Here is a 57,671-nt window from a genome sequence, read left to right as displayed (position 1 = left end):
ATCGAAGAAAGCTTTGAAGTATCCGTTCTTCCAGAACAGTTGCCTCCATGCACGCTGACCATTCATGGGAATAAGGAAGTTGTGGATGTCAGCGAAGTGATGTACGGCTTGTTCTACGAAGATATCAATAACGCGGCAGATGGCGGGATATATGCAGAACTTGTACAAAATCGCTCCTTCGAATCCTTTGAGTTTGATACGTATTCCCATGCTTCGGGTGAATGCGGCTGCTCTACAGGACGGAACCGCAATCCATTGTTCGCCTGGTCTGGTGATACGGACAAGATGGCTCCACAACATAGCGGTGGATTAAATGAGTTTTTGGGCGCAAAAGACAAGGATGTGAACTCTTATTACGTAACAGTAGCGGATGGGGCAACGATTCGAAACAAAGGCTTTTCCGATTCTAACCAGAATTGTGCCATGTCCATCCAAGAGGGCGCCAAGTATGAGTTCACCATCTGGGCAAAGGCCGAATCTGCGGGTACAATCACACTGCAACTTCAAGACTCGAAGGAGAAGACCGTCAGTGATTCGGTAACCGTGCAGGTGGGGGGTGGAAACACGTGGAAAAAATATGGCGTCCACTCCAAGCTGGTACTGACAGGTACAGCTACGGTTCTGGGACAGCTGGCGCTTACATTTGAAGGGGACATTTCCATTGATATGGTCTCCTTATTCCCACAAGATGTATGGGGGGCAGGAGAGGAAGAGCAATCCCCATCGGCACACGCCAACTATCAGGGTAATCCGAATTACCGATTGAGAAAAGATCTGGTGAACGCACTGGTCGGCATGCATCCGAAGTTTTTGCGTTTTCCGGGGGGGTGTATTTCCGAAGGATCGTTTATATGGGAAAACGTATACGACTGGAAGGAGTCCATTGGGGATATCGAGCTGCGCAAGGAAAACTTTAATGTATGGGGCTATATGATGACCATGGGTCTTGGTTATATGGAATACTTCCAGTTGGCAGAAGACCTCAATGCAGCTCCGCTTCCAGTTATGGCCTGCGGTGTGCTCTGCCAAGCCCGCTCGGATTATGCTCATCCGGCTGGAGGCGCATTAAGAGAATACTATATCAAGAATTTTACGGACCTAATTGACTTTGCGATCAGCGTTGATTTTGAACATAATGAATGGGCCGCCATGCGTAAAAAAATGGGCCATGAAGCACCGTTTGATCTGCGTTATCTGGGCGTGGGGAACGAAAACTGGGGCACAGAGTTCTTCGCCAACTTTGAAGTGTTCAAGACATCGATTGATGAGTACATGGAGAAAAACTACCCGGGATATGAGCTGCATATCATCTCCACGGTTGGCGCTCAAGCGGATGATGATGCCTACCAGCAGGGCTGGAAGTTCCTGAGCGGTAATATGAAGGGCTCTGCCAAGGTTGCTTTTGCAGACGGTAACCAGGTGACGGAAGAGACTGTAACTTGGTATGAAAAGCAAAAAGACTACATGGACACCATTGCCGATGAACACTATTACCGTTCTAATGAGTATCTGTTGAATAATGTGGACCGCTATAATTACTACTATAGAGCTTATAATGCGGATGGCAGCATCAACTGGAAAGAAACGTCGAAGGTTTTCGTTGGGGAGTATGCTTCGACAGATAAAAATACATTGGCAGGCGCAGTCGCAGAAGCAGCGGTGATGACGGGCTTCGAAAATAACGCCGATGTCGTCCGGTTGGCTGCCTATGCACCGTTGTTTAACAAAGTCCTGACGGACGGAACGTACAGATGGACACCGGATTGTATCTGGTTTGATGACGAAACCGTATGGTTTACACCAAACTATTATGTGCAGAAAATGTATGCCCAATATTTGGGCAATAAAGTATTGACCACTTCGTTCTCTACTTACAAAAACGGCCAGCCAATTGACCTCATTCCTCAGGGTGGAATTGAGATCGCGACAGGTAACGCCGAGGTTGTGGTTAAGCGTGTGACTGTTACTTCGAATAAGGACGGCAGTGTGCTGCTGGATCAAGATTTTACCAAGGAATTGAATTCAGCCTGGAAAGTTATTCCTGGTTCCGTAGGATCTAAGGTGGAGGAAGGCAAGGGGCTTGTCCTCAAAGCCCAAGATAGCGGTCTGAACGGCCTGTACATCTTGAACGACAGCTGGAACAACTATAAGGTAGAGGTCGTTGCTTCCCGCATTTCCGGCACGGACGGTTTTTATGTGGGTGCAGGTCTCACGGATATTACCGCTGAGAAAAAGAACGTCATCGAATACGCGATTGGCTATGGCGGCAATGCTACCGGCGTGAAGGTTTACAAGCAAGGCATAGAAGGCTATACCATGGGTGACTACTCTTCCAGTACAGCTGCGGGCAACTTGAGAGCAGCCAGCTATGAAGAACTGGCCGATAATACCGACTACACCATCACGGTGAACTATGGGGGAGAAACGGGCAGCAACCTGATTTGCTCCTACACGGACGGCAAGACAACCAGCAAAGTGCTGGATTACAAGCTGGAGGCTTATAACAGAGACGTGTTTCATTCGGTGACCCGAGATGCTGGACATGTATATGTGAAGCTTGTGAATGCCGACAACGTAGATAAGGCAACGCAGCTGAATCTACAAGATTTGAATGTTGAGTCCAGCGCCAAGCTGATTACACTAACCGGCGATTCCTCGCTTGTTCATGTACCTAACGTGAATAAGAAAAATGATGAAAAGGTAGTGCCTACTGAACAGCAAGTCGCACTGCAAACGAATTCTATTCTCTTACAATTACCGGCTAACTCGGTAAATGTACTGGTACTGGATCTAAAGGCGTAGTACCACTAAGAAGTCAGGCGAAGAGTTTTGTGTTTTTCACACACTGGACATATTCATATGAAAAGTTAAAACCCGCTCATTGAGCGGGTTTTTTCTATGAATCGAGTCAGAATGTTGTTGTATCGATTTCCCTGACGGGCATTACTTCGTGCTTCTGTCTACCAATTCACGCGGATTGGTGCCATCGTCTACCGTAAGCGGCGTAGGAGCACCTGTAGCAATTCGCTCCCAAGGTACCATTTTAAAGTTCTGATTTAACTTCTTGCCGTTTTGGAGATTTTCGTCATCTTGTGCAACGAAGATGCCATGTGGGAAATTCTTGCCTAATCCGTAGCCAAGAACATCAATACCGTCTGTGACAGACGTACCGTCTACAGTAGGGCTGTCACCGATTGTGAAGTTGCTAATATAGGCATTGTCGCCTTGTCGTTCATAGATGGCATAGCTGCTGTTGCCTTGGCTGGAGGCCATAAGATACCCCTTGCCGTCTTTGCCGTAATACAAAGTGAGTCCCTCAATGTCATCGTGAAGTCTACGTCCATCTGCAATATCAACACGTCGCAGCGGCTTGGATGAACCGTCTGGCTCGGCGCTATATTTCCAAATGGCGTAGTCCTCTTCAGCAATGTACAGCGTACCATATTCATCATCAGCGACCATGCCCTCGGATTGCGTAGCCAGCTTAAACTGGCGGACAAGCTTGCCGGCAATTTTGCCGTTTCCATTGTCAGTCAGCTCATATTGCTCAAACTCACCCTCTTTGCCCAAAACGAGTGCGTAAAACTTATCTGTTTTGAGGCTATGGTACAAACTGAATCCATATACTTCTTTCATGGTTGCTTTAATAGGTTTATCAACCACGTTGGTTAATGTTCCTGATTCACCGTCAATGGCAAAGATATCGATCGTGTTATTGGTACGATTGGTTGCGCCTGCGATATCAATTTTTTTACCGCCCAATGTGAAACCATAACGAAGATCCACGTTGTTCATTTTTCCGACTTTCATGTTTTGCAGTTGCTTGCCATCCAGATCATAGACTAAAATTCCGCCGCCTTTATTGGTAGCTAAAATTCTGCTCTTGTCCGGATCAACCGGATTGAGCCAGATGGCAGGGTCGTCAGCTGCATCTTCTCCATCCTCTACGGCTTCTGTTTCGACAGAGGGAAGTACTTTATAGGTGGGAACTGCGTCCTTGGGATCTGTATATTTACGATTCTCTGCTTCAAGTGTAGTGATCACTTTGGTAGGAAGATATACATTTCCATTGATCATCTTAATTTCTCGGTCCGCTTTTCCAGTTTGGCCAGCTAAACGATATTGCTTCTCACCGACTGTAAAAGTCCCGACAATGCCGTTTTTCAGCTTGATCAACACTGAATGATCATCACTATCCCATGTAATGGTGGCCCCCATTTTATCTGCCTGTGTTCGTAATGGTGCATACCCAGATGGCTGAGTGTCTGCCGCATGGATCAGGTCTGGTGATACCAAAATCCCGGTTAACATGGTTAATAATGCTAGTTTAGTTGATTTCATATGTATGCCCCTTTTCTGAAGCGAAGATGATATAACCGACTCAGTATAAAGTGACAGTATCAAAAGAATACAATCAAAATGTAAAGGAAATGTAAAAGAGACGTAAACATTCAATTAGAGGCCGGTTTCCAGTATTGTTGTCTGTAATTTTTCGGCGACATTCCGAATCTTTCCTTGAAGCACTTTGAAAAATAGCTGGCTTGAGAGAATCCTGTTTCCTCCGTAATTTGCTGGATGGACCAGTCGGTTTGCAGCAAAAGACTGCGTCCCTGATCCAGGCGGTAGTCCATTAAATACTCAAGCGGCGTGCGCTGGAAGGCGGCCTTCATGCATCTGGCAAGATAGTTTTGATGTACGTGAAAATGTGCCTCCAGATCTTTATTAGTGACGGCATTTCTGTAGTTTTGTTTTAAAAATATTTCGATCTGTTCAGCTAACTTGGAGGAACTGCTTTTATAATTCTCATCATATTCCAAACCCTGAAAAATATTCACAAATGTTTGTTGAGTCTCCCATAGAGCCAGCTTTCGAGTTTTTAAAGTAGAGGCTAGTAAATAGTCCAATTTGGAGAACAGCTCATGGGGATTAATTAATTTTTGGTATTTGGGTAGGTGGATGGTGGTATGTTCTGAGTGAAAATGCAACTCAGGAATGGGGGTGCTAGGGATAATAAGATTAGGCGAGGATTGGGCACACCACAAACTGTTGGTTTGAAAATGAAACCAGTAAAAGGAGGTTTGTTCTGTACATGCCTCGATGGGAAAATGATGCTTATCCGGCTCAAGAATGAGGGCATGATTTTCGGTTATCTTCCACGAATCGTCCTCCTCACCGATGTGCAACATTCCTTCTTTAATAATAATTACGTCAAAATAACCCAAGTTATAGCGATTCGGATGCCAGTCCCCTTTTTGGTATGTAGTAAAATTCCCCTCTATAAAATATGGCAATGGAGGGACAAGGAAAGATAGAAAGTCTGTTTTGCTCACGGAAGTCAGCTCCTTTGTGTGTGAAATCGTATAAGTTTTAGTTAAAGATCGCGATTTTTTTTATAAATTCAGGTTGATAAAATAAGGACTGTAGCCAAGGGAACTTAGGTTAACTTGTTCGATATTATCATTACTTTATCCTTATTTTTTCAAAAATGAAAGCGTTCTATTTCCAGGAAAGGATGTTTATTCAATGAAAACGGCAAAGCCAGTGAAGCATGTCATCGTCGATGATTCATTTTGGAAAAAGTATAAGCAGGTTGTGGCGGAAGAGGTCATTCCCTATCAGTGGAAAGCATTAAATGATGAATTACCAGATACAGAACCCAGCCATGCGATTGAGAACTTTAGAATTGCAGCCGGGGAATCCAGCGGGGAGTATTATGGAACCGTTTTCCAGGACAGTGATCTTGCCAAATGGCTGGAGACGGTTGCTTTTAGCTTAAGGGATCATCCCAATTCTGCGCTGGAAGAGCGGGCCGATGAAGTCATTGAACTGTTGGGAAGAGCTCAAGCTGAGGATGGGTATTTGAATACGTACTATTTGCTGAAGGAGCCTGACAATCGCTGGACGAACCTAAGAGATAATCATGAGTTGTATTGTGCCGGACACTTTATAGAGGCGGCTGTTGCTTATTACGAAACGACGGGCAAAACGAAGCTTCTTCACATTATGGAGAAATACGTAGACCTGATCCAGCAGATTTTTGGTACGGAAGAAGGGAAACGAAAAGGCTATCCGGGGCATGAAGAAATTGAACTGGCCTTGATCAAATTATACGACGTAACGGCTAAGGATCAATATCTCAAACTAGCGCAATATTTTATCGATCAGCGGGGACAGCATCCAATTTATTTTATGGAGGAGCAGGAAAAGAGAAAGCATATTCAAACAGAGCCCACCTGGAATGATGATAACAACATTAATTTCGGCCTAGGCTTCGAATATCAGCAGGCACACCAACCTGTGCGGGAGCAAAAAGAGGCCGTCGGCCATGCGGTAAGAGCAGTGTATTTGTATATTGCGATGGCAGATCTGGCTGCCAAAACGGGAGATGCTTCCCTGTTACAAGCCTGTGAAACGCTGTGGGATGATGTCACGAACCACAAAATGTACATTACCGCCGGAATCGGGTCTACAGTGAACGCAGAAGCATTCACTTGCCATCATGATCTTCCCAATGACAGCATGTACTGCGAAACCTGTGCCTCTGTAGGGCTGGCTTTCTGGGCTAACCGTATGCTGCGCTTAGCGCCGGACCGGAAATATGCCGATGTTCTGGAGCGCGCGTTATACAACGGAACGATCAGCGGAATGGATCTGGATGGGAAACGGTTTTTCTACGTGAATCCGCTGGAAGTCAATCCTTTTCAAAAATCGAGAAAAGATCAGGAGCATGTAAAAACAGAGCGGCAAAAATGGTTCTTCTGTGCCTGCTGTCCACCCAATTTGGCGCGAATGATTGCATCGGTGGAAGACAATATGTACACCCAGACCGAGGACACATTGTATACGCATCTGTATATTGCCAGCAAGATGAACATGACTTTATCTGGTCAAGAGGTTGAAATTACACAAACTCATCATTATCCGTGGGATGCGGATCTCACTCTTTCGATCCATGTAGCAGAGCCAACTGCATTTAAATGGGCACTGCGAATTCCAGGGTGGTGCAAGCAGGCAGAGGTCAAGGTGAATGGGGAAGTCATAGCGCTAGACCAGCTTGAAAAGGGCTATGTCGAGATTCAGCGCACTTGGAAGGACGGCGATGTGGTCACTTTGCATTTGGCTATGCCGGTGGAGCGCATTCGGAGCAACCCGCTTGTCTCCATGAACCAGCAGCAAGTTGCTCTTCAACGCGGCCCAGTCGTGTACTGTCTGGAAGAAGCGGATAATGGGGCGAACCTGGCAGGATTAAGAATACCAAAGGATAAACCCGTTACAGAAGAGTTTAGTGAAAATCTGCTGGGTGGTATTGTAAAGCTGGCCATAGAGGGATATCGGGTAAAAGGTTCAAAGGCATTATACAGCTCGGAGCCCCCTGAACTTGTTCCTCAACAAATTACCGCCATTCCTTATTACGCCTGGTGCAATCGGGCCAAAGGGGAAATGCGTGTATGGGTTTATGAATCATAATTCATTCGCATGGGGAGAGGAAAGATCATGAGTACGAGAATTGTGAGTACGGAACCACCTGAAAAAGCAACCAGTACCGTTCCTTTTCATCGTAAAATCAGCTATTCGTTAACAGATACGGCAGGCAACCTACTTTACTGTGTCATTTCCAGCTATCTATTATATTTTTATACGGATGTATTCGGTCTTTCTATCGGGATTGCCGGAACATTACTATTTATCACCCGTTTTATCGATGCCATTGATGCCCCGATCTGGGGCATCCTGATTGACCGGACCAAGTCCAAATACGGTCAGAGCAGACCTTATTTTCTATGGTTAGCTGTTCCGTTCGCCGTGTTCATGGTCCTTACGTTCACGACGCCCAATTGGAGTGAATCAGGGAAAATTGCATACGCGGCTATCACTTACATCATAGCAGGTATCCTATATACGGGAATCAGTACACCGATTACGTCTATTCTGCCTAACCTGAGTACCAATTCCAATGAACGCGTAGTTTTGAACTCTTTCCGTATGGTCGGGGGAAACGTGGGCTTCTTCATCGCCACGACGTTCACTTTACCTCTGGTAGCCTTCTTTGGACAGGGGAATGATCAAAAAGGCTTTTCTTTAACACTCGTTTTATTTGGAATCATGGCGATTATTATGTTCTTCATAGCTTTTGCCGATTTGCGGGAAAATGCGGCAGTGAAAACGAAATCTGTCCCGATTGCTAAAAGCTTTACAGCCATCAAGCGAAATTGGCCTTGGATGCTCGTTGTAGCTGCTAACCTGTGTTACTGGATCGGCTTGAATATTCGTTCGGCCACGCTTATTTTTTATCTGCAATACAATCTGGATAGTAAGGACCTGGTACCTTTAATCAATGGACTCACCTCTTTGCAATTGATCTCGATGGTTCTGATTCCGTTCTTCGCCAGAAAATTAAGTAAAAATACGATCATGATTATCGGATTGATCTTAGCTGCACTAGGTCAAGTCGTGATTTTAATGGGGAGCACAAACTTAACCCTTATTATTGCTGGTTGGATCATAGGTGCCTTAGGATCAGGCTTTGCGTGTTCGATGCCATTTGCAATGTTGTCCGATACAGTAGATTATGGGGAATGGAAAAATGGAATTCGGGCAAGTGGGTTCCTGACTTCTATTGGAAGCGCATTCTGTATTAAAGCGGGTAGCGGAATTGGCGGATTATTGCCAGCATGGGTTATGGGTAGCACAGGCTATATTGCTGGAAAGGTTCAGACCCCGACTGCTTTGTCTGGCATTCAGTTCAGCTTCATCTGGCTGCCGTTTATCGTCTTCTTGATCGGAATCATTCCTATGTTTTTCTATAAAAAATTCGAAAAGAACGAGGCTTCTATTCAGCAAGACTTAATCGCGAGAAGATCATAAGTGTTCACTTAACAAGATATTAATGACATTTCATAACATGGTCATGCTGCTTAAAAACCTGTTCACTGAGCTGAGCAGGTTTTTATGTTTTTTTCTATTGAAATGTGAGCAAAACCATTGACAGAATTTTCTTTTAGAGTAATACTTCTATGTAGAGAAAAGTGTACAGAATCAAGAGCCAGAGACATCTAGCCTTGCAACTTTATACATTTTTTCGCCATGAAAGACTCTTCTGTTGAAGGGTTTTTTTCAATTTGATAAAAAGAAAGTGATAATATGAGTCAACTAAGTGTAAGGATGAGAACGCATGGCTTTCTGAATCGGCATTTTTCAGGAGAGTCCATTGATTATCGGCAGATTATTGCCCTGTTTATCCCGCTTCTGATTGATCAGGCCTTTATCGTGGGTCTCAATTTGGTGAATACAGCCATGATCAGCTCGTCAGGGATGGCGGCGGTCAGTGCCGTAAATATGATTGATTCATTAAATATTTTTCTAATTAATGTGTTTGTGGCTGTGTCTACCGGGGGAACGGTTGTCGTGGCGCAGTATAAGGGGAGCGGTAATGACCTTATGGTCTCTAAAGCAACCTCTGGTACCATATCCTCCGTTTCCTTGCTGGCCTTATGCATCAGTCTGTTTATGATCGTGTTGTACAATCCAATTTTAAGTGTGCTGTTTGGCTCTGCCTCGCCTGATGTATTGGCTAACGGCAAGGTGTATCTGCTGGGAAGCTGTATGTCTTTTGTAGGGATTGCAATTGTTGAAGCGGTATGTGGAGCGCTGAGAGGGATCGGCAAGACGAGGGCATCGCTGGCTCTTTCGCTTATCATGAACCTTTCGTACGTGCTGCTGAATGTCGTATTTATTAACTTGTTGGATATGGGTGTACTGGGCATGACGATTGCAGTCAATGTGTCCAGATATGCTGGGGCTGCCTGCGCGTTGATTTATTTGGTCAGGGTAGATGACGACTTGCGTGTCCAGCTTAGAGATATGCTTTATTTTAATCTGGCTATGCTTAAAAAGATCCTGTTTATTGGTCTTCCTTTTGCGGCGGAACAGATGTTTTTTAACGGGGGTAAAATTTTAACCCAAATTTTCATTGTAAACCTGGGGACCAATGCATTGGCGACGAATGCCATTTGCTCATCCCTAGCTAACGTGTTCCAAATTCCTGCGAATGCTCTGGCTCTTACAATTGTAACCGTGGTTGGTCAATGCATGGGGCGGCGAAATGTACACGATGCCCGCAAGTTCACCAAATCGTTTATTTGGCTGTCGTCCGCTTCATTTATTGTAATGGGACTAATCCTAATGCCTTTATTTAAGCCGATGGTGGGGCTGTTTCATCCGCCTGCTGAAATTGTAGACGACATTTTTATGGTCATGCTGATTAATACGTTGGCCCAGATCCCGCTCTGGTCCATCGCCTTTATCACACCTTCTGCGCTTAGGGCGGCAGGTGACTCCAAATTTACGTCCCTCACCTCTATGCTGTCCATGTGGCTATGTCGGGTAGTGCTCGGATATGTTTTGGGTATTGTGTTCAATTGGGGAATTGTTGGTGTTTGGCTGGCTATGGATATTGAATGGGGGGTGCGGGGGATCGTTTTCCTCTGGCGCTTCCGCGGCAGCAAATGGGTTCAGCATCGATTGATCGACTGAATAGGTCCACTACTATAAAATTGACCTCGGGAAGAGGCCTTTTATAGTAGTGGATTTTTTTCTAGACGCATAGGGTTACGTGCGTATTATTCCATGCTGATCCCTATATTGCCTAACTGCGCTCCCTGCTGCATACGGTAAAAGGCTTGCGTCGTATCTTGTAGAGGGAAGACGCCGTCTATAATGGGATGAAGGGAATGACGCTCCATGAATTGGAGCATATCTGCGAATTCCTCGCTGCTCCCCATAGAGGTACCGATGATGCTGATTTGCGGAAAAAATATGGAGCGAAGCGGAAGCTCTATATGATCTCCTGAGCTTGCGCCAAATGTAACGATCCGACCATCCGGTTTGATGACATCCAAATATTTGTCGAATGTAGCGGGTCCGATGCTGTCAAGGATCAGATCCACGGTGTCTCCGTTCATACTTTCTTTCCAATCGCTATCACTGTCGAATGCATGATGAGCGCCATGGGTGAGGGCAGCTTGCTTTTTGGCTTCGCTACGTGATGTGACGCTGACCTGTGCGCCCGCCGCTAAGGCCATAAGCATGGCATACGTGGCTACCCCGCCGCCAATACCGGGAATGAGGACATGATCCCCTTGCTGCAATTGGCCTCTAGTGAAGAGAGCGCGGTAAGCGGTCAAGGCAGACAGAGGCAGCACCCCTGCCTCTTCCCAAGACAGGTAAGCTGGCTTGCTGATGGCATTTTGAGCGGGAATGATGACCGATTCGGCCAATGTCCCATCTGAAGGACCGCCCAGAATGGCAGGAACCAAGGGAACGAGGTGCGTCTTTTCCCATCCGATACATGGATTGATGATTACTTCAGTGCCAACCAGCGAGATTGGGACGCCAGCGCCTACAGCTTCAATCACGCCTGCTCCATCCGATCCGAGAATGAGTGGAGCATCGTTGGCGGTTCGATCCGCCATGAGGAACAGATCCCGATGGTTCAAGCCTGCGGCTTTGAGTCTGACCTTCACTTCACCATGCCCTGGCTGTCTGTCCGTAACGTTCTTATACGTCAGGCCCTCAAGGCCTTTTTTACCAGTATGAATTATAGCTTTCATTTCAAAGCCTCCTGTGGTCGATTTTAGATGCATTTGCATGTACTTTGAATTGTACAGAGTGGCAAGCATCCGGTAAAATGAACAAAATCGAACGTCAGTATCATAAATGATCATACCAAGCAGGTGACGTATACATGGAAAGCAGTGATTTGAGAATTTTTCGGGCGGTTGCTCGCGAGGGTAGTATCACAAGGGCTGCACAAGTGTTGAACTATGTACAGTCCAATGTAACCTCACGGATTCAGCAGCTTGAGGCACAATTGAACGTACCGCTATTTCGCAGATCTAATCGCGGAATGACGCTAACATCGGCAGGAGAGAATCTGCTGGAGTATGCGGAATCCATACTAACCTTGCTCGACGAGGCAGAGAAGTCTACTCAATATTCGGATCAGCCTGCCGGACCGTTGCGATTAGGCTCGATTGAGACGACTGCGGTTACGCATCTAACGGCTTTATTGACGGGATATCACGCTCAATACCCTGATGTACAGCTATCGCTTATGACCGGGGGGACGCATGCTCTTGTACAAAAGGTATTAAGTTACGAATTAGATGGGGCATTCGTCTATGGTCCCGTTGATGATCCGAATATAGAGCATATGGCGGCTTTCGAAGAGGAGTTGGTGCTTATTTCGGAACCGGGAGAAAGTGATATGAGCAAGCTACTTGCCAAGCCTATGCTATTCTTCGATGTAGGCTGCACACATCGGGCAAGAGCGGAAGGCTTTCTCAGCCATGCAGGAGTGGATGCGTATCAGATTATGGAATTTGGAACATTGGAAGTCATTTTGGGTGGTGTAGCCTCTGGTCTGGGGGTGTCCATGCTTCCACACTCGTCAATTGTAAAGGCAAAGGAGGCGGGAAGGATTGCTGCGCATCGTTTACCCGAAACCTATCGTAAATTAGAGGTGTGGTTTGTTCATCGGAGGGATTCGGTATACTCTGGTGCGCTATCAGGCTTGCTCCACTGGATGAAAAAGGATGCTATACTGAACTGGGATTAAATTGACATCAGGGGTGTATCATTTGGAAGAACCTAATTTATCGAAAAATCCAACTACATTTGCGCCAGAAGAATACGTGAGGAATAGTGGTGGCTATCAACGACGAGAACCAGATAAGATGGCGGCATTATCAGAGACATACGGAGCTTCTATCTTTTTCAGAAGATGGGCAGCCTGGATAATTGACTTCATCCTTATCGTTTTCGGATATGGAGGACTGGTATATTTCGCAGCGAAAAAACTATCTGAAACGGAAACCCCAAATATGGGTATGGTAGTGATACTCTTCTTGATTGGCTCTTTCTGCTATTATCTGTTGCTGGAAGGACTTACAGGCTATACGCTGGGCAAGTTTGTACTTCGTATTCAGGTCGTGAATGGAGAAGGAAGGCCGCCAGGCATCATTAAATCTTTGATCCGTACGCTCATACATCTGGTGGATACGAATCCGCTGCTTTTCTGGGGGCTGCCCGCCGGTATATGTGTGCTGGTGACGCCTAGGAAACAACGAATTGGAGATATGGCCGCCAATACATATGTAGTTAAGGTACGGGATTTGGGGAAGGTAGACAGAAAGAAAACCGGCATTATTGCAGGTGCAATCATCCTAATGACGATCACTTCGATTGTCTTGGCTGTATCCTTAATTTCTACGCTCATTACTCAAATCGTGAAGCCAGAGGTATTTATCAGTAAGGATAACCAGTTTGCGATTACAGCTCCGTGGAATTGGTCACGAGATAATGGGATTAATGAGGAAGCGGATATTTCCATTAAAAATGAATTTACCGATAGATACTTGATTGTATTGTCTGAACCGAAAAGCGACTTTGACAGCAGTATGACCCTTCAAGAATATAAAGGGATTATTGAAGATCATTTGGTGTCAGAAATTACGGACCCTGAATTGGGAAGCGCCTCTGACAGGGTGGTGAATGGATACCCAGCCATTGAATTCACCCTAAAGGGAGAAGTAGACGGGATCCCGATCATGTATAATGTGACCACGATTGAAACGCCTTCACATTATCATCAAGTGCTTGCTTGGACCTATGCTTCCCGATACGGTAGAGCCCAGCAAGAGCTGCGCAAGATTAGAGATAGTTTCCGTGAAATGAACATGATGTAACGTGAACATGAAGCTGCTACTATATTCGAAGTTATTAGGGTAAACAAAAAAAGCAGATAGCTCATAGGAGCATCTGCTTTTTTTTATTTAAGCTGAATTTAAAAGATGAACATCAAAAACGGAGCAGGCGGAATAGTGCTGTACAAGCAAAGCGGTGGCGATGGGAAGCGCTATCCGCCTGCGTAGTGGCGTTATCGTAGATTTATATAGATCATTTGGTCATACAATAGAATGTCTGATCACTCGTAATCCAGCCACTTTCGCCACCTTGCCTTGTGGATGGGCTTTGAATTGAATTGTCACTTCATTTTTGTGGCTCGTCACAGACAGAGGCAGCTCATAGGCAAACGTCTCGAATTTATTCATTTCCTCGGACTCCAGCTTGCCTGCTCCTAAATTCTGGCCATCCGCAGTGATGTCAAAGTCACGATGAGAGTGGTCGGAGTCCTTCAGGTAAGTGACTGCCAGCTGGACAGGCTCATCCGGGAGTACCTTCATGACAAAAGAGAACCAGCCCCCAGGCCATGTGTCGCGATATTTGCGATTATAGATGGACCCCAGGCCTACATGCTCGCCAGTAAAGGCATGATCCCGTTCTGGCTGCATTTCGGCAGGCTGCACAACATCCACTGTAAGTTGTTCCAGCTCTAGCTGGTACGCTAACGCGGTACGGTATTCTGCCTCTGTTGCTGCCCACTCCTCTTTGGAAAAGAGATCCCAATAGACGGTATAGGAACGATCATGTATCTGATAAAACGGACGAAGCTGCAAGTCCCCGATATATCCCAGGTCACCTAGATGGAATGTATTCGGCTCGTTTTCGTTAGCAATCAGTCTGGTTGTCAGGGAATCAGCTGCTCCGATCAGAACAGATGCCAGCAGACGTTCCTCGTTGGACTCCTGTTCAACAGGACCCAGATCTCCAGCCAGCACAAGCGGACCGTACATGAAGGCAATTCGTCGCGGATTATCCGGCATTTCCTCCACTCTTACTGTCATAGGAATATCGTACTCGATCGTATCGCCATCGTTCCATTCCCGTTCAATTACAATGTAGCTGGTAGGACAAGCCTCTGCGGCATATTCTTCTCCATTGATTCTAATCAACATACCCTGCTCCGCCCAGTGCGGGCATCTTAGCTTGATCGTGAAGAGCTTGGGCTCCTTGCTTATGACACGCAGCGTTCCTCGCCCATTTTGCGGAAAGAGAGTGTCTTGTTTGAGCTGTACATCCATCTCATCCCACGTCACCGTAGAAGGGACATATTGATTAACATAGAGCGTTTTTGGTGTGTGAAAGTAAATCGCTGTGCCATACATAGAGTGACTCTCCATACCGGACCCTACACAGCATGTAAAATCCTCATATTGAGAATTAAAGGACTTGTGTCCACCCATTTCGAGGGATACAAAATAGCACACCCGTCCATCTACAGGCTGCTGTGAAGCCAATATATGATTGAACATCGCTCGTTCATAGTAGTCGGCATAGGCTGCGTAAGCGTCCCACTCGAACATATGTCTTGTTAATTTCAGCATATTGTAGGTGTTGCAGGTTTCACAGGTGCCTTCACCCAAACGATCATTCAGCTTGCCAGGTTCACCAAAATGCTCGTTATAGCTATTGCCGCCGATTACGTAGGAATGCTTATGAACCACCCGATCCCAGAAAAAGCGGGAGAGGTCCGCATATAGAGGTTTGCCTGTCACTTCGAACTGCCGTGCTGCGCCAATAATCTTAGGAATTTGTGTATTGGCATGTCTTCCTGCCAGCGTATCACGGCTGTCTGCGAGATCATTCAGCACCTCTCCATGATAAAAGCGTTCCGCCAGGTTCAAAAAGCGCTTTTCTCCGGAATGTTCGGCCAGGTCGGTCAGCACCTCGTTCATGCCGCCAAACTCGCAATGGAGCACCTGTTGCACCTGCTCATCGCTCAGTCCTTGGAATACACCCTCGAGCCAGTCACCGAGTCTGATTTCCATCGCTAAAGCTTTGGGATGATGAGCGAGCAGGTGGGCATCGCGCAGCCCTGCGAAGAGCTTGTGCATCGTATATAGCGGTACCCAGCCTCCGTTAAGATCAAAGCCCTGGGAACGAATATCCCCGGCTTTGACTTCTTCGAAAATCTCCTTCCCACGCGGAATGCCGGAAATGTATCCGTTTCCATGACTGGTTTGGCATATTTCCAACTCGTCGATTACATAGTTTACTCGTTCCAGCAACCTTTTGTCGCCTGTAGAGGCAAACATCAGCGCACAGCCAGACAGGTAGTGCCCAAGTGTATGTCCACTGATGCCGCGTGCCTCCCAACCTTCATAATGAGCCGCTTTGGGCTCCAAGCCCGCATATTCACGAAAACGTGACAATAAACGGTCAGGTTCCAAACTCAGCAGATAGGTCATATTCAGCTCCATGGCATGGTAAAGTGGGCCAGAATCAATGCTTACTTTATGCAAGTCAAAAGCTTGTGCTTTCAAAATCATCGCTCCTTAGCTAAGATGAAAGTGTATATTTCTCCACTACATTAGCATTGCAACCGCGGTATGTCAGTAGCTTAACCATACAATAGGTGGACAAATCCGAACATGAACCAAAGGAGATGACAACATGGCCTATCTGAAAGTGAATGTAGATGCTCCGATCCAACTAATCTCGGCAGGTGAGTTTGTTTCCGAGGTGCCATGGAAGCATATGAGCCGTTCCATTGAGAACTTTGAGTTGATCCTGGGTGTCCAAGAAACGGTATATATACGGGAGGAACAGGAGGATTTTGAAATAGGGGAAGGAGATATTCTATTGCTGTACCCCGGCCGTACGCACCGAGGATACCGGGAATCATTGCCGGGGGTTAAATTTTATTGGTTTCACTTCGATGTGCCTGCGACCCCGAATGTATTATCTAATGAGGAAATGAAGCAGGAAACAAGTGTTATGGATGGGCTTATGCAACGCCATGGCGCAATGCGCGATATCTATTTGCCACAAAATGTACAGGCAGATAACGGAGATCGGATTCATATTATTGTCAATCAAATTTTGCATGTCGCCAACTCGCATTATCTTACGTATCACAGTGCTAACTATTTGTTCACCTCACTGCTGATCGAGATATCTGAACTGGCCCTCAGTCGCTTGATCTCCAATCCTGTTTATTCACAGGGGAATGTGAGTATGAACAAAATTATCGAGTGGACTCGAATTCATGCTGAAGAGCCGCTGACTGTGACCGATTTGGCTCGGAAATTCAATTACAACAAGGATTACATATCCCGTTTGTTCAAGCAGAATACGGGCATGCGTCCCTTGGAGTTCATTCACAGTATTCGAATCAATAAAGCGAAGGAACTAATTTCCCGTACAGATATGAGCATCAAGCAGGTGGCAGAAGAAGCAGGATACACGGATGAGAAGTATTTTATGCGATTGTTTAAAAAGAGCGTCCATATGACACCTTTGCAATATCGAAATGCCTATCACAAAACATTTATGAACAATGTCTAGTCCATTTCCGCTTGGATAGGGAAATTTTATAGATAAAACCTGGAGAAAGAGTCGGCTAAAATAAACTTGTAAGCGTTTCACTTATAGATAGAAGGGAGGAGAGACATCCACCATGATTACTAGAGAACAGATTTATTTGGATGAGAAGCTGGAGACCAAATCGGCTGTGTTTGAGTTTATTGCCCAAGAGGCTGAAAAGCTGGGTGTCACCGTCCATAGGGAGCAGCTGGTGCAGGATTTGTGGGAGAGGGAGAAGATATATTCGACAGGGCTTCAGGATCAGTTTGCCATCCCTCATACGCAAAGCGAGGTGGTCACCAGACCGGCAGTGCTCGTGATCCGATTGGAACATAGCATTGACTGGGACTCTCATGATGGCAAGCCTGTCCAGTATATTTTTAGTATTTTGGTGCCTAAAGGGTCTGTGGATGTATCCCATTTACAAATTATTTCCTCGCTCGCAACTCTGCTTTTAGAAGATTCCTTCAAAGAGGCGGTAGCGGACGCTAATAGCAGCAGCGATGTGTATCATTTGCTGGAACAGTATACAGAAGGGTTGGTGTCATAATGAAAATTGTAGGCGTTACATCGTGTATTGCAGGGTTGGCTCATACTCCAATGGCGGCCAAAGCGCTGGAAAAAGCGGCGGCACAGCTCGGTCACCATATTAAAGTGGAACAGCAGGGTGCACTAGGCCAAGTGAACAAGCTTACGGAGGAAGACATTGCAGCAGCGGATTTTGTATTGATTGCTTCGGATCAGACGGTGAAGGATGCGGAGCGTTTTGAAGATAAAAAAATTGTTCGCGTTAAAATTGGTCATGCGGTCAACAATGCGGAAGCGGTACTCACCAAAGCGGTGGAAGCGATCTCTGCTCAAAAATAAGGTTAGGAAGGCAACACGGACAATCGACAGCGTAGCTGACTTAGAAGATGTCCGATGAGCCTTTGAATAACAGTAGTATTCATGATGGGGGAGAACATGATGAAAAAATGGCTCGGTGAAGCTAAAAAACATCTGATGACAGGCATTTCTTATTTGCTTCCGGTTATTATTGCAGGCTCCTTGATTGTTGCCGTATGTAAAATTATCGGCCTGACCATGGGTGTCACTGACTTTGGTCCGTATGCTGACAAAAGCGGCCTTCTTCATATTTTATACTTAGTTGAAAATGTAGGTTGGCGCGGAATTGGACTTCTAAATATGGTCCTGGCCGGCTATATTGCGTATTCAATTGCTGACAAGCCTGCACTTGCTGCAGGGCTGATCGGTGGTGTGCTGGCACAGGAAACGAATGCGGGCTTCCTAGGTGCTCTTATCGCAGGTTTTTTTGCAGGGTATATCACCCTCTGGGTGAAAAACAAAGTGAAAATCACAGGCCCGGCTGCTGGTTCTGTTCCACTGATTATTTTGCCGCTCATTACGGTAGGCTTAACCGGGATTCTCATGTCCGTCATTCTGGGTGGACCGTTGAGCGCAATTAATGAAGGACTGGTCAACTGGATTAAGCATATGAGTGAGAGCGGAACCAGTACCCTGGTGCTTGCCTTGATTTTAGGGGCTATGATCGGGTTCGACCTTGGGGGCCCTGTTAATAAAGCGGCCTGGATGGCGGGAAATGCTTTATTCCTGTCGGGCGTATACTTACCCAATATTTTCGTGAATATTGCAATCTGTATTCCACCTCTGGGCTATGGAATTGCAACTCTGATTCTAAAAAAACGCTTTTCCAAAACGTATCGGGAAGCTGGAAAGGGCTCCGTGATCATGGGCATTATCGGAATTACGGAAGGGGCTATTCCGTTTACACTGCGTAATCCTGCCAAGCTGATTCCACTGAACATGATTGCCTGCGCAGCAGGTGCTGGATTGACAGCTTTGCTAGGCGCACATGTTATCATGCCTCCAATTGGCGGTTTGTATGGTGCAATCTCCGTCGGTACTCCGTTTGCATATTTGGCTGGGGGGGTTATAGGCGCATTGATCATTGTAGCCGGAACCCTGCTCGTCAACTTCCGAGAGGAGGAACAGGAGGCCGAAGCCAAAGAGGCATCTGTTAAGAAAAATGGAGAAGACATAGAACTTGTATTTGACTAAATATCACTAGATAGAAGATCGATAGATGGAGGGAGAACAAAATATGAGCCGTACGAAAGTGCATGTCATACCCCATACTCACTGGGACCGGGAGTGGTATTTTACGACTTCCAGGTCGAAAGTCTACTTGGTGAAGCATGTGAAAGAAGTATTGGATGCGTTGGAAAACGGGGACGGTTTTAAATACTATCTTTTGGATGCCCAAGGGTCATTGCTCGACGATTATATCCGCTGGTGCCCGGAAGATGAAGAGCGCATTCGCCGCCTGGTAAGCGATAAGCGTCTGATGACTGGACCGTGGTATACGCAGACCGATCAATTGGTGATATCCGGTGAATCCATTGTCCGTAATCTGTATTACGGTATGGAAACCGCGCAGAAATATGGTCATGCCATGAAGGTCGGGTATGTACCGGATGCCTTCGGTCAGTCGGCGCAGATGCCGCAGATTTATCAAGAGTTTGGTATTCGACATTTTCTGTTCTGGCGCGGGGTAGCAGATAACACCAATCCGAAAACCGAGTTTTTGTGGAAAGGGTCGGATGGCAGTCAGGTGTTTGCGGTACAGATGCCGTTTGGCTACTACTATGGTGGGAATATTCCAGAGGAAGCGGGAGAACTTGAGGTGTATCTCGACAGTCAGATCGGTGCACTGGAGGAAAAAGCGTCCACTCGCCATGTTTATTTTCCCAACGGCTTCGATCAGGCGCCGATCCGCCTGAACTTGCCAGAGCTGATTCGCACGTTCAATGAGCTGGACCCGAAACGGGAATATGTGATGAATGAGCCGGAACGCTTTCTTGAAGAGATTGAAAGAGACAGCAGTGACCTTCCTGTACTGGAAGGAGAGCTTATGGAAGCCAAGCATATGCGTATTCATAAGTCGATTTTTTCCACACGGGCGGATCTTAAGCAGCAAAATAATGAGATTGAACATTTAATCGTGAATACGCTGGAGCCTGTACTGTCGATCAGTCATGCACTTGGACATGAGTATCCACATCATATCGTGAAAGATATATGGAAGCTGTTGTTTGAAAATGCGGCTCACGACAGCATCGGTGGCTGCAATAGTGATACGACGAACCGGGATGTGGCTTTTCGATACAAACAGGCACGCGATATCGCGGAGAATTTACTGGAACTGCACAAGCGAATGATCGCGTCAAAGATTAAGCAGGAGGAGACTTTTGCCTTCACCATCTTTAATACGTTGCCGTACCCGCGCAAGGGAGTGACAGAAATTGATGCTTACTTGCCGGAAGGAGGCTTTGTCATTCGGGATACGAAGGGACAGCAGCTTCCATATACGATTACCGAGAAAGTGGAACAAACCGATTACGTGCTTGGCCAGCATATTGATCTAAATCCGAGCAAAAAGGTGTACCTGCCTGAGCGTGTGTTTCGTGCCAAGCTGTTGGTAGAGCTTCAGGAAGTCCCTGCTATGGGGTATACACAAATCGTGTTTGATTTCAGTTCGACTGGGGATGCGATAGCAGGGCGCAGCAACGGAAACGAGATTGAAAATGAATTTTTTACGATATCTGTACAGGAGAACGGGGCATTAAGTATTACGGATAAAGTCTCGGGACGTGTGTACGTGGATCAAATGGTGTTCGAGGAAAATGGAGATGACGGAGATTCCTACAACTATTCTCCGCCGGAACGAGACCTTACGGTATCTTCACTGGGTGCTGATGTGGAGACGATAACATCCAAAGGTCCGGTAGCCGAGGATCTGTCCCTTCGGATGAAGCTGAAGGTTCCGTATGACTTAAATGAGCGTTCCGCTGCTCTGACTTCGGCTGAGTTGCCACTACAGGCGTCGGTCTCGCTACGTAAAGGTGAACGTCTGATACGTTTCTCCGTAAATATCGACAATCGGGTATTGAGTCACCGTCTGCGGGTGCTATTTGATACCGGGATCACCTCCAAGCTATCCATTGCAGATCAGCCGTTCGGCGTCATTGCCCGTCCAACTACGCTGGAGGAAGTCAAGGTTTGGGAACGGGAGCAGTGGACGGAGAAGCCGATTACCATAGAGGCGATGCAAAGCTATGTTGCGTTAAATGATGGCTCACGTGGAGTAGCGGTGCTGACCGAAGGGGTAAGAGAATATGAAATCATAGGCCCTGAACATGATACAATAGCGCTGACGTTATTCCGTACTTTTGGATATATGGGTAAGGAGAATCTGCTATATCGCCCAGGTCGTGCCTCGGGAGAAAAGATCGTAGAAACGCCGGACGCACAGCTGCTAGGTGAGCTTTCATTTACGTTTGCTCTACATGTCCACGAGTCTGGGTTTGATGAGGCGGACATCGCTCGAGCAGCTAAGGAATATTTAACGCCGTTGTCCAGTTATCAGCTGTCTGATTTTCTCAACGGTCGCTTAATATTCGCCTTCCGTGACGAAGAGAGAATATTCGAGCAAAACTATAGCCTTTTATCATTTAGCGAGCCTTCCAACGTCATCTTAAGTGCATTCAAGAAAGCAGAACATAGCGATGGGTATGTCGTTCGTGTGTTTAATCCTTACCTGGAGAAAAATGCGACTGCACGTCTCACATACGGTGGATCGGCCCACTATGAGTTGGTTTCACTGGATGAGCGCTCCAAGGGGGAAACGCTGGTTTCATCCGCTTCGGAGGGCGCACAATTGCCGGAATTGCAGCATTGCAAGCTGCTAACGGTACTGATAACCCCGGAAATGGAGTAACGTGGAGGTAAGGTTTATCGGAAAGGAGGTCTTGAATCTACATGATTTTTCCCTACAAACGCTTGAAAAAGCTGTACCAGCTCATTAGTGGAAATGATCAAGGCTGGTCTTGGACCACCAAGGCGCTCGCTGAGCGGCTGGAGGTCACGGAACGGACAATCCGCGATGATCTCAAGAAGCTGGACAGTATGCTGAATGAATATGGAGCATATCTGGAATCCAAAAGGGGCAGCGGCTATACGATCAGGGTTGATGATCATGAGAGATACGGTTTATTCGCGGATGAAAGTCAGGAAGAAACAGAAGTAGGTCAGTGCCTGCCAGAGGCTCCAGAAGAGCGCATACGGTATGAGCTGTTCAAGCTGCTGAATGCGAGGGCATACGTGAAGATGGAAGACCTCGCCGATGAGCTGTATATTAGCCGGGCAACGATGAATAATGATTCTAAAATCATCCGTCAGATTCTGGAGGATTATAGCCTCACCTTACGTACCAAGCCAGGATATGGTGTGAAGGTGGTTGGGGAAGAAAAGAGTATTCGTTACTGTCTGGCTGAATATGCCGACATCCGCGATGAAGAGGGACAACGTAGCGGTATGCCCTTAGAGCAACAACAGCTATTTCAAGGATTAAATCTACCGCAGATCCGCACAATTATTCTAAAGCATTTGCAGTCCAGTGGTGCCAAAATGGCTGATTTGGCCCTGAAAGACCTTATTACTCATCTGGCGGTTATGGTGCTGCGGGTGAAGGAAGGACATGGACTAGAACGCTTTGAAGCGGTGGTGGGCAGTCAGCGGGATATTGAAATGGCCACCACCATTATGAGGGAAATGGAAGAGGCATTTGGCATCATCTGCCCTGAAGGAGAACTGGATTATGTTCTGCTGCATATCGTCAGCAAAAAGATGACCGAAACGGAGTGGGAGCGTCTCCAGTCTGACCGTCTCTTCTTGGCAGTGCGCGGGATGCTGACGTTTGTCTATGAACGCTTCACCTATGACTTGCGTGACGATGAACGGCTGTCCCGGGATTTATTTGTACATTTGAAGCCAATGCTGATCCGGCTGGAGCATGGCATGAACATGCGTAACCCGCTGCTTGGACATATTCGCAAGTATTATCCGCTTGCCTATGAAATCACAGTGGGTGCAGTAAAAGAACTGCAAAAATCGTTTCCATACGACATCAACGATAACGAGATCGGTTATTTGGCACTTCATATCGGAGCTGCACTGGAACGCAAATACCATATTCCTCACCGGCGTCGCAAAACCGTGTTGCTGGTGTGCGGCTCCGGCTACGGAACCGCCCGTATTCTGGAATCCAGGCTGCGTTCGCTGTTTGCTGAGCTGGATGTATCCCGTGTGGTTTCACTTCGGGAATACGAGGAAATGTCCACCGTCGATGAGGACCTGGTCGTTTCGACCATTCATTTGCAGCAACGTAAGGATAAGCCTTCGGCGGTGATCAGTCCGATTCCCTCGGAACGTGATATGGAGACCATGACACGGATGATACGTGCCAGCGATGAGGAACAGGAGACATCATTGCTGCGGTATTTTGACAAGGAATGGTTTATGACCCGGTCCGATCAACCGAGCAAAGATACCCTGATTGAGGAAATGAGCGGTATTTTAAAGCAAAAAGGAGTGGTCACCGACAAGTTTTTGCCAGCCGTCATAGAAAGAGAGAAGCTGGGTTCTACTGCACTCGATCGAGGGATGGCCATTCCCCATCCTCTGGAGCTAAGTTCTAACCGAACAGTCGTAAGTGTGTGCTTGCTGGAAAATCCGATCCAATGGGACGCTAACCATGAGGTTCACGTGGTATTCCTGCTTTCAATCTGCAAAGAGGACTATGAGCAGGCCATGGGAATTTATGATTTGTTTGTAGAACTGATCCGGCAGGAGGAAACGCTTGAACGATTAAAGCATTGCCATTCCTTTGATGCCTTTATGCTAATCGCCCGTCAGGTGCTCGCAGTCAAGAGTAATGATTTGTATTAAGGTAAAAAAGAGATCATGCGTGATCTCTTTTTTTGGTTCATCCATGTAGTTTGGAAGAGTGAAGCTTGATTAATAAAGCTAGCTGATCCAACGAAAATTTATGATTAACCATATCTACAGTAAAGTCTCCGGCTGCTTTCTGATCCATTTTAAATTGAAAGTCATTATAGCGCAAAAAAATGAGTAATGCAGTAAAAGCTGTCCGCTTGTTTGCATTATGAAAAGGATGGTTTTGTCCTAGGAATTCGAATAATGCAGCGGCTTTGCTGAATATTGTGGGGTACGCATCTTCACTAAAAGCTGATGATTGAGGACGTAGAACCGCAGACTCAAGTAGACTGGTATCTTTGACGCCGATTTGTTCGCCTTTACTATATCTTTCAATCATAGCGACATTAATAGCTATAACTTCTTGAATGGTTAAGAAACGAATGCTGCTCATCTATCCTTAAGTCCTTTAAGAGTTTCGTCATATGCATCCATTACTTGAGAAAGATTTTCAAGAAAATCATCACTTAGTCCTGAGGGCAGAGTTATTTTGTTCGATTTTTGTATAATGATTTGTCCACTCTGGGGATCTACTTTAACCTGAACTGTATCTCCTTGGCCCAGTCCGAGTTGCTTAATGGCTTCTGTCATGGTTATCCCTAAGCTGTCTCCGAATTTAGTAATTTTACGTTCCATTCCAATCACCTTACCTATCTCTTTATCCTCCTTATTATACTATTTAACCGTTATAACAATTCATACATAGTTTTATAATATATAAACATATAATTTTTCAGCTTATATCTGCTAGAGAAATAGCTTGTCAGACTGTAATTTGATAATCTTATGTAAGACTTGTATGGGGAATATATCTATATTATTTCGTTAAAAAGGGGCGAGTGAGATGCTGAAATCACCATTAAAGGAAGAACTGACTCGAATACTCGAAGAGCATTCACTTGATGATGAATTAAAAGAAGAGCTCTATCAGGAAGCCGAAGCTACGATACAATTTCATCTAGAGCATGAGGAAAACTATGAACATGCTGGAAATAGTCGGATCGCCGGCTATCCAGATCTGCCGCCTTCGATCGAGTGGCCGTGTAATTCAGACGGAGAATATTATACGTTTATTGCTCAGATCAATCTAAGTGAGTTGCCTTTTTCACCATTTGAGGGATTGCCTCATCAGGGCATACTATACTTTTTTCTTGGGCTGGATGAGCCAGCTTATGATATTGAGCATAAAATCTTTTACTATAACGGCGATAGCAACGCTTTGCAGAAAACCTTGCCGCCGAATGGGAAGGTTGAAGTATGTGCCGAGAACAGGGATTTCACCGCGTATGCAATTTCCTTTCATCCGATCCTGACACTACCCTCGGAGGGTGAACTAGGAGATATTCTTGTAGATCAGTACGAAGAGCTTTATGAGCTTCTATATGAACATAGCGACACGGTGTGGGGACAGCATCAGTCTTTTGCCGGGAATACTCGTCGGGATGCTTATCTGTGCCGAAACGGATTAGAGGGTCTTCTGTTTAACTGGCATAAGAGCGAGAGTCAGATCCATCAGGAAGCCGAGCAAGCTATGTATAGGGGAAGTACGGAGTATGCGGAGCAGTTACGATCCAAAGTGCTGCCTCAGCTGCAAGAATACCAGGCCAACCGGGAAAAGCACGATCAAGCTTCAGCAAATTGGCATGTTCTGCTCTCGGTATCATCCTTGAATGAGGTCGGTATGTGCTGGTGGGACGCAGGGTATTTGGAGTTTTTTATAGATCAAAGGGACTTGCAAAACCTTGATTTCACGCGAACGTATGTTAATCTGGCTACGAGCTAGCCAGGGCGACAGACTCATGTTTATGACGAAGGCTATATGGCACAGTAGGTTTGTTTTTCCTGACCGTTGAGAATTGAACGATTAATCAAAGGTGGTCCTATATAGGACTGCCTTTTTTAGATGTAAATGAACGATTGTGCTCTGTTATTAGTCTTATAGATGAGACCACAACAAGGGGGGTGCACACATATGACTGATCGAGAGCTATTTGAACTATATAAGGAGCAGATATATTAGGCGTTCGCCGCCTATTCTACAGATACGTAAATATAAAAGCCCTTCCGGCTTTCCATGAGGGAAGCAGCGGAAGGGCTTTTGCTACATATACATTGTCCATACAGGGAGTTTATTTATACCCGCTGCACGGTAAACTCGAATTCCAGCTTTTGATCGGCCGGAATTTGATACTCCTCATGCACTGGAGCGCCCCAGCTGTCGTCGCCGCCTACGCCCATTTGCTTGCCAGCTACAGTGACAACGGTGTAATACACGCTCGGCAGCTCATACAGATGGTATGCACTTTCCAGCTCGAACGCTGTATACGGCGAAATATTGCATTCCACTGGTGCGGTGGCAGGTGCGCTAATGCGGATGCCCCGCCGTGAATCGTCAGTAATGTCGACACGGCGCACGCCTGTACGATTGCCGGATTCCTGTGGCACGACATACCCGGACACGTTATCCACAGCTTCGTTGCGGAATACGCCGAGTCTAGCACCGAAGGCCCGGTCGATGTAATTCTCCTCCGGTCCCATCGCATACCAATCCAGGTGGCGATAGTCTGCCGGAACTTTGAACGAAAGGGCAAAGATCGGTAGGTTAGGCAGTCCCGATACACCTTCATAGGTAGATTTTACGTTCAGACTGCCATCTGCCAAAACGGTGTAGGCTACCGTTACCTGTACGTCGGCATGAATGCTCAGCGTGTAGCGGAACGTAACGGTTACACGGTCTGCCTGCTCTTCCGTGACCTCGATGCCCACACATTTACGCGTCAGGCTTGCAGCGAACCAGCCACCAGCTTCAAAACCGAGCGCGGTTCCCCGATCATTGTCTGTGGTCGCCCGCCAGAACAACGGGGCAGGAGGCGTAGCGATCATCTCACGTCCAGCGTAGCGAAGTGAAGTCAGGCTGCCTGCTCCTTTGGAGAACATGATGGTAAAATCTGTGCCGTGAACGCCAATATTCACATCGCCATGCACCACTCGTAAAGCTCGACCTGTAGGAGCCTTCAGTGGATTTGGATCTTCCACAATGAAAACATGCTGTCCGAAGGCTACTTCGTGCCCAGCCTCAGCCCAAAGTGCCGCTTCCTTCAATACAAGCGCCGTGTGAATGACATATTCCCCAGGCTTCCCGTCTGTGCTTGGGAATGTCAACGGAATATAGGCCTCAGTCTGAGCCGCCACATCCACATGAATCACATTTCGTGCGATTTCCTGACCTTCATGCAACAGGCTGTATACCAGCTCATAGTCCCCTGTTCCCTCGAACAGGTTTTCGTTGCGAATGGTTACGCCACTGCGATCCGGGGTGAGCTTCAAATTTTGGTACAGGAATTTGACCTCCTGCATCTTCGGTGAAACCTTCCGGTCCGCATAGACAATTCCGTCCGTACAGAAGCCATAGTCTGTTGGACGGTCGTCAAAGTCGCCGCCGATCGCGAGGTACTCGCGCCCGTAGCGATCTTTTTTCATGACGGCCTGATCGATATAGTCCCAAATAAAACCGCCCTGGTACAGCTCGTATTTGCTCTCCAGCTCGGTATACTTGTGCATGCCGCCCACGGAATTGCCCATCGCATGCATGTATTCGCAGCTAATATACGGCTTTTGTGGATTATCGTTTAAGTATTGCTCGATATCTGCGGGCTTGGCGTACATCCGGCTCTCCATATCGCTGGTATCATCGTACGTACGATTGTGAAACACGCCTTCGTAGTGTACGAGACGGCTCGGATCGGTGGACCGGAAATAGTTGGCGACATTGCGCAGCACTTCACCTGCATACGATTCATTTCCACAGGACCAGATCAGAATGGATGCATGGTTTTTGTCCCGTTCCAGCATGGAAATAGCGCGATCCATAACGATATCCTGCCATTCAGGCAGATTGGCTGGAATATTCCACGAAGGCTCGACCGCGCCGAGTTTTTGCCAGGAACCGTGTGTTTCCAGGTTCATTTCGTCAATCACATATACCCCGTACTCATCGCACAGCTCATACCACAGCGTCTGATTCGGATAATGAGAGGTACGGACAGCGTTCATATTGTTCTGTTTGAGTGTCCGAATATCCCACAGCATATCTTCACGGGAAATTGCACGTCCGGTACGAGCGTTAAATTCATGACGGTTCACACCCTTGAACACAATGCGCTTGCCATTCAGATGCATGACCTTGTTCACCATCTCGAATTTGCGGAAACCAACCTTTTGTGGGATCACCTCGACGAGTGTTCCATTGGCATCATAAATTTGAATGAGCAACGTATATAAATAAGGCTTTTCCGCGCTCCAACGCTCTACTTGCCCCAAAGTTGCTGACAGCGAAGCGGTGCCCTCTGTAAAGTCAGCCTTCAAAGAAGCTACGATATGTCCGGTGGCATCCTTCACATCGACAGTTGTATGGGCTGTTGCTGGTTGTTCCAAAGTCAGTTTCAATTCCAGCAGGCCTTGCGTGTAGGTAGCATCCAGGTCTGCCTTGGCATGCAGGTCGCGTACGTGAATAGCAGGGATCGTATACAGATATACGTCTCTGAAAATCCCGGAAAAACGCCAAAAATCCTGATCCTCCAGCCAAGCTCCCGTACTTCTTTGATATACCTCGACCGCCAGCTTGTTTTCGCCAGCTTGCAGGTAGGGGGTCAGTTCAAAATCAGACGGTGTAAAGCTGTCCTCGCTATAACCGACAAATTGTCCATTCAGCCATACATAGAAAGCCGACTCGACACCTTGAAAAGAAATGAACACAGGTTGCGCATCAGAAGCCATATTTTCAGGCAAAACAAAGCTTTTGATATAGCTACCGACCGGATTGTGGTCTTCTGGAATATGGGGTGGACGAACGTCCGAATGTCCGTCCCACGGATACATCGTATTGGCGTATTGCATTTGACCGAAGCCTTGCGTCTGAATATGACCCGGCACCTGAATATCGCTCCAGCCGCCATACCCAAAGTCAGGGGCATAGAATTCTGCTGGGCGAGTGGCTGGATTCGTCGCATAGTTGAACTTCCAGCTCCCATTCAGGCTGTGACGCCAGGCCATATCGGCCTGGTGCTCTGCTTCCTGAAGCGTGGCGTAATACTTATGATCGGAATAGGCTGATAAGCGATTTACCGCGAATTTGGTCACATCGGTGAGCCAGTCCAGACTAGGGGTATGAATGGTCAAGGCGAACACTCCTTATTTTTAATTTAAATGAAGACCGTACATAGCAATCTATTATTTGACCGAGCCAACCATGCCAGCGACAAAGTGCTTCTGCATCAGGAAGAATACCAGTGCAGTCGGCAGTGTGGACAGGACAATGGCGATCATAATAACGCCGTAGTCCGGTGCATAGCTGGAGCCGAGGTTCGAAATCAGCAGCGGGATGGTTTGATTTTCTGGTGTTTGCAGTACAATCAGTGGCCAGAGGTAGTTGTTCCAGCTGGACATGAACGTGATGATGGCGGCAGCGGCATAGGTTGTTTTCATCGTAGGCATATACACCCGGAAGAACAGACCCAGCTCGGATAATCCATCCATACGCCCAGCTTCCAGCAAATCCTTAGGAAACATTTTGGTGCTTTGACGGAAAAAGAAGATCAGGAATGCCGTAGTTACGGTCGGTATAACGACAGAAGAGAGCGTATCAATGCCGATCCACGGTATGACATTAGAAATGCTGCCGAACATCCGGTAAAGCGGGATCATGATTGCCGCAAACGGAATCATCATTGACATCAGCAGGATATTGAAGACAACGTCTTTCGATTTACTTCTGTAAATTTCAAAGCCATAGCCAGCCAGTGATGCAATGAGCATCGCCAGCAACGTCGTTGAAATGGAAACCTTTGCAGAATTGCTTAGTGCTGTAACGATGTCTACTTGTTCGAGCAGATTGTGCATGTTATCCATCAGATGGGAGCCTGGCAGAAGCTTGCCTTTGGTCACATCGACTGACAGGTTTGTGGAGCTGGATATCATCCACAGGAACGGAAAAATCGAAATGAATGACACAAGAATCAGAAAGGCGTACGTAAATACTCTTTTTGTTTTCATCATTTTTTCTCACCTGCCACTTTAAACTGGATGATCGACAAGATAATGATCATAATGACGATGGAATAAGATACGGTCGCCGCATAACCAAAGTCGGATGAATACTTGAAGGACAGATTATAAATATATTGCGAAATAGAAGATGTAGCGTTACCTGGGCCACCTTTGGTAATATTCATGATTTCATCAAAGAGCTGGAGTGTACCAATCGTCGATGTAATCGAGGTAAACAGGATAATTGGCTTAAGCAATGGAACGGTAATGCTGAAAAACTGCCGGATCGGGGAAGCTCCGTCAATACGGGCTGCTTCGTAGATAGAGCTGTCAATGTTCTGAAGACCAGACAGGTAAAAGATCATGTTGTACCCGGTCCAGCGCCATGTGATCGCGATAATAATCGTTACTTTGGCCCAGAAAGGATCTGTAATCCATTGGATTGGCGTGCCAATCACGTGCAAGTTCAGCAACAAGGAGTTTACCAAACCGTCAGCCGAGAACAGATACTTGAAAACAACCGAATAGGCTACAAGGGATGTGATACACGGCAGGAAGATGGCGGTGCGGAAAAAGCCTTTGAATTTCAGGTTTTTATCATTCAACAATACGGAAATAAACAACGCCAGAATGACCATTAAAGGTACCTGGAAAATTAAGTAGATAAACGTATTCTTCACAGCGGTAATGAACATTTTGTCAGTGAACAGACGCTTATAGTTATCAATGCCGTTAAAGCTCAGATTAGACCCAGTACCCGTCTTAAAGGATAAGATTAGCGCCTGAATCATCGGATAGAAATAAAAAGCGGCAATCATAATCACTGCGATGGATATGAACAACCATCCTGTCATACCTGCTTTGAGACGTGTTGTAGTCATTTTGGGCGCGGCTGTCTTCATACCATGTCAACTCCCTATGCAGCAATAAAACCTTGAACTCGCAAGCCCAAGGTTTTAAGTGCTTATCGTTTTATTGTTTAGCCTTGGCTAGATGGACTGTCTTATTTAAGCTGTGCTTCCGCTTGTCCTTGAGCGTCCTTCAGAACTGCGTCTACATCTTTTCCGTTCAGGTAGTTTTGAATTTCAACAGTCATGATGTCCTCAATGGCATAAGTGTGCAGGCCGTAATTGACTTTTGGAACTTGTTTAGTCCAATCAGCAAACTTCTTGTATACTTTGTCGCCACCGAAGTAAGCATCTTCCACGTCATAAGCTTTACCGCTGGAAGCTGCGTTCAATGAACCGACAATTCCGATTTTGCTCAGCATATCTTGATACAGCTCTGTATCTGAACCGAATGTTTCTTTCAGGAAATCAGCAGCGGTATCTTGACCGTCCGAGTTGAGAACATACCAGGAGCTGCCGCCAAGGCTGGAAGCATTCACGGATTCAGGTATATTTTTCAGTTTAGGGAAAGGCACAACAGCCCATTTACCGGATTGCGAAGCTTCTGCCTTAATCGAAGGTGTAATCCAGTTACCTGTAGGTACAGAAGCAACTGCACCGCTGTTGAATGCGGCCAAGAATTGACTCCAGTCGGCATTCATTTTAACGATGTTGGCGTCAAACAAGGCTTTGTACGTCAAGAGCGCTTCTTTCAGAGCTGGATTACCAGCCAGGTTTGGTGTTTTACCGTCTTCTTTCAGGTACCAGGAACCCGCTGTTTGGATCATGCCACGGATCAGACCGAGGTCATTCGGATCTTGAGTCAGCATATCTTTGCCTGTTTTTTGTTTTACAGCTTTACCGATTTCAATGAATTTGTCCCAATCAATATTGGTCAAGTCTGCCACTTTGTAGCCAGCTTGTTCCAGATAATCCGTCCTTACATATAATCCCATAACACCAGAGTCGAAAGGAACTCCGTATTGCTTGCCGTTGTAGCTGGTCGGCCCGATTTTATAATCAGCGAAGTCGGATGCTTTGATTGTGTTGGTCATATCATGGAATGAATCGGGATAAGCTTGCAGGAAGTTCTGTGCCCGGTAATCCTCAATCAGAACCACGTTTGGCAATCCTTTGGTAGAACCGGAGTTGAGGCCGGCATTCATTTTTTGTACGATATCGTTTTGAGCATATTCAACAATGTTTACGGTTACATCAGGATGTTTGGCAACATAACGATCTTTTGCCAGCTTCAGGGCTGCGATGTTAAAGTTCGGGTCCCAAGCCCAGACCGTAATTTCTTTCTTGCCTGAATCTGTGGTCGTAGCTGCTTTCTCAGAATTGCTGGAGCATGCGGATAACAAGATCAAGCTTGCAATCAGCAGAAGGAAAGACATTTTTTTCATTTTGTTCAACCCCTACTCTTTTTTTATATGTTGCTAACCATGTAGAACTTTTTTTGAAAGCGGTTACCTTGTTTATGAATTTAGTTTATCATTCTTGCTTTACTGGCAGTTAGGAATATCTTTATACAGATTGGTCTTATTATTATGATTTATCTAAAAAGGTACCGCTTACATTTGTGTTTTCTTTAGGTTTAGGTACTTTTTATAGGAGGGACTAAAGATATTCACGAAGCGCCACTGCGCAGCCGAATGGTGCTTCCCATCGCTGTTGCTTGTAAGCACCATTCCGCCCACTCTGTTCTCGCTCCACCTTCTTTGTGTAGTTCAGCCTATATTATTTATGGGGTAGGAGGAGCGGGTTTTATGATCAGAGGCAGTGTCATTCTTACTTTGGTGCCCTCGCCCTTCTTGCTGGAGATGGTCACACCATATTCTTCTCCATACAAAAGGGTAATACGATTGTGTACATTCTGAATGCCGATGCCTGTAAATAGTTGGCGTTTGCTCTTGGGATTCGGCAGTCCGTCCTGCGCTGTATGCCCGTCCAAATCCATACCATCTCCATCGTCGACCACCTCACAGATCAATGTATCCTCTGTTTTCGACACCAATATATAGATGTGCCCTGTATTTTTCTCATTAAACGCATGGAAAAAAGAGTTTTCGATAAAAGGTTGAATGATCAATTTGGGCACATGATACTCCAGACAATCGGGTGATACAAAATAATTCACTTGTACCCGCTGCCCGTAACGCACATGATTAATAAATACATAATTTTGCATGTTGGCCATTTCCTGATCGATGGTGATCGTTTCGCTCACATTGCTGATTGTATTTTGCAGCAGGGAAATGAGTGCATTGATCGTCTCGGCGGCGGTTTCCTTGTTTCCTTTGAGCACTAGCATTTTAATTGAAGCCAATGTATTGTACAGAAAATGTGGATTGATCTGCCGTTGTAGTGCAGCAAGCTCTGCATTTCGTTGGCCTTTCTGCGTTTCTAAAAGCTTATGAATATAATCATTGAGTTCATCAAGCATGTAGTTGTAAGCATGACTTAGTTGTCTGACCTCGTAGCTGCCCGTGACCGGGATATAATTATCAAAGTTTTTCTCACGTATAGTCGACATTTGCTTGACCAACCGAGTCAAGGAACGGATTAAGCGACGAGAAATGAGAAATACAATCACCAAAGCAATCAATACAATAGCGATGCAGATCCACACAACAGATTTAACGTCAATAATTTGCCCAACCGCGGTTTGTCTATCGATCATGTTCACCAGATAAAAATCAAATGCAGGAATATAGTTGGACAGGACGATACTTTCCTTATTCATCACATCCGCATTAATATAGTTCAGTCCCTGTTGATTGATTTTGGTGGCATAGCCCAGCAGTTCACTGGAGCGTTGTCCGATCAAGTCTTGGCGGTTGCTCGATACGATCAGTCCTGATTTGTCCAAAATAAGCACGTCGTTACCGTTGCTCGTGAAATTGTTGTAGAAGCGCCGAAATTCTGGCTCCCGAATGGCAATGTAGATCATCCCGTATAAGGTGCCACTGGTTCGCTCCATAAATGGTTTGGAAGCGATGATATAGGGTATGGGTTTTTGCATGGTGCTAGTCAATTGTTGATGAAATAACTCCGTATCCATTTGATACATAAGCTGTGCCGGGCGTGCTACACTTCGGGCGGTAATAGCACTGCTCTTAAGCTGCTCCGCAGTTACAGGCCAATAGGAGGAATCGGAGTAAAAACTCCGACCGTTCAGACCTGTTACAGCCACACCGACATCATAAGCATCAACGTTCGATTTAATTTGCTTCATTTGCTGTGCCATACCGAAATAAGTCCTTGCTGAGTTAATCGAGTCGGATTGGCCGCCAGTCAGATAGTTTTTAACCGTTCCGTTTTCCGAAGCATGGGTTACAGCATTCACGATGGAGTCATTGAAGGATTCAAAGCTGGATTGAATCTGGCTAAGCACCTTGGCATTCGTAATACTGAATGTTTCAGCGAATAGTCGTTCAGACATTCGAATCGTCACCAAAGAGGTCAGCAACGACACCGCCGTGATGCTGACCACCATAACAATAAAGATTTTGAAGAATAAACCTTGATATTTGATCTTATGGATATATCTTTTCATATGTTATCTCTTTTCTGCTGGCAGATAAGCGCTTGTTCTCTAATGGAGATGTTCCCGGCGGTACTGACTGGGCGAGTATCCCTTCACTTTTTTGAACACTTTAGTAAAATAGCTCGGGTCCGAATAGCCTACTGTGCTGCTAATATCTGAAATGGGCAGCGTCCCCAATCGCAGTAACTCAGCAGCCTTTTCAACCCGGATTTTGTTCAGGTACTCGCTAAAACCCTCTGTATGGTGTGCCGTAAAATAACTGGACAAATAAGAAGGGTTAAAATGAAAATATTGCCCAAGGGTCGTCAAATTGAGTGTTTCCGCATGATGTTCCTCAATATACTCCAGCAGTTTTTTCATGCTTGCACTACTTCCTTGCTGCGTCTTAGCCAGGATCTGTCGGTTCGCTTCCTCCAAAAAAGTCTCCAGCAACCGTACGGCTTCATGTACATGAGGGGCATCATTAATTGTTTTAAAATAGGAATATTTCGCCGCATCCAACTCCTTCATATCATACCCCTGATTCCCGAGCAAAATTGTAATGTTGAACACGATATTTCCAAGCAGCGATTTGAATTCAAAAGCGGTAGAGGTATAGTTGCCGGACATGGCCGCTACATAGGATCTTAAATCCTGAAAAGCTGTATCAAAATGCTCGCGCTTCATCTCTTCCGTAAACTGTTTTAAATTAAATGAACGATTCACCTGAACAGGCTGAGGGAGCTCATCTTCTATCAGTAGCGCTGTCTCTGGGAAATAAAAGCGGTAGCTTAGTAATTTGGGCAGCTCATCCTGATAGACATCGCTAATCTGATTGAAATCCTCAAATAGCTGACTGACCGCCCAGCCTGTTTGTGGATCGAGCTGCTTCATCTCTTGAGCCACTTCTCGAATTGCAGTCATCCAACAGTCTAATTCCCGCAGCTCCAGATTGGCTAAAAAAACAGCTGCATAGACGTCAGATGGCAATTGTCTCAGAACCACGTGTTTACAGACAGAGGCTACTCGATCTGTAAGCTTGGAAAATAGGTCTGAAGCAGAGGGAGTGGTAGAGCGTACCGTGTTCTGTTGTGCCGACTGTTCTATACCTATGAGCGCAAAACGGGCATAAGGGAATGCTTGCTTCAGCAGCTCAGCGTCATAGTCTATGCTATAGCCGGAAATCAATTTTTCGATCACATGATCCATCGTAATTTGGTTATTCCCGGCATCCTCTTGATACTGAATGGATGGAATTTTGCGGGCTGTTCGCTGGAGCACCTGAAGCAGCTCATCTGTGTCCAGCTTGGGCTTTAAAATATAGTCAGCCACACCTTGCTGAAAGGTGGAGCGCACGTAATTAAACTCGCCGTAGCTGCTGAGCACAATCACTTCGATATCTGGATAGTTCTGTCTAACGATGCGTGTCAGCTCCTCGCCATCCATGATCGGCATTACGATATCCGTAATGACAATATGAGGACGCAAGGCTTCGATCAGCTCCAGTGCTTCTTTCCCATTGGAGGCCTCACCTACAATTCGAAATCCGTATTGTTCCCACGACAAATGGTGTTTGATCCCTTGCCGTACCAATATCTCATCATCCACAATCAAAATATTGCATAGCTCATTCATCGCAGCACTCTCCATAATTATATCTAATCAATCAAGACGCCATTAAGGCGAGGGCTTAATCATCTGCCGGACACAGTTGATAACGCTTCCAACTTTAGCTAAAATCTAAAGCTTTTAATCTTTACATGCTAACATAAACAACACGGTGATTCCAAAAGATAATTTAGTTCAAATGGCATATAAAAGACAAAAAGGGCTGCCGAGGAAATCTCGACAGCCTGGACAACCGGGATTATTTTACACAGTACCCCAGGTCCGATCTCCTGCCAAATACTTTTCAGTCAAAATAGACAGCAGTTGAATTCCAACCTCATTATGTCCTCCCTCAGGCAGGATCAGGTCGGCGTATTTCTTGGAAGGCTCAATAAATGCCTCGTGCATCGGCTTAACCGTCGTCAAATAGTGATCATGGATCGAATGGATGGTGCGACCGCGTTCCTCAATATCACGAAGAACCCGACGAAGAATGCGCACATCAGGGTCCGTATCCACAAATACCTTAATATCAAGCAAGCTGCGGAGTTTTTCGTCTGACAGTACGTGCAGACCTTCCAACATAACGATATGATTGGGCAGAAGCTCTACCGTCTCGTCCGTGGAGCGGGCATGAACCGTAAAGTCATACACGGGCGCTTGAGTCGCTTGTCCTTTTTTCAGACATTGCAGATGCGCAATCAGCAAGTCGTTGTCAAAGGCAAACGGATGATCATAGTTGACCAGAGCACGTTCGTCATAACTCAGATGTGAATGGTCTTTATAATAGTTATCCTGAGATATGAAAGTCACTTTATTAGATCCCAGACGCTCAACGACGGCGCGTGCGACCGTCGATTTACCGGAACCTGTACCGCCGGCAATACCAATAATTAGCATGGCGTTTCACTTACCCTTCCCTAAATGTATCCCAATACAACTCAAGTATTGTAGCACAATGCGCACTTTTTTTCATCACTGTTGCACGTTGTATTTCTTCCATTTCCGTAGCTTGGCTCTAAATGTTTTGAATGGTGCCACAGAGTTGATGTGAATCCATCTCGCCATAGGCCAGTTTGGATTGCTGCCTGTCCACTGGTGAACGCCCTGGGTGAACAGCTCTTCATGACTGAGTGTGTCCACCCAATCGAGCCATGTCTGCTCAGCCAGCCTGAACATATGGCGTAATTCATATAGAGAGTGATGGGAGTAGGCCTTGTAGAATGATTGGTATAGTTCACCTAGTCTATTCCACTTATAATTCGGGGCGGGCATGATGACCGTTTTGCCTTCCCGTTCGTCTTTGTCCCAGCTCATGACAAGATGAAGCCATCCGAGCTGGTAGGCAATCATTTCGGCGGGTGTTTTATCTACTTCGTCTATTCGAGTATCCTTGTTGCTTTCGTCGATGTCCTGAAACTCACCATCAAACCGTAAGTAGGCGGTATGAATGGCTTCTTTTAACTCTGATTTGGAAGCGTAGTCGTAGCTAGACATCTAATCGCTCCTTTACATGATATTGGTGATACTTATCCCTCTATATGTATCATTCTCAATATGACAACCGTATGTCTTATTCAAAAATATCTTTTTTTTGGTTCTGAACAGCGTGTGGTGTGTTTTATTTTGGTGCGAATGTGAAGCTCCCATGAAACCCCCGGGTCCTTCGTACCTCAGATTTTGTCGAATACTTGTCGAATGTGAATGAAATGTGGATGCATATGGTATATTTCATTATAATTAGAATGTATTGATAATATTTTAAGCTAAAATAATAACGAAGTAGGTCTAATATGACCAATTTCCTCTGTCGCACTCTACATGAGTGCGTGGGTCAAACTTACTATATAAGTTGAACTGGAACATACATGAAAGCGGAGTAGATGGAATGGTGCTGTACAAGCGAAAAGGTTGCTTTTGTCCCCGGATTTCTACCCTAGTATAACTTATTCAAGAAATCCGGGGGCGGTGGAAAGCACCATCCAACTGCGTAGTGGCACCATATGAAACTTTTAAGCTCACCCATTAGGAGGAACCCAAATGTCCTTTGCCCCAGACAAAAACAAACTCCACCCCATTCAAGATGTAACCAGCGTCTGTTATATTCGGAATCTACCAGCTCGACCGAATGTTGAGATTGGTGACTATACTTATTACAGCGACAATAGCCGTCCAGCAGAGCTTTTTTATGACCATATTCAGCACCACTATGAGTTTCTAGGAGATAAGCTGAAAATCGGAAAATTCTGCGCCATTGCAGAGGGAATCACCTTTATCATGAACGGTGCCAATCACCGTATGGACGGGTTAACGACCTACCCATTTAATATCTTTGGCGGCGGTTGGGAAAAGGTAACCCCCAGTCTGGAACAACTACCTTTTAAAGGAGATACAATCATCGGCAATGATGTCTGGCTCGGTCAGTCCGTAACTATAATGCCAGGAATTACAATAGGGGACGGTGCCATTATCGCATCAAACTCTACTGTCGTCAAAGATGTGGAGCCTTATACAATTGTTGGCGGCAATCCGGCGAAAGTAATTAGACCCCGTTTTGACCAAGAAATGATCACACTACTACTTAAGCTCAAGTGGTGGGACTGGGAAGAGGAGAAGCTATTTCGCTATATGGATCAACTGGTATCCGTAAATTCTGCTGATGCAGTCAAGCAACTCCTAGCCGCCGAGTGACAGCTCATGGAGTGTGTTATCAATCGTAAAAGCTGCCTTCTGCTAAAGGTAGCTTTTTTTGTTTTTTTATAATGGTTCACTCCGTCCTGTGAATCTGAGGAGTGGGAATAACAATTACTTACAATTAGTTGTTATAAAAAGGGTGAAAATAAACGTAACTTGAGTGATATATAGCGGTGTATTAAATGTCAAAAAAATCTTATAAAGGAATGTAATGATGAATATAAGTGCGAAATAATGTGGTTTGGGATACTGTTAATTTTTTTTTGCTTTTTTGAATTTAACGCAAAAAGTAGGTGTAGTTGAGAAGTTAGCTGGTTTTAGCGTCTTTTTTTGAAAAATGGTTCAAGGAAAGGGTGAACAGGGAGGATTCCTTTTTTCCATGAATAGTACGTACTTTTTGAAATCCTAAGTTCATTAATGATTTGAGTAACTGTTTTATCCGTCTTATAGATCAAGAAGATAAAGTTGAATATTTTTTTGTGATTGTGCTTTCTATAGAAAAATGAGGGAGTGTTCCAATGGGTAAGGTAAGCTCGCTTACAATCCAAGCAGTAGGATCGAATCAACGGGGAGTTGCTATGTTTCTTAGTATTGCTACTGCGGCAAAGGGGACATAGACTTGAGTTGTCTTTAGATGGGACTTTCTTGCCTATCCGCTTATCAATGTTGTGTAGAAACCCCCAAGCTATTCTGCGTAAATGTCTTAATTCCTCTTCAGATTCACATCCTTTTAAAATATGATCTAAATTTTCTGCTAAATTCTCATTGAATTGCATCATAATTTCCTCCTGTAATGTTGATAAGCAAATACTAAATGCTATTAGTTATATATAGACACAATATAACGGAATATTAATTTTGTATATGTTACAATACCGTTGTTAGAAGCGACAATGATTGAATAATTTACTCATAAGGGAGTAGGTTGGGTTTATTTAAAGGGCACTTAGGTGCTGAGAGGACGATTATCTGTAGCTTGGTCGCGTTTACTAAGCCCATAAAAAAAGAGAAAACAACTTATCTACTTCATTCTTTTACAGAGTAAGGAGGTTGCAGTGAGGAAAATTCCTGACTTACAGTCGCTACGTGGCGTCCCAGAATTAAAGTATGTGAATGCAGATAATGTTACCCGTTATCGTGCCATCATGCGTCTTATTTATCAGCAGTATCAGAAATTGAATTACTGGCTCAAGCCTGAGTTTATTTATGAAGAGCTGATGAAATGGAAACTGCATAAGAATTACACACTAGAGCAATGTCAGATTGACCTCAATCAATTGGTGGAATGGGGTAATTTAACCGCCCAGCACGATGGAGGAGAACGTGTAGTAACTGTTGAAGAATATCTACGCAAAAAATTCCGTTATCTGCTAACTCCCTACTCAATTGAAATTGAACGGATGCTTGAAAGCTTGGAATCAATCCGGGGCTACGGTGGTTCATTGGAACCCACTCTTTTTGACAAGATTGCAGATACCTTAAATAAAGTCAGTGGTAATGCAGGTATATATGAGCCTGGAGAGGCATTGGAGTATTGGAAAACGTTAATCAATGTCTTCCAAACGTTACATGAGACATCTGTGGATTATATAGCAAGTCTGCAAACGGGGATGGCTGAAGAATTGATGGCTACGGATACTTTTTTGTTGTATAAAGATTCCATTACTCATTATTTACAGGACTTCATACAAGCGTTGCAGCGGCGTTCTTACAAAATTGAAGGTAGATTGCATCGTATAACAACAGGAGTAAGAGATCTTTTCTTCTCAGCGGTTATGGAAGATGAATGGTTAATTCCTAAATTGGAACAGTCGATTTCAAAAGAAGAATATTTAAGTGAACTTCAAGATAAATGGAGCAGTTTAAATAGGTGGTTTCTGGGCGATGAGGAATCCATTAGTGATTCCGTGTTATTGGAGCGGGCAACAAAGGAAGCCATTGTAAAGGTCGTAAAGAGTGCAGTACGAATCCAGGAAAAAAAACGATCCAGCATCAGTAGAAAAAAAGATCTGGATCATTTAGGAAAATGGTTTTATAACATCAACGAATTGAATACCTCCCACAAACTAGCTGCTTATGCATTTGGTTTATTTCCAAGCCGTCATTTGCAGGGTGAAGATATAAGGGGATCTGATAGCAAAGAAATGTCAATGTGGCAAGAAACATCAATATCAAAGACGATTCGTTCCCGTAGTAGGAAAAAGAATGAACGGCAGGATTCAGATGCCGCTATTGATAATAGTAAGCTAAAAAAACAATTTAGAGAGGCATTCCTAATTAAACAGAAGCAAGAACTACAATTTCTCATTCAGATGGTGAACGCTAGGACCATTAATATTGCAGAACTGGGTCCTATTAGCTCTATTACCCGATTGCAGTTGCTAGATTGGATTAGCCGTTGTAACGCTTCTTCTACTTCATCTATTCAGACATCCGAAGGCGTCCAGATTGAGATGAGCACGCCATTGGGGAATAACCGTACTCTTTTACGTTGTGAGGATGGCACACTTGAACTGCTAAACCATAATTTTGTTTTTACAGTTATGATTCATAAGGCATGGGAAGGTCAAGTTGCCTGGTTGAGTGCACAACAGTAGTCGACATACTAACCACTGTGGAGGATATATAGGTGGAGAAAATAAAAGTAGGTAAGATCAACAGTGTCAGAAGACATCGAATGAACCGTACGGGTCCGAATGAAATCGAAGAAAGAAAACAAATATGTATGAATGCTTTATTAAATCGTTCGTGGATTGATAAGCATGAGGATGAGGAGCTTTATTACTGGATTAAAGAACAATATTTCGAGTTGAGAGACTGGTTTACGAATTATACAGGCTACACAATCATTATGAATCGCCATTTTGTTAAGTTGGAGAAAGTACCTGCTGTTGCTTTTCCTTGGATGGGTTTTTCAGAATTTAGTAAACCACTTGATTATGCTCTGTTCACATATAGTCTCTGGTATTTGGAAAATAAAACAGAAAACGAACAATTCTTACTTACCCAGTTAGTTATTGAGATTAGGCAGCATATGGTCGAACAAGAGATGGAAGTAGATTGGGGCATTTATTATCATCGGTTATCAATGGCTAGGGCGTTGAAAAAACTGAAGAGCTTGAAAATCGTTCAGGCTGTTGACGGAGAAGAATCAAACTGGGTGAATGATACTGCACATCATGATGTTTTGTATGAGTGTACCCCTTATTCACGTTACATTTTACGGAATTTCCCCGTGGAGCTTTCTAGTTATACGAACATGGAAGATTTAAAAGAAACCATAATTTATGGATTAGATACGAAAGAGAAAGCTTTACAACAGAAACACAATCTATATCGTCGATTTTTACTGGAACCCATCTTATTGAATCATCAGTGGCAGGGTGATATATCCTATCTTCGCAAAGAATCGAAGGAATTAGTGAGTCAATTTAAGATAATGTTTGGATGGGAAGGAAGCCAGTATCGTGAAGGCATTATTTTTTTCGAGCCGCATGTAACTTCTGAATCAGACACATTTCCAACACAACCTGCTTTGTCAGACTTAGCCATGCTTGTATGTGGAGAAATCCGAAGTATGGTCACAGATCCAGTTACAAGGATGGAGGTAGAGTTAGACGGCCTTGTGAGACTCACTAAGCATGAAATAGAGCGCATACTGATTCAGTTAAAAGCGGAACATGGAGAGTTTTGGACGAATGAACATAAAAATATGGATTCTGCTGAACTTGCTGAAGCACTATGTAACCATTTGGAAGAGTGGGGGTTTGGACACTGGGAAGATCATATATTTTTTGTGTTAAATGGGGCCGGAGGAAGATGGGAAGTTAAGTATGGAATAACTGAGCAGGTTGATTAGGGAGGGTATGGTATGGATCGCTGGCATATGAGTAGAGCAGGCATTTTTAATTTTTGGTACTACGATGAAGAAGAATTTCACTTTGAGGAAGGTAGATTAATTTTACGTGGAACGAACGGTTCAGGTAAATCGGTCACGATGCAAAGTTTGATTCCACTCGTGCTAGATGGAGATAAGCGTCCTCAACGTCTGGACCCTTTTGGATCACGTGATCGTCGTCTTGAATATTATCTACTGGGAGAGGGCAACGAGGGGCATACAGATCGGACTGGCTATCTCTGGCTTGAATTTTATCATCCTGTCAAAAAAATATATAAAACGATTGGAATTGGACTTAGAGCCCGACGTGCTGTTACAGTGATTGGTTTCTGGGGTTTCTTACTTGAAGATAACAGAAGAATTGGTGAAGACTTTTATCTGTATGATTACAATTTATGGTTAGAAGAAGGCAAAAAGGTTCCCCTTAACCGTAAATCTTTAGAAGAGCAAATAGCATCCGGAGGACAAGTGGTTCAGGGACAGGGTGCCTATCAAGAAATGGTGAATAAAGCACTATTCGGATTTAGAGAGATAGAATCTTATAAAGATTTATTGAAATTGCTGTTGGAGCTACGTAGTCCAAAATTATCTAAAGATTTCAAACCTTCATCTATATATGAAATTTTAAATAATTCATTACCTCCGCTTATGGAAGAAGATCTGAGTTCGTTATCTGACGTTCTGGAGGAAATGGACCAAATAACAGATCGGCTGGATGAGTTACTGTTATACCTAGAGGAGATCAGTAGGATTGAAAAAAGTTATAACAGCTATAATCAGTTCCTCTTACAACAAGCATCCACTGATGTGATTCAAAAATGGAAGGCGTATAACAAAAATAATAATCAAGTTGAATATATCCAAATGGAATTAAAGCAATTAGAAGAAGATCGTCAGAGGGTTGTACGCCAACTAGACGATTACCATCAGCGCCTTGGAATTGTAGAGATGGAGTTGGAAACTTTAAACCAAGGTGAAGCAGTTGGAAAACAACGGGAATTAGAACTTGTCGAAGAACAGTTGAAGGAGGTACACAAGCAGCTACAGAGCCTTGCACACCGTCTTAAAACCAATGAGGATAAGCTGGAACGTCTAAAGAAGGAGATTTTAAAATTAAACAACTCTTTAAACCAGATTGTCAACGAACAGGATGAAACGATTAGTGAATTGGAAGATATAGCACGCATCATCGAATTTCACGAGCACGATATTTATCATGGACTGTGGAACCGTGCCATTCCTGAGGAAGAGCGTTGGCATAAAAGCTGGTTGCAAGACCTTGAAGCTCATAAGAAAAAACTGGCTTTGGCACAACAAACAGCGAGAGAAGAAGGGGAGGCTTCGAGAGCTGCCAAAGAAATGGAAATTCAACTTGGAGAAGTCCACAAGGAACGGCATCAGGCCGAAGGTGAGCAAGCAAAACAGGCTGAGCATGTGGAGTCAACAAAAGAAGGAATGAGAGAACTGTTGGTTCGCTGGTATCAAGAGTTGAAGCATATCCCTGCGCAAGGAGAGCAATTGCGAGAAAGTTTACGTGCTTTAACTTCGCTCACTACTCATAACCGTCAATATGAACCTGTACGTCAGCCCGCTGTACAGGCTTATGAACAAAAGAAAGAAGCCATTATGCAGCAAAAAGTTCAATTAAATCAGGAAAGACTTTCTGTACAAGCCGAGACAACTAGACTTGAAGAGGAACTTAATCAGTGGAGAGTGACTAGAGAACCAGAGCCCAGAAGGACTGACAATAGAGATTCTGCCCGCAAACAGAGAGGGACAGGAAGAGGGGCGCCACTCTATACGGTGTGTGAGTTTAATGAAAATTTAACAGACATACAGCAAGCTCAATTGGAAGAAACTTTGGATCAAGCGGGTTTGTTAGATGCATGGATTTTACCAGGTGGTCAGGTTGGTGTACTAGACCAGGAGCACAATGAAGAAGTGTGGTTTCAACCTGTAAATCAGATTAAGGGGACCACGCTAAGTTCTGTACTGTATGCAACACCTACGGAGAAGAGTGGGCTGTCAGCGGAGGATATTACAAGTGCGTTAAATTCAATAGGGTGGAACCAGCAAATAGAGCAATCCACAACTCGTATTGAAACGGCAGGTGCATTCATTGCTGAAACGGGAGAATTTAAACTGGGGCCTATCTCTGGCAAGAATAGTTCCAAATCACGTTCTGAATTTATCGGAGAAGCAAATCGCTTACGCACAAAAGAGTTAGAGATGGCGAAGTTGCAAGCAGAAATACAGTATAAAAATGAACAACTTCAAGTCATCAGCCAGCAACTTGAGTTATTGACACAACATCAGCAGGAAATGGATATTGAACTCGAAACTTTACCTCAGGATCTTGAACTTCAGAAGCAATTGGAAAGCCTGATGAAAATAACATTTCGGCTAGAACAATTCATGATTCAAGAGCAGAAAGTGGAAGAACGTTACAAAGAAAAGGTTTCAGACTGGAGAGAGCTACAGTTAAGGTTAACTGAACAAACCGCAGAGTGGTCCTTGCTGAAAAAAGAGCATCAAATAACTGAGGCGATTGAACTTAGTTCTGCTTATCAAAGCCGCATATCTGACCTTTACTCTTACTGGGAGCAGCATCGTGGTACATTGCGATTAAAGGATAATCAAGAGGAGCAACAAGCCGAATTGCTCATCCTCGTTGAGGGAGATCAAATGGATGTAAGAGACCGAGAAGATCAGAGAGTAAGGATGACAGCTCAAGTAGATTTACTCAAGGAACTAGTTAAAAGCATGGGAATCGAAGAAATTCATGAACGTATTACGAAGTATAAAGAAGAGAGAAATACAATTAAACACAATGTTGTTCAATTACAAAACGATAAAGAGCAAAAATACAAAATTTTAGGCGAGGTAAGTACAACCCTTAAAAATGAAGAAGAAAAATTGAACAAAATTCAAAGTGAATTGGATGATGTAATAGCCCTCTGGAAAGTGGAAATAAATATAGCGCTATTACCTATCTGGAAAACATTTATTGGCCAGATAGAAGCTGAAACTTCTATATTAGAAATTGTGAAATGCTGCGAACAGATTACAAAGGAATATGCGAATCTCTTCACAAATCTAACTCGAGAGCGAATGGTTAATGACTTGACGCAGGAGTTTCACAAAGGGAAAACAAATTTACAAGACTATGTATTAGAGATGGATCATGGGGGGGGGAACTCAAGTCGAATCATTCTTCTTTCCAAAAGAGATCGTATGAACCCCATGACTCCAACGGCGGTGTTACAGGAGTTAACTCAACAAATTGAGGAACAGCAGATTCTACTTACAGTCAAAGATCGTAATTTGTATGAGGAGATCATTATCGGAAGCGTAGGAAAGGCAATCCGTAATAGAATCCATCGAGCCCGAAGTTGGGTGGATGAAATGGATCAGTTAATGAAGCAAAGAAATACTTCCAGTGGGTTAAAGCTCTCGTTGAAATGGGAACCTCGCGAACGTGGTAGTGATAATGAATTGGACACAACGGATTTGGTGGATTTATTGATGTTAGACGCCAACCGTATGGACGATGAGCAGATTGAACAGGTCATTACTCATTTTCGGACAAAGATATCTCAGGCAAAAGAGGAAGCTCAAAAGGAAGACGGAGTATTACGTAAGTACATTTACTCGCAACTCGACTACCGAAGCTGGTTTCAATTCAAACTGGAGCATTTAAAAGGAGAGCGAGCTAATTATACGGAACTGACGGATCGTAAATTTAATGTGTTGAGTGGTGGCGAGAAAGCCATGGCCATGTATATTCCTTTGTTTGTCGCTTCTTATTCCAGATACAGTGATGCTGATGCAGACGCACCTAAAATTATTTCGTTGGATGAAGCGTTCGCAGGCGTGGATGACGCTAATATGAGAGATATGTTTCACTTACTGACTGACATGGGCTTTGATTATATAATGACTTCTCAAGTTCTATGGGGCTGTTATGATACGGTGCCTAATCTGGCGATATATGAAATACACAGACCCAAAGATACGGATATCGTTACATTGTTCCATTATCGATGGGATGGTGAAAGTAAGATACTCATGGATTGAACTAAATCTATATGCAGTGTAGAGGTGTGTTATGGAACTTGCTAATCGGAAAACAGCCAAGCAATATTATGCCGATCCTAGCTTTGAAAACTTATTGACCACTGTTTTCAATAAATATCAAGGTCTTAATGGTGTGAAAGGGAACGCTCGGATCATTGTAAAAACGGTGGCTGAAGCAGAGAGATTGCAGGACTATTTTGGCAATCGCACACGACGATTAATTCGTCCTGGTTCAGAAGTTGAAGTTCATTTAAAGATTTTTGCTGAGGAATTGGAACGAGGCTATAAACTAACAATACCAGATTTATATGATGTCTTATATGGTAAACAGCTATTGACGAGACACGAACAAAAAGAATTAAAATTAACAGCCTGGATGGATCTTTTTACAAAAGTTAGGCAGGATTTTAAACGTGAATTTAAAATTTCTGAAGAGGAGATCAAAACATTTAATCAAAAGACTTTTAACTGGTTCAGTAGGTTACAGGCGGGAGACGCTAAGGGCTATGGAGTACTGAGGAGTACCTTCAATAAAGGAGAAAATGCTTACTCTGATCTGCTTGTTTGTTTAAGCGCTCTATGGCATTTAATTATTAAGAAGAAAGAAATGTTTGCAGAAAGGGGGATATCCACTGAGAAAATTACTTTACCTGCATTCGCTGCTCATGTAACTCAGGATTCACATGCCTTTGATAAAAGATGGTCACTTGGAAGACTATTAGGACATGCTTTATATGATATAGATATGCGAAGGGTACTTGCGAATGATACGCTAGAGAGTGATCGTACGGTGATTCCTGAATATTTACTAGAGCGTCAAGTATATAGGAATTTTGGTGTCAAGGACGACGATCTTAGCTCTATATCTCACGTTTTTGTACCAAACTTAATCAAGGGTACTTCCCCTCGTACACTGAACTTGCGAGAAATAGAGGAAATGGAGCATTTACCGAGGTATTCGGCATTATACATTGTTGAAAATCCCTCTGCGATCTCTCATCTGGCAGATGAGACTATTCACTTCCTGAATAAAAACGGACTCTCCTTAGAGCAACTCCCAGAGAGTTTTCCCGCTCTTATTTGCACCATTGGACAAGCAAGAACTGCTTCTAAATTATTTATAGACAAGTGTCTAGCTTCCAACCCTGATTGTGTTATTTATTATTCGGGCGATCTGGACTGGCACGGTTTGCAGATGATGCACAGGATAGAGGGACAATTTACAGCACAGTTTCATGCCTGGAGGATGGATGTGTCCATTTACCGCAAATATATCTCTACGCGAAGTGTAGCTTTATCTAATGAAGATTTAAAAAACTTAGGACAATCCAGCAATGTTTTAGAGCAGGAAATGGTGAAAGTCGGAGCTAAAAAAGTATATCAGGAATTATTTGGTAAGGAATTACGTGAGGACTTCATTGAAGTGATCCATGAAGCTGTTAGGGTTTGAAACTGATTATTGAATGGCTAATAAATTTAATCTGATAGGTGCTGAGGGTATGCCTGCTTGGCAGTTGAAGCATATAAAGGGAGAAATGTTCGCATCTGAAGTTACTCCAATGAATGTGGATGAATCCAAGAATCTGCATCGCTTAGGATGGGAGCAAGGGTTTCATTGGGAACGCTATCTTGAAGAAGAGGGAGAATCAAGTGCTTATAAATTAAGTATCATCGGTGACAGAAGCTTGCAGGGAGCTATTGCATATCGAGTGGCAGAGGATCATGTGTATATTGATTTATTGGAAAGCTCACCACATAACCGATTTAACAATCCTGAAAGACAATTTATTAATGTAACAGATGTTCTACTAGGAGCTGCTTGTTTAAAAAGCTTTGAAGCAGGAAAAGATGGTTTTGTTGCATTTACACCTAAGACAAGGCTCTACAGTTATTATGCAGACAGATTCAATGCTAAAAAATTAGGTTCCCGTATGTACCTTAACGACATTGATGCATATCGCCTTATTGGGTTATACTATAAATAAGGAGATGATAATCATGTCCAGACTCGCTCGTAATAAAGCTCTAGGTATAAGAACTGTGAACAAGGGTATAAGTGCATTTAAAACAAGAAATTCTATGAGAGAACTTGAGGGTACTATGATTGTCCCTGCCCCTAAAGAAGCTCGAGAAGAGATAGACCTCGACATGAAGAAAGTTCGTGTAAATTTGATCCAAGAGCTTGGACAAGCGGAATATGATCGACGAATTCAGAATTCCAATAAAATATTTAAAGACCTTATGAATGAAACGTGACTGACCCCATAACGTGAGACACATCAAAACACCTTCAAGAGAATCGAGCCATGTCGTAAGATATGGAGATAACTTGGGAGGTGTTTTTACGTTGGCAACGAGAGTGAGTTATCCCTTAGAAATAAAGATGAAAGCTATTGAAATGAGATGGGCAGGAGTTCCGGTAAGAGAGTTTATGGAGCGACTGGGAATACGGAATAAGACACAGCTAAAAACATGGATGAGGTGGTATCGAACAGGCGAAGAGCATCGTCTGGAGCAGCCTGTGGATAAACAATACAGCTACGGAAAAGGCCTGCAAAAGCTCGTCACGGACATCACCTACTTATAACTCAATTCGGATTCGGTAGATTTCCGACGACTGGTTGCTTAAACTTGCAAGGTGTTTTGATCCCTGTCTCATAAACGGGGGTCAGTTTCTCATTTCGGCGGGTGTTTTATCTACTTCGTCGATTCGAGTATCCTTGTGGCTTTCGTCGATGCCCTGGAACTCACCATCAAACCGTAAGTAGGCGGTATGAATGGCTTCTTTTAACTCTGATTTGGAAGCGTAGTCGTAGCTAGACATCTAATCGCTCCTTTACATGATATTGGTGATACTTATCCCTCTATATGTATCATTCTCAATATGACAACCGTATGTCTTATTCAAAAATAAAAAAATCTCGTTTTTTGTGATTTTATGAAACATCATTTGGCATGTTCGCGAAAAAGAACGAAAAATTAATAGAAAAATTAAGACAAAAGATAAGTAATTAGACATATTTTAATATTTATTTAAGTGCCTATAATTATTGGAGTATAGCGATTAGGGTCCTCATTGGTGGGTGGATATGATTCCATCCATCAGTACGTTATATACCGTTTGCTTTAGTATTCATAAATCCAATGAGAAGGGAATTGTGATATGAAATCGAGTTTATTAAAAAAATGTGCAAGTGTCATGTTAAGCAGTACGTTGGCGTTATCTTTATCATTACCGCTATTAGGCCATGCACAGGCTGATGAGAATGTACAGGTAAGTGATGATTTTGAGCAAGGAGAAGCTCAAGGCTGGACCGTAGGTTCGGGGAGCTGGTCTGTGGTCAAGGACGGAAATGGTTCTACATACCAACAATCTAGTCGAAGCGAAAGCCATTCCGTTAAAGGCAATACCTCATGGACAAATTATAGTGTGCAAGCAGATGTATATGTAAATGATTTTAATGGCTCTAACCGAGTATATGTGGCAGGCAGATACACGGATTCCAACAACTTCTATGCAGCATCATTGTATAACAAGAAAGGCGGAGCCCTTGAGATTCGTAAAAAAGTTAAAGGCTCTATGAAGACACTGGCTACTAATAAAACATACAAACTGGACACCAATACATGGTACAGAGTGAAGCTGGAGTTATCCGGTTCGGAAATCAAAATGTATGTTAATGATCAGCTGGAGTTGTCCGCAACAGACACCAGTCTCACTGCTGGAGCTATGGGTTTGGTAACGTCCAAAGCAGTTGCCCAGTTCGATAATGTGATTGTATCAGGTGCTTCCTCGGAAGGGGAGACAAGTACACCTCCTATGAAGCCGGCTCCAGGTACAGAACAACCGACTCCTGGGGTGGACCCCAGTGTAACCTCCAAAAATAATTATAAATTGACTGGCTTTTCATATGGTAATACGGGTGGTGGGAACATTGCCAATACGGATGCCAATTACAAAAAGGTGTACAATGCTGTAGATCTCAACGAAGCTCTGAAAAAAGGCAGCAAAGTTAAAGTGATTGAGATTATGAACGATCTGGACCTTGGCTGGAATGAGATTCCTAGCGCTGCGAAAACAATGCCGTTTAGTGCCAACAATCCTGTACAGACACATCCTGTCTTGAAGAAAACAGGGGTAAGCAAAATTTATGTAGAGAACATGAATGGAGTTACGATTTTCTCAGCCAATGGTGCGAAAATCAAGCATGCCGGCTTTGTGATCAAACGAAGCTCTAATCTGATTTTCCGTAACCTTGAATTTGATGAACTTTGGGAGTGGGATGAAGCAACCAAAGGAAATTATGACAAGAATGACTGGGATTATATTACTATCGAAGGTGCAAGCTCCAAGGTATGGATCGACCATTGCACATTTAACAAGGCCTATGATGGGTTGGTAGATGTGAAAAAGGGCAGTAACGGAGTTACAATTTCCTGGTCCTTGTTCAAAGGAGATGACCGCAGTTCCAACAGCTGGGTAACCCAACAAGTCAATGCCATGGAAGCAGATAAGTCCTCCTTCCCTATGTACGCTTATTTGAGAAGCAGTGCAGTGGGCATGAGTAAGGAAGACATCATTGATATTGCAGCAGGACAAAAGAAAGCGCATCTGGTGGGTGCCACGGAAATGGCAGGCGACAATGCGGATTTGGAAGTGACGCTGCATCATAATTACTATCTGGACATTCAGGACCGTATGCCACGTTTACGCGGTGGTAATGCTCATGCGTATAACATCGTTATGGATGATGCTGGATTAGCCAGAGCCAAAAAACGAATTACATCCGACATGGCCAAAGCGATTGCAGCCAAAGGATATCATTTTGACGTCGTAGGTAATGGTGCGATTTCAACGGAAAACGGCGCGGTACTGCTAGAAAAATCGTATTTAATTGATGTGTTTTCTCCGGTACGTAACAATCAAAAAGACCCTAACAAAGCGGATTATACAGGTAAAATCAAAGCCGAGGATGTGATCTTTTCGGACAACGGTGCCGTGTTCAGAGGAGGCAGTGACGCTGCGAATAGCCCGTTAGCTCCTTATCCAGCAAAGGCTAAGAGCTTCTCTTGGAATGGATTCACAACGTTGCCATACAGCTATACAGCCGAAGATCCGGCCAACCTGGTTGCTCAATTGCAGGATGGAGCGGGCGCAGGCAAGCTGAACTGGTCGAGTGAGAACTGGCTCAAAACAGTGTACAATACAGCCGCTACGAAAGATGCGCAAGTGGAAGAAGATTCGGAATAGGTAGTTTGAAAAAAGCAGTCAGGACAGATCCGCTCTGTTCTGACTGCTTTTGTTGTTAAACACGTCTAGGCTACGTTCGATACAAGCTTAACCGATAACGACAAATGAGGATACGCCAGCAGGTACAGTTCTAACCCGGAATAACGTTCCGTCGTCTCTAAAGGTACGCAGAACATAAGACTGGTTTGTAGGTGTGCGGACTCTGCTGAATCGAGCAGTACCAAAACTATCGAAGCCTGCAGCTTGGACAAAAGTTCCATCTAAACGACGGAGTGTAGCGAAAAATCCGGTTGTGTTAAAAGGTACACCGTTGTTGTTAGCCCAGATAACTGTAAATCGACGGAATGTTTGCGTAGGGCTCACATTGCGATATCTCGTAATAGGAACTTTTCTTCCCGTAGATTTCAGCGTTTGTGGAGGACGAATGGCCACTTCAAATCAACTCCTTTGTTGTGATGAGATATTAAATGCATACAAAGGAGCTTTGGACCGTGCTATAAACTACATCTTCTTAAAAATAGGTGTATATCGAACTTGGGACCTCATCATGCCCAATCGCGTCGTAGCGTGAAGAGGTCTTTCAATTCATCCGTCGACAACTCGGTAATCCAGCCCTCGGTGCTGGTAATGATTTGGTCGCTGAGCTGCTGCTTGCTCTCCAGCATTTCATCAATGCGTTCCTCCAGCGTGCCTAGAGAGATGAATTTGTGGACCTGCACATCTTTGGTTTGTCCCATCCGGTAGGCTCGGTCTGTAGCCTGATTTTCAACAGCCGGATTCCACCAGCGATCAAAGTGAAAGACATGGTTGGCAGCTGTCAGATTGAGGCCCACTCCCCCGGCTTTGAGCGATAAAATAAACACGGACGGCTGTTCATCAGGAGGAAGCGTCTGAGATTGGAATTGATCAATCATTCGGTCACGTGCAGTTTTGGATGTACTGCCGTTCAGATAGAGCACAGGTTCTTGGAGCTCCTGAGCGAGTACCTGCTGAAGCATCTGGCCCATACCAATATACTGCGTAAAAATAAGACAGCGCTCGCCCTCTTCCCGCAGCTCCTTGACCATAGCCAGAATGCGCTCCAGCTTGGATGAACGGCTAATGACCGCTTCAAGATCGGGCTGGCTATAACCAGAAGCTGCTGCATCCAGCAGCGCCTCCTTCGTTAAAAGGGCAGGGTGGTCACAAAGCTGCTTCAACTGGGTGAGGGCCGATAAAATGGCTCCTTTGCGCTCAATCCCTTCCAGCTTCTGCATCCGTTCCATCAATTCCTTAACAATCTGGTCATAGAGCGCACCCTGCTCGGAGGTGAGGTGAATGTATGTTTTCATCTCATTCTTGTCAGGCAAATCAAGCTGTATCGCAGGGTCCTTCTTTTTGCGCCGCAGCATGAAGGGCTGAACCAGCTTTTGCAAATCCATTGTGCGCTGCTCATTATGTTCTTTCTCAATCGCATTCATAAAGCGATTGCTAAAGGCGCGTGAGCTGCCCAGATAACCTGGATTGATAAAATCATAAATGGACCATAGCTCAGACAGCCGATTTTCAATAGGTGTTCCTGTCAACGCGATCCGATGACGTGCAGGGAAGCTGCGCACGGCTGTGGATTGCTTGGTTTGTGCATTTTTAATATTTTGCGCTTCATCCAGGCAGATCGAATCCCAAGTCATGCTTTGCAGCAGCTCTTGATCCAGAGTTGCCGTAGCGAAAGAGGTCAGAATGACATCGGCTTGCTCGACTTTTTCGCGGAACAAGTCTCCTTGCTCCCGCTTGCTTCCATAGTGCAGCATGACCTTCAAGGAAGGAGCGAAGCGGCTGAGCTCCTTCTGCCAGTTGCCTAGCACCGAAGTGGGGCAAATCAGCAGCGAACTGGAGCGCACACCTGTCTCGGCGGCAATTTCCTGTAGGTGCAGTAGATAAGTGATAAACTGCACCGTTTTGCCAAGTCCCATATCATCGGCCAGGCACGCGCCCAATCCGAAGCGTCGCAGAAAGGCAAGCCATGCGTACCCGTCCTGCTGATACGTCCGCAGCTCGGCTTGCAATCCGTCTGGTACGTCCAGAGCGGGCCATTCCGATTGCCGTCCGAGCTGGCTGATCAGCTTCAGCAGATGAGCGTTCAGCTCGACCTCCAAGCGGAAGCGTGCCGGGTCCGCCGACTGCTCGCCCGAGGCATCGCCTTCAGGCTCGTCGGTGTTGCCGAGCAGATGCAGCTGCAGGATGTCCTGAAAGGACAATCCCTCAGCACTATCGATTCCGTCCATGGCGCGGCGGATTTGCGCCAGCAGGACAGGGTCGAGCGCGATCCATTGGCCGCGGAAGCGCACCAAGCGCTCGTTGCGAGCCACGAGCTCGGCGAATTCTGACTCGCTCAGATCGGCATCACCGATGGCCACACGCCAATCGAACTGGACGATCGAATCCAGTCCGAACAGCGAGCCGCCCTTCGAGCGCTCTCCCGCTCCTTCGCCTGGGCGAACCTTGGCCCGCAGCTTTGGCTTCTTGCGGGTGGCTGCCTCCCACCAGGCCGGCAGCAGCACCTGCCAACCGCTTTCCAGCAGACGCTGGCTGTCGGTCGTCAGGAATTGCCACGCTGCTTCGTCGGAGAGCGGGCGACTCAGTATATCGTCGCGGCTTCCGGCACGCTGGCCTGCGGGCAAAATGGCGGTCAAGCTTTCCAGCCACCCGCCTGAGCGCTCACGCACATGCGTCGTCCACGCTTCGGGCCATGAGCCGGAGGCATAACCATCATCGGCAAGCTGTACAGGCACCAGCAAGGCCGGGTCCTGCTTGTCCTGCAACACAAGCTTGAGCTGCCAGGACGGCTCATCGTCCTCCTGTTCTGGCTCCAGCAGTTGCAGAAGCGGACGGAACGGCGCCGTATCGGCCTTCCAGCCAATGGCGATTAGCCATGCCTGAGCATCCAGGCCTGCTGCAATCTGCCGTTGGGGAGCGAAGAGAATCGGGTACTCTCTTCGCAAATCGGCGGCTTCCGCTTCGGTGCCGTACCAGCGCTGAAATACAGCCGCCGAGAATGCCGCTACCAGCCCTTCGCGCTCGTTCTCATCCAGGCTGTCCAACAAAGCCAGCTCTGCCGGTTGGATGTTTTCCAACGCTTCTGCATCCCACTTCCATTGCAGCTTCCCTGCCTGGAACGACGTGAAGCTGGGCACATAGGCTTTCGTTTCAATGCAGTGAGTCAATAGAGGGATCAGCCGAAGCCACGGGGCATTGGCCTCGTCCCAGATCCATTCGATGTGCTTCAGCAGCTCCTGCTCTGCCAGAAAAGGAATCACTTGCTCCGAGGGCAGCACGATAATATCTGTGTCTTGAACATGCTGAATCTCCAGCTCGGTGCCATAAAATGAAGCCTCATGCCAAGCAAACAAACGCTGCTTTAACATTTGGCCGGAAATGCTATAGTTCATGGAGGAATCGCCATAAATTAGCGCGTCCCCATAGGTAGTTAATTGGATGTGCACCGTAATCGTTTCGGTATATTGGCTCATGATAACAATTTCCCTTTCCGCAATTCCTCCTGTAGCGCACGCAGGCGGCTGTGACGGCTGGTAAAGGTCGTGAAGAACAGCTCCCAGCGTGTTTCTTGCTTCATTTTTTTGTACAGCTTAAACAGTCGCTTTAACAGCTTAACGGCTGCTTTGTAGCTGGCTCTGTTTTTTTCCAGCACATATCGTTCTACCGCTTGATGGTAAAAGGGTAGCAGCAACTCGGGAGCATTCTTTTCAATAGGTTGCAGCACGCTCACTCGGAAACTTAAAGGTTCACTGCGTATGCTTAGCTGATAGTCGATCCATTGCCGCCATTTTTCATGAGCAAGCAGGGCCTCTTCATACAGTCCACCCGCAAATGGAAGCATATCCACCAGCGTGTCCCACATGTCCTGCTCTACTTCTGGAAGGTGCTGCAAAACCAGCTCCCAATGATGCATATAATCCTGTAAATGATCATCCCGATGACTATGAAGCAGGGGACCGATATGCCGCAAGCCGTCTTTGAGACGTATCCAATCTTCGGCGTTGGATAACGCATGTAAGAATAAAAGCAATTGGCTGGAGGAGATTTTTAGTGGAAAAGCTCGTTCTGCCTCCTGTAGCAGCTCCCAGGCTTTATGATCCTGCGCTTGGTAAACATACATCCAGCTCCGAGCCAGCATCCATGGAAGCCGTGCCAACGTAGCACTATGCTCCTCTTCAGCTGCATGTAAATGCTGCAATTCCTCTGTATATATGCTGGAGTCCTGCCTTGCAGGATGCACCCAGTACAGCCAAAATTGAAAATATGCGTCCGAAAAGTAAGTACCGTTCCGCGACTCTGTCAGCATTTTTCGGCGCAAATAAGCTAAAGTTTCTGCTATACGGGCTTCGTGCATCGGTTCATCATTCAGTTCCAATGGATGCTCAAAATCACGCTCGATCGCCTCTTTAAGCTCATCTGCGGCGATTTGGGTGTAATAACCCATATAGGTATGAGTGGGGTAACCCGCCATGGGGGTCTGAGGTACCAGCTTTTCCAGTACACGCAGATGAGCATGAAGTCCATATAGCTGCTGCATGCCAGGTGAGAGTGGCGGCTTCACCGCATAGATCGAAGCTAGAGCGCTTTGGACATATTGAGAATTTTGGGTGTGTACATGATTCTGGGCGATACACTGATCGAACAGATCATGCCATTCGGAAACGGGCATGTCCGGTATGTTGCTTGCTTTTTTGATGAGAGCATCTCTTGTTGCTTCCTTGTGCTCCAGAGAAAGGTTCGACCGGAAAGCAGGTGTGGTACGGGGGTCTGCTTTTGTAGCCAACCGTGCGAATCCCGCCGAATGAGCGTTCACTAATGCGTGTACCGAGCGTTCCTGTTCATTCGCGTAATTCAGCAATACAGCGACCATATGCTTGCAGTTGGTGCGAACAGGGCATGTACATCTGCTGGCAGCAAAAGCACTCAAGTGGAGGTCCACTTCGTAGAGATCATTCCCATCCACGACAGCCGCGATATGGTCAGCATCAGGCATTGCGAATTCTTTGACCTTTCCCTGCTTAAAATATTGAAAACCTCGTTTAATCGTCACATCGTTAAAATGGTCAGCTACGTTTTGAATAAGCTGCTGCCACTGTATATCATCCATAAGATAGGTTGGTTTCATATGCATTAGTCTCCTAAAAGAGAATAGTTGAGTTGATAGTAGCTTAACTCTTCCATTATATCAGTTCACGAATGCAAATTGAGTGGAGGGAGCAGTTGGAAAGTTTTCATACGATTATCGTATTTGCTTTTGAAAATACAGTTGTTCGGCATTTCAATGAAGATCGGGCAAGATGTGCTTCGCCAGACAAAGCAAAAAGCCCCTTACGCTGAAGCGTAAGAAGCTTAGATCATCTTTCTTGCTTATCCTTTGATAAAATGTTCTTCCAGCATGCTCAATGAAAGCTCGGCTGTAGTGGCTACCACGATATCCGCACCTTGCATTTGCGAAGGTGTTCCTACACCGACTGCGAACATCCCGGCGCTCTTGATCGCCTGAATGCCGGCCTGTGCGTCTTCTAT

At 45.1% G+C, this 57,671-nt stretch carries 40 protein-coding genes and 1 pseudogene (2 of these 41 running past the window's edge); 22 read left to right on the top strand and 19 right to left on the bottom strand.

The genetic code is table 11. From position 1 onward, the window contains the following. Positions 1–2,802, top strand: the 3' portion of a protein-coding gene (locus tag ABEW32_RS14480) for an alpha-L-arabinofuranosidase C-terminal domain-containing protein (protein WP_430188696.1). The gene continues 939 nt to the left of window position 1, outside the view; the window shows 2,802 of its 3,741 coding nt (coding positions 940–3,741); its start codon lies beyond the left edge, outside the window; it ends in the stop codon at positions 2,800–2,802. 141 nt (positions 2,803–2,943) lie between these two features. On the opposite strand, the gene ABEW32_RS14475 is transcribed toward ABEW32_RS14480, so the two are convergent. Continuing rightward, positions 2,944–4,341, bottom strand: a complete 1,398-nt coding sequence (locus ABEW32_RS14475) for a phytase (protein WP_430188695.1) — start codon at positions 4,339–4,341, stop codon at positions 2,944–2,946. A 110-nt stretch (positions 4,342–4,451) separates the two neighbouring features. After that, entirely contained in the window at positions 4,452–5,330 is an 879-nt protein-coding gene (locus ABEW32_RS14470; protein ID WP_430188693.1) for a helix-turn-helix transcriptional regulator, read from the bottom strand. A 193-nt stretch (positions 5,331–5,523) separates the two neighbouring features. Between ABEW32_RS14470 and ABEW32_RS14465 the strand changes: the two genes are divergently transcribed. From ABEW32_RS14465 to ABEW32_RS14455, 3 genes are all read left to right on the top strand, one after another. Beyond that, positions 5,524–7,467, top strand: coding sequence for a glycoside hydrolase family 127 protein (locus ABEW32_RS14465; protein ID WP_430188692.1), 1,944 nt, complete (start codon positions 5,524–5,526; stop codon positions 7,465–7,467). A gap of 27 nt (positions 7,468–7,494) precedes the next feature. After that, positions 7,495–8,865 carry a glycoside-pentoside-hexuronide (GPH):cation symporter gene (locus ABEW32_RS14460; RefSeq protein WP_039276538.1) on the top strand — a complete coding sequence of 457 codons (1,371 nt, stop codon included), beginning with the start codon at positions 7,495–7,497 and terminating at the stop codon, positions 8,863–8,865. A gap of 276 nt (positions 8,866–9,141) precedes the next feature. Then, a complete protein-coding gene (locus tag ABEW32_RS14455; protein WP_430188691.1) occupies positions 9,142–10,533 on the top strand; it encodes an MATE family efflux transporter in 1,392 nt (463 codons plus the stop codon). An 86-nt stretch (positions 10,534–10,619) separates the two neighbouring features. On the opposite strand, the gene ABEW32_RS14450 is transcribed toward ABEW32_RS14455, so the two are convergent. Further along, on the bottom strand, positions 10,620–11,609 hold the full coding sequence (locus tag ABEW32_RS14450; RefSeq protein WP_430188690.1) for a zinc-binding dehydrogenase: 990 nt from the start codon (positions 11,607–11,609) through the stop codon (positions 10,620–10,622). Between the two features lie 134 nt (positions 11,610–11,743). Here ABEW32_RS14450 and ABEW32_RS14445 point away from each other — a divergent pair, with 134 nt between their 5' ends. Both ABEW32_RS14445 and ABEW32_RS14440 read left to right on the top strand, forming a co-directional pair. Next, positions 11,744–12,616: a LysR substrate-binding domain-containing protein gene (locus tag ABEW32_RS14445; RefSeq protein WP_430188689.1), complete on the top strand. Its 873-nt coding sequence runs from the start codon at positions 11,744–11,746 to the stop codon at positions 12,614–12,616. Between the two features lie 22 nt (positions 12,617–12,638). Next, entirely contained in the window at positions 12,639–13,745 is a 1,107-nt protein-coding gene (locus ABEW32_RS14440) for an RDD family protein (protein WP_430188687.1), read from the top strand. Positions 13,746–13,964: 219 nt separating this feature from the next. Here ABEW32_RS14440 and ABEW32_RS14435 read toward each other — a convergent pair whose 3' ends face one another. Further along, a complete protein-coding gene (locus ABEW32_RS14435) occupies positions 13,965–16,223 on the bottom strand; it encodes a beta-L-arabinofuranosidase domain-containing protein (protein WP_430188686.1) in 2,259 nt (752 codons plus the stop codon). A 130-nt stretch (positions 16,224–16,353) separates the two neighbouring features. Here ABEW32_RS14435 and ABEW32_RS14430 point away from each other — a divergent pair, with 130 nt between their 5' ends. The 6 genes from ABEW32_RS14430 (at position 16,354) to ABEW32_RS14405 (ending at position 24,072) form a co-directional block, all read left to right on the top strand. Next, a complete protein-coding gene (locus tag ABEW32_RS14430; RefSeq protein ID WP_430188685.1) occupies positions 16,354–17,247 on the top strand; it encodes an AraC family transcriptional regulator in 894 nt (297 codons plus the stop codon). A gap of 112 nt (positions 17,248–17,359) precedes the next feature. Next, positions 17,360–17,815, top strand: a complete 456-nt coding sequence (locus tag ABEW32_RS14425; protein ID WP_430188684.1) for a PTS sugar transporter subunit IIA — start codon at positions 17,360–17,362, stop codon at positions 17,813–17,815. Continuing rightward, positions 17,815–18,132 carry a PTS fructose transporter subunit IIB gene (locus ABEW32_RS14420; RefSeq protein WP_107734430.1) on the top strand — a complete coding sequence of 106 codons (318 nt, stop codon included), beginning with the start codon at positions 17,815–17,817 and terminating at the stop codon, positions 18,130–18,132. Before ABEW32_RS14425 ends, ABEW32_RS14420 begins: the two co-directional genes overlap by 1 nt. 99 nt (positions 18,133–18,231) lie before the next feature. Next, entirely contained in the window at positions 18,232–19,344 is a 1,113-nt protein-coding gene (locus tag ABEW32_RS14415) for a PTS fructose transporter subunit IIC (protein ID WP_430188789.1), read from the top strand. Positions 19,345–19,387: 43 nt separating this feature from the next. Continuing rightward, positions 19,388–22,063: a mannosylglycerate hydrolase gene (mngB, locus tag ABEW32_RS14410; protein ID WP_488168820.1), complete on the top strand. Its 2,676-nt coding sequence runs from the start codon at positions 19,388–19,390 to the stop codon at positions 22,061–22,063. 41 nt (positions 22,064–22,104) lie between these two features. Then, the gene (locus ABEW32_RS14405) at positions 22,105–24,072 is read left to right on the top strand and encodes a BglG family transcription antiterminator (protein WP_430188682.1); all 1,968 of its coding nucleotides are present in this window, start codon (positions 22,105–22,107) and stop codon (positions 24,070–24,072) included. Between the two features lie 37 nt (positions 24,073–24,109). Here the strand turns inward: ABEW32_RS14405 and ABEW32_RS14400 are convergent, their stop codons facing one another. Continuing rightward, entirely contained in the window at positions 24,110–24,514 is a 405-nt protein-coding gene (locus tag ABEW32_RS14400; RefSeq protein ID WP_430188680.1) for a type II toxin-antitoxin system death-on-curing family toxin, read from the bottom strand. Further along, positions 24,511–24,756 (bottom strand): AbrB/MazE/SpoVT family DNA-binding domain-containing protein, encoded by a 246-nt coding sequence (locus ABEW32_RS14395; protein WP_430188679.1) that lies wholly within the window; start codon positions 24,754–24,756, stop codon positions 24,511–24,513. The genes ABEW32_RS14400 and ABEW32_RS14395 overlap by 4 nt, the downstream gene beginning before the upstream one ends. A 208-nt stretch (positions 24,757–24,964) precedes the next feature. On the opposite strand from ABEW32_RS14395, the gene ABEW32_RS14390 reads away from it, so the two are divergent. Next, positions 24,965–25,903 carry a YwqG family protein gene (locus ABEW32_RS14390; RefSeq protein ID WP_430188677.1) on the top strand — a complete coding sequence of 313 codons (939 nt, stop codon included), beginning with the start codon at positions 24,965–24,967 and terminating at the stop codon, positions 25,901–25,903. A gap of 350 nt (positions 25,904–26,253) precedes the next feature. Here the strand turns inward: ABEW32_RS14390 and lacZ are convergent, their stop codons facing one another. The 8 genes from lacZ to ABEW32_RS14350 form a co-directional block, all read right to left on the bottom strand. Next, positions 26,254–29,298, bottom strand: a complete 3,045-nt coding sequence (gene lacZ, locus ABEW32_RS14385; RefSeq protein ID WP_430188676.1) for a beta-galactosidase, LacZ type — start codon at positions 29,296–29,298, stop codon at positions 26,254–26,256. A gap of 51 nt (positions 29,299–29,349) precedes the next feature. Beyond that, positions 29,350–30,174: a carbohydrate ABC transporter permease gene (locus ABEW32_RS14380; RefSeq protein WP_113050849.1), complete on the bottom strand. Its 825-nt coding sequence runs from the start codon at positions 30,172–30,174 to the stop codon at positions 29,350–29,352. Beyond that, positions 30,171–31,067 carry a carbohydrate ABC transporter permease gene (locus tag ABEW32_RS14375; RefSeq protein ID WP_016820161.1) on the bottom strand — a complete coding sequence of 299 codons (897 nt, stop codon included), beginning with the start codon at positions 31,065–31,067 and terminating at the stop codon, positions 30,171–30,173. The genes ABEW32_RS14380 and ABEW32_RS14375 overlap by 4 nt, the downstream gene beginning before the upstream one ends. Positions 31,068–31,168: 101 nt before the next feature. After that, positions 31,169–32,458, bottom strand: a complete 1,290-nt coding sequence (locus ABEW32_RS14370; RefSeq protein ID WP_430188674.1) for an ABC transporter substrate-binding protein — start codon at positions 32,456–32,458, stop codon at positions 31,169–31,171. Between the two features lie 338 nt (positions 32,459–32,796). Continuing rightward, entirely contained in the window at positions 32,797–34,611 is a 1,815-nt protein-coding gene (locus ABEW32_RS14365; protein WP_430188673.1) for a cache domain-containing sensor histidine kinase, read from the bottom strand. A gap of 39 nt (positions 34,612–34,650) precedes the next feature. After that, positions 34,651–36,216: a response regulator transcription factor gene (locus ABEW32_RS14360; protein ID WP_430188672.1), complete on the bottom strand. Its 1,566-nt coding sequence runs from the start codon at positions 36,214–36,216 to the stop codon at positions 34,651–34,653. Between the two features lie 237 nt (positions 36,217–36,453). Further along, positions 36,454–37,089 (bottom strand): uridine kinase, encoded by a 636-nt coding sequence (gene udk / locus ABEW32_RS14355; protein ID WP_430188670.1) that lies wholly within the window; start codon positions 37,087–37,089, stop codon positions 36,454–36,456. A gap of 75 nt (positions 37,090–37,164) precedes the next feature. Continuing rightward, complete coding sequence (locus tag ABEW32_RS14350; protein ID WP_430188669.1) at positions 37,165–37,686, bottom strand: ClbS/DfsB family four-helix bundle protein; 522 nt, start codon at positions 37,684–37,686, stop codon at positions 37,165–37,167. A gap of 543 nt (positions 37,687–38,229) precedes the next feature. Here ABEW32_RS14350 and ABEW32_RS14345 point away from each other — a divergent pair. From ABEW32_RS14345 to ABEW32_RS14310, 8 genes and pseudogenes are all read left to right on the top strand, one after another. After that, entirely contained in the window at positions 38,230–38,880 is a 651-nt protein-coding gene (locus tag ABEW32_RS14345; protein ID WP_430188668.1) for a Vat family streptogramin A O-acetyltransferase, read from the top strand. Positions 38,881–39,938: 1,058 nt separating this feature from the next. Then, on the top strand, positions 39,939–41,480 hold the full coding sequence (locus ABEW32_RS14340) for a TIGR02677 family protein (RefSeq protein WP_430188666.1): 1,542 nt from the start codon (positions 39,939–39,941) through the stop codon (positions 41,478–41,480). Positions 41,481–41,512: 32 nt separating this feature from the next. Beyond that, positions 41,513–42,742: a TIGR02678 family protein gene (locus tag ABEW32_RS14335; RefSeq protein WP_430188665.1), complete on the top strand. Its 1,230-nt coding sequence runs from the start codon at positions 41,513–41,515 to the stop codon at positions 42,740–42,742. Positions 42,743–42,754: 12 nt separating this feature from the next. Continuing rightward, positions 42,755–46,858 (top strand): TIGR02680 family protein, encoded by a 4,104-nt coding sequence (locus ABEW32_RS14330; protein WP_430188663.1) that lies wholly within the window; start codon positions 42,755–42,757, stop codon positions 46,856–46,858. Positions 46,859–46,889: 31 nt separating this feature from the next. Then, the gene (locus tag ABEW32_RS14325) at positions 46,890–48,308 is read left to right on the top strand and encodes a TIGR02679 domain-containing protein (protein ID WP_430188662.1); all 1,419 of its coding nucleotides are present in this window, start codon (positions 46,890–46,892) and stop codon (positions 48,306–48,308) included. 13 nt (positions 48,309–48,321) lie between these two features. Further along, on the top strand, positions 48,322–48,843 hold the full coding sequence (locus ABEW32_RS14320; RefSeq protein ID WP_430188661.1) for a hypothetical protein: 522 nt from the start codon (positions 48,322–48,324) through the stop codon (positions 48,841–48,843). Between the two features lie 13 nt (positions 48,844–48,856). After that, a complete protein-coding gene (locus ABEW32_RS14315) occupies positions 48,857–49,114 on the top strand; it encodes a hypothetical protein (RefSeq protein ID WP_430188659.1) in 258 nt (85 codons plus the stop codon). Between the two features lie 91 nt (positions 49,115–49,205). After that, positions 49,206–49,442 (top strand): annotated as a pseudogene (locus ABEW32_RS14310) (helix-turn-helix domain-containing protein); the annotation flags it as partial. 84 nt (positions 49,443–49,526) lie between these two features. On the opposite strand, the gene ABEW32_RS14305 reads toward ABEW32_RS14310, so the two are convergent. Beyond that, positions 49,527–49,682, bottom strand: a complete 156-nt coding sequence (locus ABEW32_RS14305) for a DinB family protein (RefSeq protein WP_430188657.1) — start codon at positions 49,680–49,682, stop codon at positions 49,527–49,529. 339 nt (positions 49,683–50,021) lie between these two features. On the opposite strand from ABEW32_RS14305, the gene ABEW32_RS14300 reads away from it, so the two are divergent. Beyond that, a complete protein-coding gene (locus ABEW32_RS14300) occupies positions 50,022–52,109 on the top strand; it encodes a pectate lyase family protein (RefSeq protein ID WP_430188656.1) in 2,088 nt (695 codons plus the stop codon). Between the two features lie 87 nt (positions 52,110–52,196). On the opposite strand, the gene ABEW32_RS14295 is transcribed toward ABEW32_RS14300, so the two are convergent. The 4 genes from ABEW32_RS14295 to pgmB all read right to left on the bottom strand — a co-directional run. Beyond that, complete coding sequence (locus ABEW32_RS14295) at positions 52,197–52,541, bottom strand: hypothetical protein (RefSeq protein ID WP_430188654.1); 345 nt, start codon at positions 52,539–52,541, stop codon at positions 52,197–52,199. 113 nt (positions 52,542–52,654) lie between these two features. Further along, positions 52,655–55,618: a DEAD/DEAH box helicase gene (locus ABEW32_RS14290; RefSeq protein WP_430188653.1), complete on the bottom strand. Its 2,964-nt coding sequence runs from the start codon at positions 55,616–55,618 to the stop codon at positions 52,655–52,657. Continuing rightward, the gene (locus ABEW32_RS14285; RefSeq protein ID WP_430188651.1) at positions 55,615–57,270 is read right to left on the bottom strand and encodes an SWIM zinc finger family protein; all 1,656 of its coding nucleotides are present in this window, start codon (positions 57,268–57,270) and stop codon (positions 55,615–55,617) included. Before ABEW32_RS14285 ends, ABEW32_RS14290 begins: the two co-directional genes overlap by 4 nt. Positions 57,271–57,512: 242 nt before the next feature. Continuing rightward, positions 57,513–57,671, bottom strand: partial view of a beta-phosphoglucomutase gene (pgmB, locus tag ABEW32_RS14280; protein ID WP_430188650.1) — the 3' end only. It continues 501 nt past the right edge of the window; the window shows 159 of its 660 coding nt (coding positions 502–660); the start codon falls outside the window, past its right edge; it ends in the stop codon at positions 57,513–57,515.

It is taken from the genome of Paenibacillus jamilae (genome assembly GCF_050482105.1).
GTDB lineage: Bacteria > Bacillota > Bacilli > Paenibacillales > Paenibacillaceae > Paenibacillus > Paenibacillus jamilae_B.
The sequence above is the reverse complement of the archived record's forward strand: the minus strand, read 5'-3'. Positions and strand labels throughout refer to the sequence as shown.

What these genes read in the sequence shown, in the direction of transcription:
- ABEW32_RS14370 (WP_430188674.1), bottom strand. Translation starts at nt 32,458, where the DNA reads ATGAAAAAAATGTCTTTCCTTCTGCTGATTGCAAGCTTGATCTTGTTA.
- ABEW32_RS14395 (WP_430188679.1), bottom strand. Translation starts at nt 24,756, where the DNA reads ATGGAACGTAAAATTACTAAATTCGGAGACAGCTTAGGGATAACCATG.
- ABEW32_RS14445 (WP_430188689.1), top strand. Translation starts at nt 11,744, where the DNA reads ATGGAAAGCAGTGATTTGAGAATTTTTCGGGCGGTTGCTCGCGAGGGT.
- ABEW32_RS14350 (WP_430188669.1), bottom strand. Translation starts at nt 37,686, where the DNA reads ATGTCTAGCTACGACTACGCTTCCAAATCAGAGTTAAAAGAAGCCATT.
- ABEW32_RS14465 (WP_430188692.1), top strand. Translation starts at nt 5,524, where the DNA reads ATGAAAACGGCAAAGCCAGTGAAGCATGTCATCGTCGATGATTCATTT.
- ABEW32_RS14320 (WP_430188661.1), top strand. Translation starts at nt 48,322, where the DNA reads ATGGCTAATAAATTTAATCTGATAGGTGCTGAGGGTATGCCTGCTTGG.
- ABEW32_RS14430 (WP_430188685.1), top strand. Translation starts at nt 16,354, where the DNA reads ATGGCCTATCTGAAAGTGAATGTAGATGCTCCGATCCAACTAATCTCG.
- ABEW32_RS14300 (WP_430188656.1), top strand. Translation starts at nt 50,022, where the DNA reads ATGAAATCGAGTTTATTAAAAAAATGTGCAAGTGTCATGTTAAGCAGT.
- ABEW32_RS14365 (WP_430188673.1), bottom strand. Translation starts at nt 34,611, where the DNA reads ATGAAAAGATATATCCATAAGATCAAATATCAAGGTTTATTCTTCAAA.
- udk (WP_430188670.1), bottom strand. Translation starts at nt 37,089, where the DNA reads ATGCTAATTATTGGTATTGCCGGCGGTACAGGTTCCGGTAAATCGACG.
- ABEW32_RS14455 (WP_430188691.1), top strand. Translation starts at nt 9,142, where the DNA reads ATGAGTCAACTAAGTGTAAGGATGAGAACGCATGGCTTTCTGAATCGG.
- ABEW32_RS14425 (WP_430188684.1), top strand. Translation starts at nt 17,360, where the DNA reads ATGATTACTAGAGAACAGATTTATTTGGATGAGAAGCTGGAGACCAAA.
- ABEW32_RS14290 (WP_430188653.1), bottom strand. Translation starts at nt 55,618, where the DNA reads ATGAGCCAATATACCGAAACGATTACGGTGCACATCCAATTAACTACC.
- ABEW32_RS14415 (WP_430188789.1), top strand. Translation starts at nt 18,232, where the DNA reads ATGAAAAAATGGCTCGGTGAAGCTAAAAAACATCTGATGACAGGCATT.
- ABEW32_RS14390 (WP_430188677.1), top strand. Translation starts at nt 24,965, where the DNA reads ATGCTGAAATCACCATTAAAGGAAGAACTGACTCGAATACTCGAAGAG.
- ABEW32_RS14285 (WP_430188651.1), bottom strand. Translation starts at nt 57,270, where the DNA reads ATGAAACCAACCTATCTTATGGATGATATACAGTGGCAGCAGCTTATT.
- mngB (WP_488168820.1), top strand. Translation starts at nt 19,388, where the DNA reads ATGAGCCGTACGAAAGTGCATGTCATACCCCATACTCACTGGGACCGG.
- ABEW32_RS14325 (WP_430188662.1), top strand. Translation starts at nt 46,890, where the DNA reads ATGGAACTTGCTAATCGGAAAACAGCCAAGCAATATTATGCCGATCCT.
- ABEW32_RS14360 (WP_430188672.1), bottom strand. Translation starts at nt 36,216, where the DNA reads ATGAATGAGCTATGCAATATTTTGATTGTGGATGATGAGATATTGGTA.
- ABEW32_RS14345 (WP_430188668.1), top strand. Translation starts at nt 38,230, where the DNA reads ATGTCCTTTGCCCCAGACAAAAACAAACTCCACCCCATTCAAGATGTA.
- ABEW32_RS14475 (WP_430188695.1), bottom strand. Translation starts at nt 4,341, where the DNA reads ATGAAATCAACTAAACTAGCATTATTAACCATGTTAACCGGGATTTTG.
- ABEW32_RS14380 (WP_113050849.1), bottom strand. Translation starts at nt 30,174, where the DNA reads ATGATGAAAACAAAAAGAGTATTTACGTACGCCTTTCTGATTCTTGTG.
- ABEW32_RS14420 (WP_107734430.1), top strand. Translation starts at nt 17,815, where the DNA reads ATGAAAATTGTAGGCGTTACATCGTGTATTGCAGGGTTGGCTCATACT.
- ABEW32_RS14400 (WP_430188680.1), bottom strand. Translation starts at nt 24,514, where the DNA reads ATGAGCAGCATTCGTTTCTTAACCATTCAAGAAGTTATAGCTATTAAT.
- ABEW32_RS14375 (WP_016820161.1), bottom strand. Translation starts at nt 31,067, where the DNA reads ATGAAGACAGCCGCGCCCAAAATGACTACAACACGTCTCAAAGCAGGT.
- ABEW32_RS14460 (WP_039276538.1), top strand. Translation starts at nt 7,495, where the DNA reads ATGAGTACGAGAATTGTGAGTACGGAACCACCTGAAAAAGCAACCAGT.
- ABEW32_RS14305 (WP_430188657.1), bottom strand. Translation starts at nt 49,682, where the DNA reads ATGTCTAGCTACGACTACGCTTCCAAATCAGAGTTAAAAGAAGCCATT.
- ABEW32_RS14405 (WP_430188682.1), top strand. Translation starts at nt 22,105, where the DNA reads ATGATTTTTCCCTACAAACGCTTGAAAAAGCTGTACCAGCTCATTAGT.
- ABEW32_RS14330 (WP_430188663.1), top strand. Translation starts at nt 42,755, where the DNA reads ATGGATCGCTGGCATATGAGTAGAGCAGGCATTTTTAATTTTTGGTAC.
- ABEW32_RS14450 (WP_430188690.1), bottom strand. Translation starts at nt 11,609, where the DNA reads ATGAAAGCTATAATTCATACTGGTAAAAAAGGCCTTGAGGGCCTGACG.
- ABEW32_RS14315 (WP_430188659.1), top strand. Translation starts at nt 48,857, where the DNA reads ATGTCCAGACTCGCTCGTAATAAAGCTCTAGGTATAAGAACTGTGAAC.